Source organism: Promicromonospora sukumoe (genome assembly GCF_014137995.1).
Taxonomy (GTDB): Bacteria; Actinomycetota; Actinomycetes; order Actinomycetales; family Cellulomonadaceae; genus Promicromonospora; species Promicromonospora sukumoe.
In genome coordinates this window covers 2,221,928-2,278,547 of sequence record NZ_JACGWV010000001.1, presented here as the reverse complement: position 1 = coordinate 2,278,547, position 56,620 = coordinate 2,221,928, and the positions used below count along the sequence as shown (strand labels likewise).

Below are 56,620 nucleotides of genomic sequence, written 5' to 3'. Positions count from 1 at the left end.
GCGCCAAGGCCGTGCCCGACGGCGAGCGCGCCGCCCACGACGCACACCTGACCGAGTCCTCCGGCGGGCTCACCGGCGACCCCGCCGGGTGGGACGTGCTGCAGGTGCCCTACCGGTCCCTGACCGGCATGGCGTCCGAGGCCGCCGGGTACGGCGCCGCGCTCGTCGTCCTGGAGCCCGAACCCCTGCGCGAGGAGACCGTGCGTCGGCTGACCGCCGCCGCGGCGCTCGGCACCGTCGTGACGGAGGCGAACCATGGCTGAGCGCGCCGACGACCGGCTCCTGCGCCTGCTCGGGATCGTCGCCTACCTCGACGGCGCCGGACCCGTGTCCATCGCCGACCTCGCCGGCCGGTTCGGGACCACGCCCGCGCAGATCCAGAAGGACGTCGACGCCCTGTGGGTCTCCGGCACCCCCGGGTACTGGCCCGACGACCTCATCGACTTCGACGCCGCGTCCATCGACCGCGGCGTCGTGCACCTGACCGAGGCGCGCGGCATGACCCGGCCCCTGCGGCTCGGCACCCGTGAGGCCATCGCCCTGGTCGCCGCCCTGCGGGCCATGAAGGCCACCGACGCCGTCCAGGCCGACCCCGCACGCTCCGCCGTCGTCGAGTCCGCGCTGCGCAAGCTCACCGACGCCACCGGCGAGGCCGCGAGCGCCGTCGACGTGCGGCTCGCGCCGGGCGGGGACCGGCAGGTCGTCGCCGCGATCTCGTCGGCGCTGACCAACCGGCACCGGTTGCGGATCAGGTACGTGACGTCGTCGGACGTCGTCAGCGAGCGGGAGGTGGACCCGGTACGCCTGCACACGCAGGACGAGTTCGCCTATCTCGCGGCGTGGTGCTACCGCGCGGACGCGCCGCGCACGTTCCGCGTGGACCGCATCCTGGAGGCCACGGAGACGGACGTGCCCGTGCAGGCGCACCCGGGTGACGCGACCGGGGAGATAGATTTCGCGGCCCTGTTCGCGGGCGGCTCCTCGCCGCTGGCGACCATCCGGTTCGCGCCGCGGGCGCGGTGGTTCGCGGAGGAGGTGCCGGTCGAGTCGGTGCGCAACCTGCCCGACGGCGACTTCGAGGTCACGCTGCGGGTGACGAACCCGGGCTGGCTGCGCAGCTCCCTGATCCGGCTGGCGCCCCTGGTGCGGTCGGTGTCCCCGGGGGTCCTGGCCGACGACGTCGCAGGGGCCGCGAACGGCGCCCTGGCCCTGTACGGCGTGGGTGACGCAGCCACATCGGCCGATCACCACTAGGCTGGGCGACCATGTGGTTCTGGGTATGGACCCTCTTGATCGTGGGGACCCTCGTCGGAGCATTCTTTCTGGCCCGTTCTCTGTGGCGGTCGGCCAAGGGCCTGCTGGAGGAGCTGGGCCGGGCATCGCAACGGTTCGGCGAGTCGGCCGACCGGCTGCAGGAGGCGTCCGACCGGGCACGGGAGGCCGCGAGCACCGAGCACGCGGGCCCCAGCCTGTTCGACGACGTGACCATCCACTACCAGCGCGTCCACGCGCAGCGGGTGGCCCGGGCGGGGCGCAGGGACGCACGCCGGGCACGCAACGTGGCGACGTGGCAGAAGTGGAAGCACTTCAATGACTGAAACCGCCCGTTTCCCGGTGGGCTACCAATTCGCCCCCCAGGTCCGCGTAGGATCGGGCATATCCGCACCGCGTATCAGCACCGCACCGTAAGGAGTCACCATGGGCGCCATGCAGCCGTGGCACTGGATCGTCCTGCTCGTCGTCGTCCTGCTGCTCTTCGGGTCCAGCCGCCTGCCGGGCCTGGCCAAGAGCGTGGGCCAGTCGATGAAGATCTTCAAGAAGGAGGTCAAGGACCTTCGTGAGGACCGGTCCGACGCCGACGGCAACGTCGCCGGCAATGCTGCCGACAACGCGCCGGGCGCCTCGACCACCACGACCACCGGTTCGACCACCGGATCGGGTTCTGGTTCGAGCTCGACCCCCGGATTGATCGACCACAAGGACCGCGACATCCCCAAGGCCTGATCGGTGGCACGAACGAGACGGGCGTCCGACGGCCGGATGCCACTGCTCGAGCACCTGCTCGAGCTTCGCAAGAGGTTCGTCCTGATAGCTCTCGGCCTGGTGGTCGGTGCCATCGCCGGCTGGTTGCTGTACGACCCGCTGCTGGTGCTGCTCCAGCGTCCGCTCGTCGTGGCGGAGGAGATGCGCGGCAACGAGATGACCCTGAACTTCGCCGGGCCGATGGCGGCCCTGGACCTGAAGATCAAGTCGTCCCTGTTCCTCGCCGTGTTCCTCACCTGCCCCTGGTGGCTCTACCAGGTGTGGGCGTTCATCACGCCGGGCCTGAACAAGAGCGAGAAGAAGTACGCGTACGGGTTCGTCGGCGCCGCGTTCCCGCTGTTCCTCGGCGGGGCGTACATGGCGTGGCTCGTGTTCCCGCACGCCATCCAGATCCTGTCCGGGTTCCTGCCCGACGACGCGACCGCGTTCACCAACGCCCAGGAGTACCTGTCGCTGGTGATGCGGCTCCTGATCGCGTTCGGTCTCGCGTTCCTGTCGCCGGTGCTGCTGGTCGGCCTCAACTTCGCCGGGCTGCTGTCGGGCAAGGCGCTGCTGGCCGGGTGGCGGTGGGCCATCCTGGTCGCGTTCACGTTCGCGGCGATCATCACGCCGACGCCGGACGCGCTCACGATGATCCTGGTGGCGCTGCCGATCTGCGTGCTCTACTTCGCAGCCGTCGGCGTGTCGGTCCTGCACGACCGGCGCGTCGAGAAGCGGTTCGCCGACGCCGAGGTCTGACGGAACACCAGTCGTAGGGCAGCGGGGCGTGACACACGGGTGTCACGCCCCGCTGTCATACCTGTGTGTCACCCAGTGACCGTAGGCTGTGCACCATGAACGACCTGAGCCCCGCCGAGCGCTACTCGGCCTTCCGGTCCCAGAGCCGTTCGGCGGCCGAGCACCCCGAGCTGACCCGCTTCCGGGAGGTCATCGGGTTCGAGCTCGACGACTTCCAGGTCGCCGCCTGCGAGGCGCTCGAACAGGGGCGCGGCGTGCTGGTCGCCGCCCCGACCGGGGCGGGCAAGACCGTCGTGGGCGAGTTCGCCGTGCACCTGGCTCTCGCGTCGGGCCGCAAGGCCTTCTACACGACGCCGATCAAGGCCCTGTCCAACCAGAAGTACGCCGACCTCGTGCGCCGGCACGGTCCCGAGAACGTGGGCCTGCTGACCGGCGACTCCACGATCAACGGCGAGGCACCCGTGGTGGTCATGACCACCGAGGTGCTGCGCAACATGCTCTACGCCGGGTCCCCGACCCTGGACGGGCTCGCGTACGTCGTCATGGACGAGGTGCACTACCTGGCCGACCGCTTCCGCGGCCCCGTCTGGGAAGAGGTCATCATCCACCTCTCCGACGACGTGCAGCTCGTCTCCCTGTCCGCCACCGTGTCCAACGCGGAGGAGTTCGGCGACTGGCTCGAGATGGTGCGCGGCGACACCGCCGTCGTCGTCTCCGAGAAGCGGCCCGTGCCCCTGTGGCAGCACGTGCTCATGTCGTCGCCCGAGCCGCGCGGCAAGCCGCGCCTCCTGGACCTGTACGCCGGGCACGTCGACCCGACCGACCCCGGCACCAGCCCGCCCATCAACCCGGACCTGTCCGCCGCGTTCCGGTCCGGGCGCGGCGGCAGTCGCCCCGGTGACCACGGCGGACGAGGCCGCGGGCGCGGCCGGGGCGACCGCGGGTACCGCGGCGGCAACGGCCGCCGCGCCGACGGCCCGTCCGGCGCGATCAGCAGCGGACGGCGCACCCCGCCGCGGTTCATCGTCATCGACGCCCTGAACGCCGACGCCCTGCTGCCCGCGATCTACTTCGTGTTCTCCCGTGCCGGCTGCGAGGCCGCCGTCGACCAGTGCCTCAAGGCCGGGCTGCGGCTGACCAGCCCCCAGGAGGAGGCCACGATCCGGGCCTTCGTCGAGGAACGCACCGCCGCCATCCCGCCCGAGGACCTTGACGTGCTCGGCTACTGGGCCTGGTCGCAGGCCCTCGCGCGCGGTATCGCCGCCCACCACGCCGGCATGCTGCCCGTGTTCAAGGAGACCGTCGAGGACCTGTTCGAGCGCGGCCTGGTCAAGGTCGTGTTCGCCACCGAGACCCTCGCGCTCGGCATCAACATGCCCGCCCGGTCCGTCGTCCTGGACAAGCTCGTCAAGTGGGACGGCTCCAGCCACGTCCCCGTCACCCCCGGCGAGTTCACGCAGCTCACCGGCCGTGCCGGACGCCGCGGCATCGACGTCGAGGGCCACGCCGTCGTCGTCGACCACCCCGCGCTGGACCCCGTGGCCCTGGCCGGCCTCGCGTCCAAGCGCCTCTACCCGCTCAAGTCCAGCTTCCGGCCCACGTACAACATGGCCGTCAACCTCGTCGCCCAGGTGGGCCGCGACCGCGCCCGCGAGGTCCTGGAGACCTCGTTCGCGCAGTTCCAGGCCGACCGCGGCGTCGTCGGGCTCGCCAAGCAGGCCCAGGCGCACGCCGAGGCCCTGGACGGGTACGCCAAGGCCATGTCCTGCGACGTCGGCGACTTCGGCGAGTACATGGACCTGCGCCACGCCATCAAGGACCGCGAGCGCGAGCTGTCCCGTGCCGCGTCCGGGGCACGCCGCGCCGAGATCGTCACGTCCCTGGAGAACCTGCGGCGCGGCGACGTCGTCGAGGTGCCGTCCGGGCGGCGACGCGGGTACGTGCTCGTGCTCGACCCAGGGGAGCCCGGCGGGTTCGACGGGCCACGCCCCACGGTCCTGACGCAGGAGCGGCAGGTCAAGAAGCTGACCCTGGCCGACGCGCCCGACGGGCTGGAGACCGTGACCACGGTCAAGATCCCCAAGGCGTTCAACCCGCGCAAGCCCGACGCGCGCCGCGACCTGGTCTCGTCCATGCGCAACGCCCTGGGTGTCCTGGCGGACGACGTGCCGTCGGCGCACTCCACGACGTCGCCGTCGCGCAGCGCGGCCAGCCGGGCCGCGCGCGGCGGCCGCGCACCGGTCGGACGCCGCTCGGACGCGTCGACCGACACCGAGCTCGCCCGCCTGCGCAAGGCCCTGAAGGCCCACCCGTGCCACGCCTGCCCAGAGCGGGACGACCACGCCCGGTGGGCCGAGCGCTGGAACAAGCTCAAGCGGGAGCACGACCAGCTCGTGCGCCGCGTCGAGGGCCGCACCGGGTCCATCGCCCGCACCTTCGACCGCACCCTGGACGTGCTGCTCACCCTCGGGTACCTGCAGCGCACGGGCGCCGGCAAGAGCGGGGACGGTGCCGGGCGCATCCGCGTGACCGACGACGGCCGGTGGCTGCGTCGCCTGTACGCGGAGAATGACCTGCTGCTCGCCGAGTGCCTGCGCCGCGGCGTGTGGGACGGGCTCGACCCCGCGGGCCTGGCCGCCGTCGTCTCCACGGTCGTCTACCAGAGCCGGCGGGACGACGCCCCCGACCCGTACATCCCGGGCGGGCCGACCGGCCGGCTCGCGGGTGTGCTGGACGACACGCAGCGCGTGTGGTCCGAGGTGGACGACCTGGAGGAGGCGCACGGCATCGACGCGACCGGTCCGCTGGACCTGGGCCTTGTCGGCGCCATGTACCGGTGGGCGTCCGGCAAGGGCCTGGACTCCGTGCTGCGGGGCTCTGACCTGGCCGCGGGCGACTTCGTGCGCTGGTGCAAGCAGGTCGTCGACGTGCTCGACCAGCTCGGCGGCGCCGCGCCGTCGGACAAGCTGCGCACCACGGCGCGCAAGGCGCAGGACGCCGTCATGCGGGGCGTCGTGGCCTACTCCAGCCTCTAGCCGGCCCGCGGTTCCGGCCCCTGAGCGGGTGACTGTGCCGGTCGACGCCCTCCTGACCAGGGCGTCGACCGGCACGATCGTTTACAGTTCCGACGTGAGCCAGCCAGCACGATCCATCCTGTACCGCAACGGCGTCGTCCACTCCGGGGCCGACCCGTTCGCCGAGGCGATCCTCGTGGACGACGGCGTCGTGGCGTGGCTGGGCGCCGACGACACCGCGGCCGGGCTCGCCGCCCGCGCCGACCGCGTGATCGACCTGGACGGCGCCCTGGTCGCCCCCGGGTTCGTCGACGCGCACGCCCACGTGCTGGAGAGCGGCCTCGCCGCCGACTCCGTCGACCTCACCACCGCGGGCGGCGTGCACTCCCTGGCCGACGCGCTGGCCGCCCTGGTGCAGGGCGGCCGCCGGCTGAACGCGGCCGACCCGTCCGGCGAGCAGGTGCTGCTCGCCTTCGGCTGGGACGAGCAGGCCTGGCCCGAGCGGCGCGCCTTCACGCGCGCCGAGCTCGACGCCGTCTGCGGCGGCCGCCCCGTGTACGCGGCGCGCGTCGACGTGCACTCCGCCGTCATCTCCTCCGCGCTGGCCCAGCGTGCGGGCATCGAGCGCGACCCCGCCTGGACGGGCACCGGCCTGTCGGGCTCCGGGTGGTCCGACGCCCCCGCCGACACCGGCCTGGTCACCGCCGACCTGCACCACACCGTGCGCGAGGTCGCGCACGCCCTGTCTCCCGAGCGCCGCTCCCGCCTGTACCGCGAGACCCTGTCCGCGTGGGCGGCGCGCGGCATTGTGTCCGTGCACGAGATGAGCGGCGAGCACCTCGACTCCCGCGCGGGGCTGGCCGAGCTCCACGCCCTGACGGCGGCCTCCGTGAGCGCCGACGCCCTCGCCGAGGCGGACGCCCTCGGCCTGCCGCACCTGGCCGCCTACCGCGGCGAGCTGTGTACCAGCGCCGACGACGCCCGCGCGCTCCTCGCCGAGCTGCCGTTCCTCACGGGGATCGGCGGAGACCTCAACGTCGACGGGTCCATCGGGTCGCGCACCGCCGCGATGCGCAGCCCCTACTCGGACCTGCCCGCCGACCCGTCCTCCGGCAGCTTCGCCGGCGCCCTGACCAACGCCGACGGCTCGCCCTGGACCGGCAACCTGTACCTCGCCGCCGACCAGATCGCGAACCACCTGGTCGCCGTCCGGGAGGCCGGGGTGCAGAGCGCGTTCCACGTCATCGGCGACCGCGCCATGGACGAGATGGTGCTCGGCCTGCAGATCGCCGCCCAGGTCAGCGGCGACAGCGCCGTGCGCGGCGGGCACCACCGCATCGAGCACGCCCTGTTCGTGGACGCCGTGACCCTCGCCGCGCTCCTGGTGCACGGCATCGGCCTGTCGGTGCAGCCCGCGTTCGAGTCCTCGTTCGGCGGCAGCAAGGGCGTCTACGCCTCCCGGCTCGGCGCGATGCGCGCCGGGTCGATCATGCCGTTCGCCGACCTCGCCCAGGCGGGCGTGCCGCTCGCGTTCGGCTCCGACACGCCCGTCACGCCGGTCGACCCCTGGCAGGGCGTGCGCGCCGCGACCACCCACGAGGACCCCGACCAGCGCATCTCCGCCGGTGCCGCCTTCCGCGCCCACACCCGCGGCGGCTGGCGCCTGGCCGGGCTCGACCACACCGGCGCCGGACAGCTCCGCGTCGGCGCGCCCGCCCACCTCGCCGTCTGGCGGGCCGAGCACCTCGGCGTGCAGGCCGCGCCCGGGCGCCTGAGCTCCTGGAGCGAGGAGGCCCGCGCCGGCACCCCGCTGCTGCCCGACCTGTCGCCCGACGCCGTGCAGCCCGAGTGCCTGCACACCCTGCGCGACGGCGTCGTCCTGCACGACACGTTCTGACGCCGGGCGGCACCGTGCGCCCCCGCCGGGGGCCGTAGGCTGCGACCGTGCGCGTGCCTGAGCCGTCCCGGTTGCTGTCCCTGTTCCTCGCGGTGCCCGGCGGCCTGGTCCTGTGGTCCGCGTTCCCCGACGCCGGGGCGTGGCCCGCCGCGTTCGTCGCCGTCGCGGTCCTGTACTGGGCCCTCGGCCGGGACAGCGCCTGGTGGAACCTGCTGATCGGGACCCTGTTCGGCCTCGCCTTCTTCCTGCCGCACCTGTGGTGGGCGCACGAGTCCACCGAGACCGTGCCCTGGATCGCCCTGTCCACGCTGCAGGCCCTGTTCCTCGGCGTCTTCGGCGCCCTGTGGACCTGGGTGCGCCGCGCCCCGTTCCTGCGCCGGCGCGGCTGGCGGCTCGCGGCGGCGTTCGCCGTGCTGTTCGTCGCCGTCGAGCAGTGGCGGGCCGAGATCCCGTTCGGCGGGTTCCCCTGGGGGCGCCTCGCCTGGGCGATGGCCGGCGCCCCCACCGGACGCGCCGCCTGGCTCGGCGGCACCGTCGCCGTGGGCCTCCTGGTCGCCTTCGCGGGCGCGTTGCTCGCCCTGGCCGTGGCCGCCGCCCTCCGCGCCCGGGTGGGCCGCGCCGCCGGGGCCCTCGTGCTGGGTGCCGCGGTCGCCGTCGTGCCGCTGGTGCTGCCCCTGCCCACGTCCGCGAGCGCCGGGCCGGTCGAGACGCCGGACGGGGACGTGGTGTACGACGCCGGGAGCGACCTGGCGGAGCACGGGCAGCTGTGGGCCGGTGCGGTGCAGGGCAACGTGGGGGAGCCGGGGCTGGGGGCGTTCGCGAACCGGGCGGAGGTGCTGAACAACCACCTGGAGGGTACGTACGTGCTGGCGGAGGACTTCGCCGGCGAGCTGGACGTGGTGCTGTGGCCGGAGAACGGCAGCGACCTGGACCCGCAGGAGGCGGCGGACGTGGCGGGCGGGCTGGACGCGGCGTCGACGGCGGTGGGGGCACCGATCCTGGTGGGGGCGCAGGAGTTCCCGGAGACGGGCGGGCGGTACAACGTGTCGTTGCTGTGGCAGGCGGGGCAGGGCGTGATCGGGCGGTACGCGAAGCAGCATCCGGCGCCGTTCGGTGAGTACATCCCGATGCGGTCGGTGCTGCGGGTGTTCTCGGACCAGGTGGACCGGGTGACGACGGACATGATCGCGGGCGTGAACCCGCCGGTCGTGGAGGTGCCGAGCCGGCTGGGTCAGGGGTCGTACCGGCTGGGTACGGTGATCTGCTTCGAGGTGGCGTACGACGAGATCGTGCGGGACGCGGTGACGGAGGGCGCGCAGGTGCTGGTGGTCCCGACGAACAACGCGTCGTTCGGGTTCACGGCGGAGTCGACGCAGCAGCTCGCGATGTCGCGGGTGCAGGCGATCACGACGGGCCGGGCGGCGGTGCAGATCTCGACGGTCGGTGTCTCGGGGGTGATCACCCCGGACGGGACCGTGGTGCGGGACACGGAGCTGTTCACGGCGGACGAGTTCGTGGTGAACCTGCCGCTGCGGTCGTCGGTGACGCCGGCGGTGGCGGCGGGGTACTGGCCGGGCTGGGTGGTCGGCGGGCTCGCGGTGCTGCTGGTGGTCGCGGGCGTCGTCGGGCGGGTGGGGGAGCGGCGCACGGCGCGCGGCCGGGACGAGGCCGGCACCGAGGCCGCGTCGTCGGGCCGGTAACCCGTGGGGGGCACGAAAACGACCGCTGGTCCGGACCCGAAGGTCCGGACCAGCGGTCGTTCTGCAATTCCTGCTGCTGGGCGGCGTGGCCCCCGGGAGGGGTCAGGCCGAGCGGCGGAGCTTGCCGGCGCGCAGCAGCTCGAGGCGCTCGTCGAGCAGGTCCTCGAGCTCCTTGACCGTGCGGCGCTCGAGCAGCATGTCCCAGTGGGTGCGCTGCGGCTTGGTCGCCTTCGGCTCGGGCTTCTCGGCGTCGCGCAGGAGCGCCTCCTCGCCGCAGCGGCACTCCCAGATCGGGGGCACGTCCGCGTCGGTGGCGAAGGGCAGGATGATGGTGTGGCCGTTGGGGCAGTCGTAGTAGGCCTGGAACCGAGGGGCGAAGTCCACGCCCTCGTCGGACTCCATGCTCTTACTACCGATGCTCATACCGCGCAGGGACCGGTCAGGCACGATGTCCTCCAGAGGGTTGTCGGGATTGGTGGCGGAAAAAGGTCCGTATAGCCAACGCAGGGACCCTCTGTGATGTTCCAGCCCAGGTTTCGGCAGTCTCACGACCAGCCGTGTGCCAATCCAGGCTACCGACCGGATGTGCGCGCGCAAGCGCACTGCGGTCAAACTGGGTATGGATGTGCGCGATGTCACGTACGTCGCAGCAGGTGAGAGCATTCCGGGCGGGAACAATCGGCCCGGGTTGCCGGTTAGGACCCATGTTCATGCAGATGCATGAACAGCGCGGGTGGCACACAGCACGTGCGGCAGCCAGCTCAGCACCACGATCGAGGAGCACAGCATCATGCAGTTCGGGATCTTCAGTGTCAGCGACGTGACGACGGACCCGACCACCGGGCACACCCCGGACGACACCGAGCGCGTCCGGGCCATGCTCACCATCGCGAAGCACGCGGACGAGGCAGGCCTCGACGTCTTCGCCACCGGTGAGCACCACAACCCGCCGTTCGTGGCCTCGAGCCCGACGACGATGCTCGGCTACCTCGCGGGCGTGACCAAGGACATCACCCTGTCCACGGCCACGACGCTGATCACCACCAACGACCCGGTCCGCATCGCCGAGGAGTACGCGATGCTCCAGGTCATCTCCGACGGGCGCATGGACCTCATGATGGGGCGCGGCAACACCGGCCCCGTGTACCCGTGGTTCGGGCAGGACATCCGCCAGGGCATCCCGCTCGCCATCGAGAACTACGCGCTCGTGCGACGCCTGTGGACCGAGGACGTCGTGGACTGGGAGGGCAAGTTCCGCACCCCGCTGCAGGGCTTCACCGCCACCCCGCGCCCGCTGGACGGCGTGCCGCCGTTCGTGTGGCACGGCTCGATCCGCAGCCCCGAGATCGCCGAGCAGGCCGCCTACTACGGTGACGGGTTCCTGCACAACAACATCTTCTGGCCCATGAGCCACACCAAGCAGATGGTGGCCTTCTACCGCCAGCGGTTCGAGCACTACGGCCACGGCCGCGCCGACCAGGCGATCGTGGGCCTCGGCGGCCAGGTCTTCATGCGGAAGAACAGCCAGGACGCGATCACCGAGTTCCGGCCGTACTTCGACAACGCGCCCGTCTACGGGCACGGCCCCACGATGGAGGACTTCACGCGCGACACCCCGCTGACCGTCGGCTCCCCGCAGGAGGTCGTCGACCGGTACGGCTCGTTCATCGACGAGGTCGGCTACTACCAGCGCCAGATGTTCCTCATGGACCACGCCGGCCTGCCCCTGAAGACCGTCCTGGAGCAGATCGACATCCTGGCCGCCGACGTCGTGCCGGAGCTGCGCAAGATCGCCGACGCCAAGCTCCCGAAGGACGTGCCGGCCAACCCGCCGACGCACGCCGAGCGGGTCGCCGCGGCGCAGGCCAAGGGCGAGACCGGCGCCACCCACGTGGGTGACGGCGGCGACGAGTACACCGGCAAGCGGGCCGAGGAGGCTCTCTGATGACAGACATCGTCCCCGTCGAGGACAAGCCGCGCCGCACGATCGCCGTCGTGCACGCGGGGCTGGGCCAGCCGTCCTCCACGCGGCTGCTCGCGGACCGGCTGGCCGACGCGACGGTGCACGAGCTCGAGGCCCTGGGCCACGACGTGACCGTCGAGGTCGTCGAGCTGCGCGACCACGGGCACGCGATCATCGACGCGATGCTCACCGGGTTCCCCTCGGGGGACCTGGGCCGCGACATCGAGACGATCACGGGGGCCGACGGCGTCATCGCCGTCAGCCCGCTGTTCACCACCACGTACTCCGGGCTGTTCAAGTCCTTCGTCGACATCCTCGACAAGGACGCCCTGACGGGCATGCCCGTGCTGCTCGGCGCGACCGGCGGCACACCGCGGCACTCGCTCGCGCTGGAGTACTCGATGCGCCCGCTGTTCACCTACCTGCGGGCCGACGTCGTCACCACGTCGGTCTTCGCGGCCACGGACGACTGGGCGCAGGCCGGCGACCGCACCCGGCACGACGACGGCGCCAGCTCCCTGCCGGAACGCATCGAGCGGGCCGGCCGGGCCCTGGCCGGGATCGTCGCCGCACGCGGCGAGCACGCCAAGCCGGGCGACCCGTTCGCCAGCACGCCCAGCTTCCTGGACATGCTGGGCGGGGACTGACCGGAACACGCCCGGCCGATGTCCCCCACCAGGTCCGGGGCTTGCACGCCCAGGGCCTGGCAGGGAACATATGGGACAGCACCGCGACGGGTCGCGGCGAGGTCGACGGTGAGGGAGCGCGGTCATGGCGGACGGTACGCAGGACCAGGTCTCGGACCAGCCGGGTGAGCCCTCGGATCAGCCGGGTGAGCCGGAGGAGGCGCCGCCGGCCGCCGCGGCGGAGGTGACCGGCCGGCTCTCCGACACGGGGCGCGTCGCCCGGATCGTCGCGGCGCTCCGCACAGCGCACGCCGAGCAGGCCGCCCGGTCCGCCGCGAGCGCCGACGAGGCTCCTGACGCTGCCGTTGCTGATGCGACCGTCGCCGACGACGCACCCGATGCCGCTGTGGTTGATACCGCCGCGCCGGAGCCGCTCACGCCCCGCCGCGAGACCAGCGGCGTGCGGGCCGCGGAGCCCACGACGCCGACCCTGCGGTGGAACCCCGGCGTCCGCTACCGCGCGTCGCAGCTCGCGAACCAGCAGGCCGCGGCCTCGGCCGCCGTGCCCGGGCCGGTCCCGCTGCCTCCCGTTCCCCTGCCTCCGGTTCCCCTGCCGCCCGTGCCCGCGCCCCCGGCGGGTGCGCCGCAGCCCCTGGCCGGGCGCCTGTTCCGTGGCCCGGCCCGGCGGACCGCCGTGTTCGAGCGGGAGATCTGGTACCCGGCGACGCGGTCCTCGCGGGTGCCGAGCGACGTGGGCGAGGCGCTCGTCGCCGCCGTCGAGCGTTATCGCAAGGGCTCGATCTCGACGTCGGGCCTCGTGCGTGCGATCGGCAGCGCGCACGCCGCGTGACCGCCTGACGCCGTCCGACTGAACCGGCCCGCCTGAACCCGTCCGCCGGGTGCCGCCACGCGGCGCCGTCGGAGGCTTGACGAACCCGTCACCCCGGTTTTGCCCCGCTTTTTCAGATGGCGGCAAAAAAAGGGGTCGGGCCTTCCGTGTTCGCCCTCGTGGGGCCTTGTCCCGGGTCACGGCGCCGTGGAGCATTCGTTGCACTGCAAGCGAGTACACACGAAGCTGCCGCACCAAGCGCCCGCGTCCTGTCGCTCTCTCTCAGTGGGTGCCGACCGGGCGCCTGATGACCAGGACGAGGGCGGGAGCGGCTGATGCGTACGCGCATGGTGGCCCTGTGGGGCGTGCTCGCCGTCGGCGGTCTCCTCAGCCTCGGTCTCAGCGGTTGCGTGCGGGACGTGAGCACGGCGAACTTCACGGTGCCGGAGCAGTACGGCACGGTCGAGCAGCTCGTCGCCGACGCCGACGTCGTCGCCCTGGTGCAGGCGGGCCGCTCCGGGGTGGACGTCGTGGACCGGGTGCCGTGGACCCGCACCGAGTTCGAGCTGCGCAAGGTGCTGCTCGGCGCGGTGGAGACGGACGCGGTGCTGGCGGTCTCGCAGGTCGGGTCGGCGTCGTCGCCGCCCGGTGCGCACCTGCCGTCGATCCTGCGCAGCGGGCACGAGTACGTGGTGGTGCTGCGCCGCGACGACGCCGGAGAGTTCGAGCTGGTCGGCCCCGGCGCGTGGCGGGCGGACAGCCTGGGCACGAGCCTGACCCTGCACACGGGCAAGCCGTCGTGCGTGGCGTCGGCCATCCCGCACGTGACCACGCCGTGGGAGCTCGAGGTGGAGCTCGGCAAGGTGCGCTCGGCGCTCGGCACGAGCGTCGTCGGCGAAACCTGAGGTCAGAGGGCGAAAGATCGCGTCCGGCTGGGCCAGACTGGGTGCATGACGCGCAGCCTCGTCCTCACCGCCGACGACGCCGGGACCGACCCCGACGCGGACCGCGAGATCGCCGCCCTCCTGGCCGGCTCGCCGCTGACGGCGGTCAGCGTCATCACCACCGAGTCCGGTGCCGAACGCGCCGTCGGGCACCTCGCCCGGTCCGCGCCCCACGTCGCGCCCGGGGTGCACGTGGTGCTCCCGGCGCAGGCGCCGCCCGGCGGCTTCGACGACGTCGCCGGCCGCATCGCCAGCCAGGTCGAGGCGCTGCGGCGGGCCACCGCCGCCGTCGGGACGCCGGCGCCGGACCGCCTCGACTCCCACCAGGGCAGCCTGTACGGGCTCACGGGCCGCTCCTACCTGCCCGAGGCGATCGGGTTCTGCGCACGGCAGGGGCTGGCCTTCCGTCTGCCCTGCGGCCTGGAGCTGTACGGCGACGGCGACCCGGTGCTGGCCGCCGCGGAAGTGCGGGCCCGGCACGCCGGCGCCGTTGCGGCGGCCGACGCCGCGGGCGTGCGGATGCCGCGGGTGATCGCTACCCATCGCGGCGGCGACGCGGAGGCCCGCGACTACGCGACGCTGCGCGACCACTACCTGGGGCTGCTGGGGCGGCTGCCCGAGGGGACGAGCGAGATCTTCCTGCACCCGGCGCCGGACACCCCGCGCCTGCGGGAGCAGTGCGCGACGTGGTGGCGCAAGCGGACCTGGGAGCTGCGGCTGCTGAGCGACCCGGCCTTCACCCGCGAGATCGAGCGGGAAGGCATCGACCTGGTCGCGCGGTGGTGAGTAGGCTCACCGGCGTGGAGGCCACGGCCAGGACGTCCCCGCTGCGCTACGGCGCAGGCATGTTCGGCACGTCGCTGCCGATCAACCTCGTCAAGGGCTCGATGCTCTACGTGTACGTGGAGCTGCTGGGCCTGGACGCCGTCGTCTACGCCACGGTGTACGCGGTCTACGGGGTGCTGGACGCGCTCGACAACCCCGTGTTCGGGTACCTCTCGGACCGGACGCGCTCGCGCTGGGGGCGGCGCCGGCCGTACCTGGTGGTCGGCGCGCTGGTGCTGACGGTCACGACCATCGCGCTGTTCTCCGTGCCGGGTGCGGTCGCGGACTCCGCCGTGGGGCTGGCGGTGTGGTTCGCCGTCTTCGCGATCACCACCGAGATGGCCGACTCCCTGATCAACGCGAGCTACGGCGCGCTGCTGCCCGAGCTGTTCACCGACGAGCGGCGCCGGGCCACGGCCAACGCGGTACGGCAGGGCGCGCAGCTCGTCGCCCTGGTGATCGCGCTGGCCCTGACCCCCGTGCTCGCGCGGAACGTGCTGGGCAGCGAGGGCTCCGCCGTCGGCTACGGGCGGCTCGCGATCATCTTCGGCGTGGTCGCGGCCGCGGTGATCCTGTGGACGGCGTTCGGGGTGCGGGAGGACCCGGCGCTCGACGCCGAGCCCAAGCCGCAGTTCTTCCGGTCGGTGGGCCAGATCGTCTCGACGGCGCACTTCTGGACGGTCGGCGTCGTCAACGCCTGCTACGGCACCGCGATGGCCTTGGTGCTGGGCGGCCTGCAGCTCTATGTGGACCACACGCTCGGCGGGTCTGCCCTGGAGGCCAGCATCCTGCAGCTCGTCGTGATCGCGGTGGCGATCGGCATGCTGAGCGTGTGGGCCGCCGTCGTGCGGCGCAAGGGCGCCGCCTGGACGTGGCGGGTCGCCCTGCCCGTCGCGGCCGCCGGGTTCGTGCCGCTCTACTTCGCGACGGACCTGGTCACGGGCATCCTCGCCGGGCTCGCCGTGGCCGTCGGGTACTCCGGCGTGCTCGCGACCAACGACCTGGTGATCGCCCGCGTGCTCGACGCCGACGCCGCCCGCCACGGCACCCACCGCAGCGGCCTCTTCCTGGCGGCCTTCGGCGTGCTCGGCCGGCTCAACGGCCTGCTCACGGCGGCGGCGCTGGCGTCGCTCACGCTCTGGTTCGGCTACCGGTCCGGCGCCGACCCCGGACCGGACCCCGGGCAGGCGTTCCGCGTCTACCTGTCCGTGTACCCGTTCGCGCTGCTCGCGATCGGCACGGTCGTGTCGCGGTTCATCCGGCTGCCGGCCGCGCCGGAGGCGGCGGGGGCGGCCGGGGCGGCCAGCAGTGCCGGCTCGGACAGCGAGCCGGACGCGGAGCCCGACGTCGAACCCGTCACGCGCTGATCGCGAGCAGCGTCCGGTCGGCCGCCTCCAGCCGGTAGGGGCCGTGCTCCGCCGGGGCGGAGAAGGTGACCCGGTCGCCGCGCACCCGACGACGCCGGTCCGTGCCGCCGTCGGGCAGACCTTCCACGAGCACCGTGCCGTCCGCGTCGACGGCGACCACGTCGTCGTCTACGCGCACCAGGACCGGCTCGCCCGGCCCGGGGAACCGGCTGATCGCCGTGTGCCCCTGCCGGATCGCGTCGAGGATCGCCTCCGGCGTGCGGTCCCGCGCTGCGACCCAGGTCGTGGGTGTGCCGGGCGGGAAGCCCAGGTCGGGCGTGTGGAAGTCGCTGCCGCCCAGGAACACGGGGTGGCCGGTGCTCCCTTCACCGGCGCCGAGTGCGCGGAGATACGCCCACGGCCCGGTGGCCGTCAGGTCCAGGAACCACGAGATATGCCACAGCTCCAGGAACGGCGTCCGGACGGGGAACTGCCAGCCGCAGTCGTCCTGCAGCGGGTGGTTCACCGACAGCAGGCCGCCGCGCTCCTCGACGTCGGCCAGCCACTGCCGTGCCGGGCGCCGGAAGTCCACCCAGCCGATGTCACCGAACGCGTTCGCGTGCCCCGCGTGCGTCGTGACCTCCTGCCCGGGCAGCAGGCAGAGGTCGTACGCGGCGCCGACGCCGGGCAGGTGCGCGTGGTGCGAGACGGTGTTGTGGTCGGTCACGGCCAGGAAGTCCAGGCCCCGGCCGACGGCGGCCGCCGCGAGCTGGGCGATGCTCAGCGTCCCGTCCGAGTGCGTGGTGTGCGCGTGCAGGTCGCCCGCGAACCAGGTCAGGCCGTCGGGCGCGGGCAGGTCGCGGCCCAGCCGGGTCCCGCCGGTGATTGCGGCGCGCGATCCGGACGGGGTGCCCGACGGCGGGGGCGGCGCAGGCGGTTCGTCCTCGACGGGGCCGGCGTCGGACCCCGTGGCGATCGTGACCGTGACGTCGAGCGGCTCGGCGGGCAGCTTGTGCAGGCCGAGCACCACGGCCCACGAGCCCGGGACCAGCTCACCCGGCTCGTACCCGGGCGTCGCGAGGCCGCCCGGTCCCGGCCGCGCGTCGATCGCGAACCGGGACCGGGCGCCGCCCGACCAGCCGCGCCAGCGCTCGGGGTCCTGGCACCCCAGGTCGATCACGGCGGCGTCCCGGTCGTAGGAGAGCGTGACCTCCAGGGCGTCGGTGCCCCGCCCCGGAGGTATCTCGAACGGCACCTCGAGGTACCGGTGCTCGATCTGGTCGTCGACGGACAGGCGCAGGCGGCGTTGCTCGCGGGTCACGCCACGAGCGTAGCCGCCCGCTCTGCCGCCCACCCTGCCGCCCGACGTCTGGCCGTCGACGGAGCACCGGCCCGCGTCACCGCCCGAGGATCTCCGTCAGGAACTCGATCGCGGCCGGGTAGGCGTCCTTGCGGTTGGCCCGCTTCGCCAGCCCGTGTCCCTCGTCCTGGTAGACGCGCAGCTCGTGCCGGATGCCGCGCTCCGCGAGCGCCGCGGCGATCTGCTCCGCCTCGGAGAGGGGAACGCGGGGGTCGTTGGCGCCGTGGATCACGAACAGGGGCGCGCGGAGCTGGTGCAGGTGGGTGATGGGGGAGGCGGCGACCAGCAGGTCGCGGTGGTGCTCCAGGCTGCCGTACTCGCGTTCGCGGGCGGCGCGGCGGTACTCGGAGGTGTTCTCCAGGAAGGTGACCAGGGAGGACATGCCGACGATGTCGACGCCGGCGGCCCACAGGTCGGGCTGCATCGTGGTGCCGGCGAGCACCATGTAGCCGCCGTAGGAGCCGCCCCACAGGGCGCTGCGCTCGGGGTCGAGGCCGAGCTCGGGGAGCCAGGCGCGCAGCGCGGCGAGGTCGGCGACGGAGTCGAGGCGCTTGTCGACGTCGTCCAGGCTGACCCAGCGCTTGCCGTAGCCGGCGGAGCCACGCACGTTCGGCACGAGCACGGTGAACCCGACGCCCGCGAGCGCCTGGATGACGGGGGAGAACAGGCGGGTGGCCTCGCCCTCGGGTCCGCCGTGCACGAGGACGACGGACGCGCCGGTCAGGGCCGGCACGGTGGCCGCGTCGTCGCCTCCGGGCGGGTAGACGAAGCAGGGGATCTGTTCGCCGTCCGGGGTGGGGACGCGGTGCACGGTGGGTACGGACAGGGGCAGGCCGGCGGGGATCTGGGCGCGGCCGTCGACCACGGTGGTGACGTCCCCGGTGGTGGCGTCGACGAGGTGGATGGAGCCGGGGTCGCCGGAGGTGGTCAGGTGCACGGCGAACCGCGAGGAGTCCGGGGCCCAGACGACGGTCGGCACGCCGTCGTCGGGCAGGGTGATGTCGCGGCGGTGGGTGCCGTCGGGCGCGTGGACGGACAGGGTGGTGACGCCGTCCTGGTGGTGGCCCACGACCATGGCGGAGCCGTCGGGGGAGAGGACGACCTCGAGGTCGTGGTCGGCGGCCTCGACGAGGGCCTCCCAGACGGTGGCCTCTGCCCCGGTGTCGGTGCCGCTGTCGGAGCGGCGCACCCGGACGACGGCGGCGAACTCCCGTTCGTGGTCCGAGGCCATGACCAGGGCGTCGTCGCCCGCGGCCCAGGCGACGTGGGTGTGGTGGGCGTGCTCGTCGGCGGCCGTGATGGCACTTGTAGCGCCGTCGCCCGCGACGAGGATCTGCGTGGAGCGCGGCTTGCTGCTCAGCGTGGTGATCGCCACGGAGCGCCGGTCGTGGGAGGCGGCGGCGCCCACGAGGTACCCGCCGCCGTCGTACAGCGTGGTCTGCGTTCCGGTCGCCAGGTCGTGCACCAGGACGTCGAAGTCGACGCCGTCGCGCCGGTTGGTCAGGAACACCACGGACTCGGCCGAGACGTCCGCCAGGTCGTGCTTGTACGCGGGGTCGTGGACCAGGGGCGTCAGGTCCGCCGCCGTCGCGGGCAGTGCGGTGGCTCCGCGGTCCAGGAGGCTGAGCTGCATCTTCTCGTCGCCGCCGTCGTCGTGCTGCACCACCACGCGACGGGTGCCCGGCACGTAGCGGCCGGAGCAGCGCGACGGCAGGGCGGTGAGCTGTGTGCGCGTGCCGTCGGGCGCGATCTCGACGAGCTGCATGCTGCCAGACTCGTCGTTCCCGGCGAGGATGCGGCCCTCGGTGTCGACGTCGAAGACTGCCCAGGCGGTCAGGTCGAGCAGCGAGCTGATGATCTCGGGGGCGGAGGTCAGGGGTGCGGAAGTCACCCAGGCAACCTAGTCACTCACCCCCGGTCCCCGCAGCGGGCCGCTCCGTGCCCGGCTGTGCCGCACCAGGCTGCGTGGTGCCGAACTGCTCGACGTAGTGCGGGTTGAACATGACGCCCAGCACGTTCTCGAACGGGTCCACGACCGAGGCCGTGACGAAGCCGTGCCCGCGTTCGGTGACGGGCTCGAACTCGGTGGCACCCAGGTCCAGGAGCCGCGCCACGGTGCCCGGCAGGTCGTCGACGTGCCAGTACATGAGCGCGCCCCCGGGCTGCGTGGGCAGTCCCGGGGGCGCGAACGCGCGGCTGACGAGCCCGAGCTCCGCCTCGTGGTCCCCGATGCGGAACTTGGCGTAGGCCAGCGACCCGTCCGGGCCGGGCCGCTGGAAGTAGGGCTCGACGCCGAGCACCTCGGCGTACCAGGCGGCGGCCGCGGCGACGTCGTCGGCCCAGTAGTTGACGGTGGCGAATCCTCGAAGGCTCATGCCGCCATCTCAGCACCCGACACTGACACTCACCGCGGCGCCCCGACAGGGCCCAGGGGCTCAGGCCTTCGCGGCGGGCTCCGCCGTCGCGGTCGCGGCGGACGTCGCCGCGCTCAGCGCCTCCCGCAGCCCGGCGGCCGTACCCTCGGCCTGCGCCTGGCCCGCGATGGCGGCGACGCGCGCCTGCTCGGCCTCCGTCGCCTGGCCGCGCGCGGTCTCCAGGGCGTCGCGCGAGGCGGAGAGCTCACCCTCCAGCCGGGCGACCGACGCCTCCGCGGTGGCGCGCGCGTTCTCGGCGGCCGCGCGGTCGCGGTTCGCCTGCGCGACGTCGCCCCGTGCGGCCTCCAGCGCGCCCCGCACGTCCGTCAGGGACTCCCGCAGCCCGACGGCGGCGCCGTCCGCCTGGGCGCGGGCCGACTCCGCCTCGGACCGGGCGCGCTCGGCGGCCGCCGCCCGGGCACGTTCCTGGGCGAGCTCGTCGCGCAGGGCGTCGAGCGCGAGCTGTCCCGCGGCGAGCTCGCCCTCCAGACGGGCCGACGACGCCACGGCGTCCGCCCGGGCCTCCTCGGCGGCATCACGCTCGTCCTGGGCGGACCGGCCGTGCTCGCGCGCCGTCTCCAGCAGCGCGCGGAACTGCGCGAGCTCGGCGTCGGCCTCGTCCACGCGGGCCGCCAGGCTGTCCGCCTCCCCGACGACGGCGGCCAGCGCCTCCTCGGACGCCGCCACGGCCGCCTCGTGCTCCGCGCGCGCCACCTCGACCGCCGCACCCCACAGTGCCTCCAACCCGCGGTCCACCAGGGTGCTCACCGCAGCAGGCAGCTCGGGGAGCGTGCGACGTGCGTCGTCCTCCGCTGCCTTCGTGTCGCGCCACTCGCGCAGGTACTTCGTGGCGGTCGCGTTGGAGCAGCCGGCGCGCTCGCGCACGTTCGTCACGGTGACGGCCACCCCTTCCGCCGTCAGCGCCTCTGCCGCCTGGAAGACCCGTTCCTTGTCCCGCACGTCGTTCCCCGCTCACGTCGTTGTTTCTCGGTCCTTGTTTCCGCTCGTAGTAGTACGAGTAGGAACGCCATACTACTCCTACTCTCCACCCACAAAGTACGCACCCGCTTTCCTGAAGCGGGTGCGCACTGAGTTCAGAAGTGGCGAGATATCAACGATCCGAGCCGTTCAGACGGGCACTACTGCGTGGTCAGAGAGCAGATAGTGAGCAGCGAATCCGCGGCGAATCCGTCGCAGATCCCCGTGACTCGTCAGCGTCAGGTGTCCTCTGTCAGTCGACCTGGCACTTCTGTCACTTGAGTTGTCCATTCGCAATTTCCCGTCACTTGACCTGTCACGCGTGCGGCGTGGCGCCATCTGGGCTGCTCAGGCGCCTTGTAGCGTCGCGGTGTGCTGACCTCGGGTTCCTCCGCGCTTGCACCACAGAGAAGACTTGGCATCTCCCTCTCGTTCCGCACGGCCGACGGGACACGCGTCACCGAGGACCTCGCGGACGCGTGGAGTCGCCCGTTCGAGCGGCTACCGCCTGCGCGGAATCTGGTGCAATACAAGGGGCAGCGGAACTTCACGGGCTCGTGGTGGTGCGCGACGACGGCCGAGCATGTCGGTTTCGAGTCGTGGGTCGAGCGAGACCACGTCATGCTCCTGGATCACGCCGCGACGGTCGTGGGTATCGGCTCACAACCGTTCGGGATCGACCTGGAGACCGACGACGGCACCCGATCCCATGTCCCTGACTACTTCGTGCGGGAGATCGACGGTTCGGTGAGCGTGATCGACGTGCGCCCGGATGAGCTTGTCGGTGATGACGCCGCCGTGTTCTCCGCGACTGCTGATGCCTGCGAGCTGGTCGGTTGGAAGTACCGGCGGGTCGGACGGCCGGATCCCGTGCTGATAGAGAACGTTCGCTGGCTCGCTGGTTACCGTCATCCCCGCTGTGCCCGGCAAGAGCTGTGCTCACAAGTGAAGGACATGAACCTGGCGCGCAACCCCGCTCGTCTCGTCGAGGTCGCACAGGCGTTGGGGGATCCCGTGGTGACGCTCCCGACCGTCTTCCACCTGTTGTGGCGGCATGACCTGACCACGGATATCCATGGTGCTCGGCTGTCGATGAACTCCCTGGTGAGGGCTGAGAAATGAGCGTGCGGAACACGAGTTTGAGGCTGCGCGACACGTTGCGGCTGGGTACGCAGACCTGGAGCGTGGGAGCGATCCACGACGGCACGGTGCATCTCACCGCGCCTGGCCGCGCGTCGATGACGATCACGGTGTCCGCGCTACTTGGCGATCCCACGTTCGAAGTCGTGGGCGACAGGCGGGCCCGCGGGCCTCTTGGGGGAACCGCCTTGTTCGACGGACTTCCCGAGCCTGTCCAGAAGCGGGCTCGCTGGTGGGAACAGCATGTGACGGAGGTGATCGACGGGGTTCCCTGCACCGCTTCGCCTGGCACCCCGGCCAAGCTGGAGTACGACCCGCAGCGGCGGACGTTGCACGAGCGCGAGAAGTCCAAGCACGAGGAGCTCACGGGCGCCGGTGAGACCCTCTCGTTGCGCACCGTCAAGCGGATGAGGCGTGACTATGAGCGGGACGGACTGCTCGGTCTGGCCGACAAGCGGTTCGTCCCGACCCGCCCTGTCGCGGGTCGGGCTGATCCACGTGTTGTCGACGCTCTGCGTGAGGTACTGGCGCAGAACACCCACCAGTCATCTGGGACCGTGATGCGCCTCGAACGAGAGGTCCGTGCTGTGCTGGAGCGGACACATGGCCCGGGCGCCGTGCCGATGCCGTCGGAATCCACCTTCCGCCGCCTGTTGAAGCGGCTCGCGGAAGGCCGGCACGCCACTGGGTCTGCCCGAACGCGGCGGACGCTCGCCCAGCAGCCGGACCGCATGTTCGGGGCGGTTGCGCCGGTCCGGCCGGGCGAGCTGGTCGAGGTCGACTCGACCCCGCTGGACGTGGCCGTCGTGCTAGCCGACGGCTTCGTGGGACGGGTCGAGCTGACCGCGATGGTGGACGTCGCCACGCGCACGATCGCTGCGGCAGTCCTTCGGCCGACGACCAAGGCCGTGGACGCGGCGTTGCTGCTGGCGCGGGCGATGACGCCAGAGCCGATGCGCCCGGGCTGGCCGCAGGCGATCTCGATGGCGCACTCGGTGCTGCCGTTCCAGGCGATGCGCAGCATCGATCAGCGGCTGGAAGGCGCCGCGGCCCGGCCCGTGATCGTCCCGGAGACCGTGGTCTACGACCACGGCAAGGTCTACCTCTCGACGGCGTTCCGCAACGCCTGCCGCACCCTCGGCATCACGCTCCAGCCCGCGCACCCGGACACGCCCACCGACAAACCGCACGTGGAACGCACACTGCAGTCGGTCGGGACCCTGTTCGCCCAGCACGTGGCCGGATACCTCGGCTCCTCGGTCGAACGCCGCGGGAAGAACGCCGAAGCCGCCGCCGCGTTCTCCCTGGTCGAGCTGCAAGACCTGCTCGATGAGTGGATCGTGACCGGATGGCAGAACCGGCCCCACGACGGGCTGCGCGACCCACTCTCGCCGGGCCAGCTACTGACCCCGAACGAGAAGTACGCCGCGCTGCTCCAGGTCGCCGGCTACATCCCCGTCCCGCTCTCGCAGGACGACTTCGTCGAGCTGCTCCCGGCCCAGACCCGCAAGATCAACTCCTACGGCGTCAAGATCGACCACCGCGTCTACGACGCGCCGGAGCTGAACCCGCTACGCGGGCAACGTTCCGGAGTCAGCGCGTTCAACGACCTGTGGGAAGTGCACTACGACCCCTACGACATCACGCGGGTCTGGCTGCGCAACCACCACGCCACCGAGCGTGAGTGGATCACGCTGTGGTGGCGGCACCTGAACGCGGCACCAGTCCCGTTCGGGCAGGACGCCTGGAACGCTGCCCGGCAGATCGCGGCCCAGCGCGGTGACGGCACGCCGTCGCAGGAGAAGATCACCGCGCTGGTCGACGACATCCTCACCCGCGCAAGCACACCGCCGGAACGCGCCGCGGCAACGAGAGGCTCTGGTCGGCGGCGCACGTCGTCGAGCCGGAAGGAACAGCGAGTCGCGGCCCGCACGAGCGCCGCATCCGAGGTGCGCGGGAACGACCCCGTCATCCCGAAGACGCCGCGCCCAGAGCCGGCCGAACCGGCTCCCCCCGCCCCCGAGCTCGAGGACACCGCCGATGACGATTCGCTGGCCGAGGTCATCCCCCTGGGCGTGTTCGACCCACACGAAGAGGCGAAGCACTGGTGGTGAACGCTGACATGGCGCCCGATACCGCGCCCGACTCCGTGTTCCCGGAGCTGGTCGAGTCGCGACGCGGCTCGACCACGACGCTGACCGGCTGGCGCGAGTTCGTCGCCGGGGAACCGATCAGATTCGACCTGCTGGACCAGGACACTCTTGCCGGGCTCACCCCAGCACGGCGGGCGGTCTACGACGAGCAGCGCGTGGCCTACCACTCCGAGCTGATCGTGGTGGAGACCTCCGCGGTCAGGAACGTCATCCACCAGGGACGGCTTTTGAGCCTTCTCAACCAGCGCGAGATCAGCGCCCGCCGGTCCCTGATCGTCTCCGGTCCCGGCGCGACCGGGAAGACCACGGCCATCAAGATGCTCGGCAAGACCCACGAGACCCGCACCCGGCTACGTCACCCCGGCCAGGAACGCATCCCCGTCGTCTACATCACCGCCCCGCCCAAGGGCTCACCGCTACGGCTGGCCACGGAGTTCGCGAACTTCCTCGGCCTGGACTTCCACACACGCGCGAACGCGTCCAAGATCGCCGAAGCCGTCTGCGAGGTCATGGTCGCCTGCCGCACAGACCTGATCATCGTGGACGAGATCCACAACCTCAACCTCGCCACCAGAGCGGGCGAGGACCTGTCCGACCACCTCAAGTACTTCACCGAGCACCTGCCCGCCACGTTCGTCTACGCGGGCATCCACGTCGAGTCGTCCGGCCTGTTCACCGGCATCCGCGGCAAGCAGCTCTCCGGCCGATCCGTCCTGCTCAACACCAGCCCGTTCCCCTGCGCCGAGGAATGGACCTCTCTCATCGCGGCGCTGGAGATGTCGCTGCGACTGCACCAGCATGTCCCGGGCACCCTGATACGGCAGGCCAAGTACCTGCACCAGCGCACCGGCGGGTCGATCTCCAGCCTCTCGCAGCTGGTCCGGCAGGCCGCGATCTCCGCGATCCTGCTGGAGACCGAAGCGGTCACCCGTGACCTGCTGGACGAGATGGTCATCGACCATGCCGCCGAATCCGCAGCCCCGTCACGCCCTCGCCGCAAGCGGTCCGCCGGGGCATGAAGGAAACACGGGGCGCACCAGACCTCGATGCCATAGCGTCTCGTCCGCGCCGCCTACCACGAGTGGTGCGCCCGTACCCAGGTGAAGCACTCCAGTCCTATCTACGCCGACTCGCCCGCGTGAACGCGCTCAGGCACCTACGCGAAAAGCCCGAAGAGCTTCTGGCACCAGAGCAAGCCGAACCCGAAGGTGTCGTCGCGCACCTGGTCGCGCTCACCGGCCTGAGCCCGACGACCTTCGAACGGGGCCTGTACTGGCCAGGCGACCACGCCTACGAAACCCGCTACGCGTGCACCCGCTGCACCACCGGCCGGTCGATCCCCGAAACCGTCATGATCGGCGCTGTCCACGGGATATCCGTATGCCTCAAACACCAACGCTGGCTGTCTTACGCCCATGGCATGTCCGCCTGGCGCCAGTTCTCCATCGCAGACATGCCCGAGATGATCGCCGCAGGCCGCCGCCACCATAATCTCGTCCGCCGGCACGGGCGCCGACGCGTCCTGGAAGCCGAGCAGATCGCCTTCGAGTGCATCGCCGACTGGTCACGCATCCGCGGGATGATGCCCCAGGGCCTCTACGACCGCTACGACCAGCTACGCGCGAGCGGACGGGACGACACCGAGGCCGCGGCGTATCCGAGCGTCATGGCGCTGGCCGCGGTCATCGCCTCGCCCTACTGGCTCGACCTGGCGCGCACACCGGCCGGGGTCGAAAGGATCGTCGACCGCGTTGCCGCTGATGTCACCGACAAACGTCCCCGCGGCAGCCACGATCCGTTCCTCGGCTGGCTGTTCTGGCAGCAGCGCGGGGGCTTCAACACCTCCGAAATCCTCCTCGTGCCACCGACCCACATCAGCACCTGGCCCTCGAGCCCCTTCTGGCAAGGGATCGCACCGCTGCTCTGGCACCTCCGCATACCGGACCGCACGGGCCGCGCAGGGCGGCGCGGAGCTGGCAGCTGAGATCGAGCAAAACCATGACGGCACCACCTGTGCCGTCATGACCGATTCCTTCCGCACGTATACGCGCTGCCGACCGGCGCACACTGCTCTCGCAGGCAGGCCACCGGTTCAGCGCCGCGATAATCACTCGACCAACTCGACGAAGTCGTGCAGGCTCGGCCTCATGTCGTCGAACTGAGCAGCAGCCCCATGACACGTGCAGCGCGCGTGTCTTCGCCCTGCCCTTCGACGATCGGAACCTCATGTCTTTCACGGTGCGCGCCTACGCCCAGGAGGACGAGCGTGGCTGGCTTCGCTGCCGCGTTCTGGCCTTCCTCAGCACTCAGTACTACGACGACGTCAAGCCTCGCCGGACGAGGTTCGAACTACCCGCTGTCTGCCTCGTTGCCGCGGCAGACGATGGGACGATCGTCGGGCTGATTGACGTCGAGATCGACGGTGATACGGCCACGATCGATACCGTGGCGGTCCACCCTGACCACACACACAACGGCATTGCGACCGCTCTACTCGCGGAAGCCGTCCCGCAGGCGCGGGCAGCGGGTGCGACAACCCTCGACGCATGGACCCGCGAGGACATCGCGGCCAACGCCTGGTATCTGCGTGCGGGATTCACTGAGGACTTCCGCTACCTGCACGTCTACAAGGACGGCGATGAGCCCACGGACGGCTTCGCGGCACCAGTCGGGCTATCGGTGCCCGTCATCGCGTTCATGCACGCGGACATCTCCCACGAGGCCGAGATGCGCGCACGGTACTCGCGCGTATACGTCTGCCGCCAGTACCTCCGACGCCTTGGCGACGACTGACATCCCTAGGCACCCCGGGCAGCACTTGGTGCAGTCAACGGATCCTGTCACTTGAGTTGTCCAGAAGCCGATCCGTGACAACTCAAGTGACAGGGGTCGAGTTGGCGTCCGTCACTCGACCTGTCCCGCCGCAGGTCAGAGCTTCGCGCCGTGACAACTCATCTGACGGCGGACAACGCGTACCGGCGCACGGCCTCCGGGTGGATGACGACACGGAGCAGATCGACCTGCAGCATCGCGGCGAGAGCACCGGCACGGGCCTGGTCCTCGAGGTCCCAGTAGCGGGCTGCGAGGCGCTCCGCCAGGTTCCGGGCGCCGTCGGCCTCCACCGTGGCGCGTCCCGCGACGGAGACCCAGCGCTCGCGCTCGCCCACGGGGGCCGCGACCACGATCGAGGCACGAGGGTCGCGCTCCAGATGCCGGACCTTCAAGGAGTCTCGCTCCGTGAAGAGCTGGACGGTCCCGTCCGCGGTGGCCTCGAACCACACGGGCCGCGGCTGGGGCGGCTGAACCGGTCCGGCCACGGAGAGGAACCCGTGCAGGGGACGGGCGAGGAGCTCGAGGTCCTCGGTGGTCAGCAGGCTGGTGTCGCTCATGACGGTCCTCTCAGAATTCTTCGGTGGATCGCTATCGGGAAAAGATGGCTCTCGGGAACAGCCCGGGGGAGCGGCTCCGGTGACGCCGGAAGGCTCAGGAACGCCAGGCGCCCGCTGCCGCGGCCCGCACGACGTACTCCTCGAAGGCCCGGGGCGGGCGCCCCAGCACGGCCGCGACGCCGTCGGTCGGCTCCGCCAGCAGCCCGCGCTCCATCAGCACGAACATCTCGGCGACGTGGTGGGCGTCGTCCTCGCCCACGCCCGCCTCGACGAGCGCCGCGCTGTACTCGGCCGGGGAGACCTGCCGGTAGGTGATGCGCAGGTCGGACGCACGGGAGATCAGCTCGACGGCTTCGGCGAAGGTCACACCACGCGGCCCGGTCAGCTCGTAGGTCCGCCCGGCGTGCCGTCCGGGCTCGGCCAGCACCGCTGCCGCGGCGTCGGCGACGTCCTCGATGTCGACGAACGGCTCCGGGACGCTCCCTGCCGGGAGCGCCAGCTCGCCGTCGACCAGCGGGGCGTGGAAGAGGTCCTCGTCGAAGTTCTGGTCGAAGTTGGACGCGCGGAGCACGGTCCACTCCAGGGCCGAGCCGCGTACGGCGTCCTCGGCCGAGCGCATGTCCAGCCCGAACGGAGAGTCGCCCCAGGTGTCGGCGCCGCGGCCGGAGAGCAGGACCAGGCGCCGCACGCCGGCGGCCTCGGCGCGTGCCGCGAGTTCGTGGACCGGACCGGGCACCGAGGGCGGCACCACGTAGACGGCGCTGATGTCCTGCAGCACCGGGTCCCAGCCGCTCGGGTCGGACCAGTCGAAGTGCGCCCGGCTGGACCGTGAGGCGGCACGTACCTGCGTGCCACGCAGCCGCAGCCTGGCGGCGACCCGGCGACCGGTCTTGCCGGTGGCACCGAGGACGAGGGTGGTGTCGTTGCTCATGCCACCGATCCAACGGCACGCGCTCGGACGAATCCATGGGTCAAGCGCCAGATCGCATGGGTGATCGTCTAGCCTCGGTGGGATGGACGCCTTCAGTGACCTGATCCGCGGGGTGCGGGCCCACGGCTCGTTGTTCGGCAGCTCGACCCTGACCCCACCCTGGGCGCTGCACTTCGTGGACGGCGCGCCGCTGACCCTGTGCACGGTCCTGGGCGGCGACGGGTGGATCGTCCCCGAGCAGGGTCCGCCGGTGCTGCTCCGCGCCGGGCAGACGGTCGTCGTGCGCGGCCCCGGGACGTTCACCTTCGTCGACGAGGTCGGGACGTCGGCCGATCCGGTCGCGTGCGGCGAGTTCTGCGCGACGCCCGAGCTGGGCGGCACCCGGCACCGGCTCGGCTGGCACGACGGCGGCGACGCCCCGTGCGGGAGCGCCGCCCCCGGCGCGACCACCCTGATCGTCGGCGCCTACCCGGTGCGCGGCGAGATCAGCAGGCGCCTGCTGGACGCGTTGCCCGGAGTGCTGCGCGTGGGCGCCGGGGGTACGTCCGACGCCGTGCTGGAGCACCTCGCCGCCGAGGTCGCCGTCGACACGCCCGGCCAGCAGGTGGTGCTCGACCGGCTCCTGGACTGGATGCTGGTCTGCACGCTGCGCGACTGGTTCGACCGGCCCGGCGGCGAGCCCCCGCGCTGGTGGGCCGCCCAGCGGGACCCTGTGGTCGGCGACGCGCTGCGCCTGCTGCACGCCGAGCCGGCGGCGCCCTGGACGGTCGGGTCGCTGGCCGACCGGACCGGCGTCTCGCGCTCCACCCTGGCAAAGCGGTTCGCCGACCAGGTCGGCGAACCGCCGCTCACCTACCTGACCCGCTGGCGCATGACCCTCGCGGCGGACCTCCTGACCGACCGCGAGACGGCGACCGTCGCCCAGGTCGCGCGCGCCGTCGGCTACGCGGACGCGTTCGCGTTCAGCGCCGCGTTCAAGCGGACGCGGGGCGTCAGCCCGAGCGTCTGGGCCGCCCGCGGGCTCGATCCGGTGCCTACGGCTGCGGGACGTCCCTGACGAACACGAGCGCGTCGGCCTCCGCCAGGTCGGCCAGGTCGAGCGGGGCGTAGCCGAACCAGGGAGACACCCGGGCCGCGAGCGCCGTCCCGACGGGGGTGTCCTCCGCGAGCAGTGCGGCCAGCAGCGGCGCGTCCACCAGGAGCCGGTCCTGGCCGAGCCCGTGGAGCACTCCCTCGACGGTGTCCGACGGCGGGACGTCCACGCCCTGGTGCCGCAGGGTGCCCACGGCCGTGGCGAGGAACGCGTACCGGTCGCCGAGCCGGCGGCTCACCAGGGCTCCGGCGCCCCACCACTCCAGGCGGGGGTGGTCCCACATGGTCATGGTGCTCCGGGTGCGCCGCAGGTGGCTGTTGTGGGCGTTGACCAGCACGGGGCCCCTGTCGGCGAGGGCGAGGAGGTTGGCGGCCATCATCGCGTCGCGCGCGCCGAGCAGCCGGGTCATGCGGGCCGGCGACGGGTCGGCCATCCAGAAGTGGTACCGCAGCAGGCCGGTCGCGGTGCGCCCGTACAGCCGCGCGCGCTCCCACTCGTCCTGGCTGGACGCGTCGAGCAGCTGCGGCGCGTGCGTGTCCAGGAGAGCCGCCAGGTCGTCGGCGACCAGGCGCAGCTCCCGGGCCTCGGCCGACTGCCCCACAGACCGAGAGGGGTCCATCATGGCGGCGGGCTCGGTCCACGCGTCGTCCGGACCGATCATGCGGTCGAGCGCGTCCGCCGTACAGGGCAGGAGCGCGCCGTCGACCCGGGCGGCGAGGTAGTCGTGCAGGCCGACGAGCGCGGCCCGGGGGCTCGCGGCCGCCGAGATCTCCAGCGGCCCGTCGAAGCCCGCGAACCGGAGCCGCTCGGAGGCGGGCAGCCCGGCGTCGTCGGCGCGGGCGTTGTGGGCGCGCATCCAGCGCACGAGCTCACGGTTGCCCGGGAAGGCGCCCCACTCGTGGCTGAGGCCGCGCGCCATCACGTCGTCGAGGTCGCCCCGGCCGGTGGTGACGTAATCGTCGACGACCTGGCCGGCGAGGCAGTCGGTCTCCAGGGCGATCGTGCGGAAGCCGTGGTCCTCGACGAGCTGCCGGAACAGCGCGTTGCGCCCGTCGAGCAGGGCGTGCGCGCCGTGGGTGGGCTCGCCCAGGGCCAGGATCTGGGGCCGGTCCTTCAGCAGGGCCAGCACGGAGGCGGCGTCGACGGGATGAACGGTGTCCTCGATGTCTCTCACCATTCCTTCAACGGTATCGTTGAAGGCCCGGTTGAGACCTGGACCGGTAACTGGACCTGTAACGGAGCGGTGAGTGGCGCAGAACCTTCAAACCAGTCTCCGGTTGCGGCCCGTCGACCTGGCCCGTGAGCACGGCCTGTCCACCCAGGCGGTCCGCAACTACGAGGACGTCGGCATCCTCCCCGCCGCGGCCCGCACGCCCGCCGGCTACCGGGCCTACACGCCGCGGCACGCCCGGGCGCTGCGCGCGTTCCTGGCCCTGGTGCCCGGGCACGGCCACCAGGGGGCCGCCGCGATCCTGCGCGCGGTGCACGACGGCGCCGTCGGTGAGGCGTTCCGCCTGATCGACGCCAGCCACGCCGAGCTGCTGGAGGACCGCGGCACGCTCCGCGCGGTCGAGGACGCGCTCCGGGACCTGGACGGCGTACCCCGCGACAGGACGGCGGACAGGCGCACCCCGCCGCAGGACACCCTCATCAGCACGGACACGTTCATCGGCCCGCTCGCGGCGCAGCTAAGCATCCGGCCCGCCACCCTGCGCACGTGGGAGCGTGCGGGCCTCGTCCGGCCGCGACGCGACCCGCAGACCGGATACCGGCTCTACGACGCGGCCGCGCAGCGCGACGCCCGGCTGACCCACCAGCTCCGGCGCGGCGGCTACCTGCTGGAGCAGATCGTCCCGCTCGTCGAGCGGGTGCGGACCGCGGGCGGGCTGGAGCCGTTGCGGGCGACCCTGGACGAGTGGCACGGCCGCCTGACCGACCGCGGACGGGCGCTGCTCGCCGGGGCCGCCGAGCTGGACGCGTACCTCCGGGCAGAGCAGGACCGGGCAGAGCAGGACCAGGCAGCACAGGAAGAACCCGCCCTCACCGCCCCGCCCGCAGCCGCGCCACCTGCTTGATCAGGTGCGTGCGCTCGGCCGAGCTCGTCGCCCGGTCCGCCGCGGCGGTGTAGTGCTCGACGGCGCGGTCGACGTCGTCAGCTCGTTCGTGCAGGTGGGCGGCCACGGCGTCCCAGCGGGACAGCCCGGGGTCGACGTCGGCCAGCGCGGCCAGGCCGGCGCGCGGGCCGTCGACCTGCCCGACGGCGACGGCGCGGTTCAGGGCGACGACCGGGCTGTCGGTGAGCTTGGTCAGCTCGTCGTACCACTCGAGGATCTGTGGCCAGTCGGTCTCGTCGGCCGTGGGGGCGTCGTCGTGCAGGGCGGCGATGGCGGCCTGCACCTGGTACTCGCCGAGCCGGTCGCGGGACAGGGCGGTCTGGAGCACGTCGACGCCCTCCGCGATCATCGCCGTGTCCCACAGCGACCGGTCCTGCTCGTCCAGCGGCACCAGCTCGCCGGACGCGGTGTACCGGGCGGCGCGGCGCGCGTGGTGCAGCAGCATCAGGGCCAGCAGCCCGGCGATCTCGGGGTCGGCGCCCTCGGGACGGGTGGTCGAGGCCACGGTGAGCTGCCGGGTGAGCCGGATCGCCTCGTCGGCCAGCGAGATCTCGCCGGTGAACCCCTCGTTGAACATCAGGTACAGCACGTGCAGCACCGCGCGGACCTCGCCGGGCCGGTCGAACCGCTCGCCGGTGATGGTGCGCTTGGCGCGCGAGATGCGCTGCGCCATCGTGGCCTCGGGGACCAGGAAGGCCCGCGCGATCTGCGCGGTCGTCAGGCCGCCGACGGCGCGCAGCGTCAGCGCGATCGCCGACGCCGGGCTCAGCGCCGGGTGACAGCAGCGGCTCAGCAGGAGCAGCGTGTCGTCGGCCTGCTCGGTGGGGCCCGGCGGCGGCTCGTCGTGCACCCGCTCCTCGCGCCGCCGTCGGGCCGCCTCGGAGCGCTGCGCGTCGATCAGCTTGCGGCCCGCCACCCGCAGCAGCCACGCCTTCGGGTCGTCCGGCGGGTCCTCGGGCCAGTGCCGTACGGCCTCGATGAGGGCCTCCTGGACGGCGTCCTCGGCCGTCGCGAAGTCTGCTCCGCGACGGACGAGGACGCCGAGGACCTGCGGCGCCAGCGTGCGCATCCGGTCGGTCACCGCGTCGTGGTCCACGTCCAGCCTTCCTCAGGTTCCGTCGTCGGCTCTGGCGCGGCTCACTCGGAGATCGTCAGGTCCTCGCCGAGGAACGGCCGCACCTCGAGCCACTCGTAGATCGGCTTGCCGCCGACGCCGGGCGCGGCGGACAGCTCGGCCGCCGCCTCGTAGGCCCGCTCCTGGGACTCGACGTCGATGATCATCCAGCCGGCGATGAGGTCCTTGGTCTCCGCGAACGGGCCGTCGGTCACGGGCGGGCGGCCCTCGCCGTCGTACCGGACGAAGGTGCCCTCCGGGGAGAGCGCACCCTCCCCGACGAACTCGCCGCTCTCGGTCAGCTTCTCGGCGAACCGGCGCATGTAGTCGATGTGCTCGGTGATCTCCTCCGGGGACCACTGGTCCATCGGGACGTCGGTGCCCGGCACCCACTCCGGGCCGCCGCGCCGGTAGTGCTTCAGCAGCAGGTACTTCGCCATGGTTGTCTCCCTGGGTCAAGGGCCCCGCGAGGCCCTGCGTCGTGGACGCGGTACGGACGCCGTTGTGCGCCCTCGACCCTAGGACGGAGCCCTCCCGACGTTCTCGACATCAGGATCACCGATTCCCGAGAAAAAAGTTCGGGCCGGCTTGTGAGGTCGGCCCGTGGGCCCGCCCGAAGAGGTCAGCCCGCGCGCGTCCGGACGGCCCGGATCGGCGTGACGGCGGCCGTCCCGGGCACGACGGCGGACGCCTGGAACGCCGCGCTCATCGTCTCGCCCAGGGTGTCGAGGTCGTCCTCGAACAGCCCCGCGTAGGTGGACAGCGTCAGCACGGGCGACTCGTGGCCCAGCATCCGCTGCACCGCCTTGACCGTCGCCCCGCCCGAGATCGCCAGGGACGCCGCGGTGTGTCGCAGGTCGTGCAGGGTGAGCGTGTCGAAGTCGGTAGCGCCGGGGCCCAGCGTGGTCCGGGACAGCGCCGTCAGCAGCCGGGTGCGGCTCACCTTCTCGCCGCGGGTCAGGCCCGCGCGCGCCTGGTCGGCTCGTACCACCAGGGTCCACGTCCCCGGGTCGCAGACCCCCGTGGGCTCTCGTCCGGCGTCCGACTGGAGCCTGCGGACCGCGGCGGCCACGCCGTCGTCGTACAGGCCGGGGGTGCCCAGGCCGAGGGCCGTGCGCAGCGCGCGGACGGCGCCGCCGGCCGCCAGGACGGCGGGCCGGAACGCCGACCGGTCGAAGCTCTCGCGCCGCAGCGCGCCGCCGCGCGTGCCGGTGAACAGCAGGTCGCCGGGCGCGCGGCCTGCGGCCTGCACCGCGACGGCGTCGGCCAGGGAGGCGGGCAGGGGGACCTCGCGGCGCGCGTGGGTCTTGGTGTCGCCGAGCAGGAGCGTGCCGTCGTCGAGCCGGGTGTACGCCTTGGTGACGCTGACGCGGCGGCGCAGCGGGTCCACGTCGGCCACGGTCAGCGCGCTGACCTCGCCCCAGCGCAGGCCGGTCAGGGCCGTGAGCAGCACGAGGGTGCGCGTCTGCGGGGACGTGGTGGCGTCCGCGACGCGGCGCAGCTGCTCGTGGGACAGGTACCGGTGCGGCTTGGTCTTCGGGGCGCGCGGCAGGGCGGGCACCTTGCCCGACGGCGTCCGCGCGGGGTTGGTGCGCAGGCGGCGCGCGTCGACGGCGGCGTCGAGCAGGGCCACCAGCAGGCGTGCCGCGTCCCGGCGCCGCGCGGGCGAGGCGGTCTCCCCGGTCGTGGGGGAGACCATCGTGGCGGCCCAGCGGGCGACGTCCTCGTGCGTGACCTGGCGCAGCGGCCGGTCGCCGAACGCCGGGGCGACCAGGGAGCGGAAGCGCTCGCGCTCGGCCTCGATCGTGCGCGGCGCGCGGTCGACGCGGGCCTCCTGCCAGGTCGCGAACCACTCGGCGACCGTGACGCGGCCGGCCGACGGGTCGACCCACTCGGCGTGCTTGCCGGCCTCCTCCTGCCGCCGGGCCTCCGCGAGCGCCTCGCGCCGGGCGGTGAATCGGCGGGTGCTGCGCAGGCGTCCGTCGACGCGGTACCGCCCGACGTAGCCGGTGCGGCCCTCGGAGTCGGTGCGCTGCTCGGTGTAGGCCACGGGGTGAGGGTATCGGGCTCGATGTCGCAGGTCAGGGAGCCTGCTCCGGGTGTCGGGCCCGGCCAGCAGTGTCGTTCGCGCCGGGAGCGCTCAGACCGCCCGGGCCTGCCCGGTCAGCACGTTCCACCCGATGCGCCCGGCGAGCGCGAGGAGCACCGTGCCGGTCAGCCGGTCGGTGACCCGGGCGACGGCGCGTCCCGACAGCCAGCGTTTCGCGAGGTCGGCGGCGTGGATGAGCAGGGCGAGCCAGGCCAGGCCGAGGACGTTGTGCTCGGTCGCGAGGAGGATGCCCATGAGCAGGTGGGGCACGCCGTCGGGCAGGAACTGGGGGATGGTGGCGAGGTAGAAGACGCCGACCTTGGGGTTCAGGAGGTTGGTCGTGGCACCGAGCGTGAAGGAGCGCCAGGGCGAGCGAGGCGTGGGTCCTGTCCTGGGACCGGGGAGAGCAACGTCGGCGCCGTCGGGCAGCCCGTCGTACCGGCCCGGGCGGAAGCTGGACCACAGCATCCGGCCGCCGAGCCAGGCGAGGTAGGCCGCTCCGGCCAGGGTGAGCGCCCGGTAGGCGGTCTCGGAGGCGGCGAGCACCGCCGTCGCGCCCACGGCGGCGGCCACGCCCCACGCCAGGGTGCCCGCGTTGATGCCGAGCGCGGTCGCGTAGGCGTGCCGGCGGCCGCTGACGACGGCGGTGCGCAGCACGAGCGCGCTGTCCAGGCCGGGCATGATCGTCAGGGGGATCGCGACGAGCGCGAACAGGAGCATCGCCTCGGGCACGGTCACGCCGGGGAACGTACCAGTGCCGGGCGTGCGTGCGTGAGCCGGTAGTTTGGAGCCATGCGCGTTCTCGTCTCCGGTGGGGCCGGCTACATCGGCTCACACACCGTCCTTGCCCTGGTAGCCGCCGGTCACGACGTCGTCGTGGTCGACGACTTCTCCAACTCGAAGCCCTCGGTGCAGGGCCGCCTGGAGGCGCTCGCCGGTCGCGCGATCCCCTTCCACGGCTTCGACCTGACCGACGCCGACAAGACCGAGCGGCTGTTCGCGCACGAGCGCATCGACGCCGTGATCCACTTCGCGGGGTTCAAGGCGGTGGGGGAGTCGGTAGCCAAGCCGCTGGAGTACTACCGCAACAACCTCGACTCGACGTTCGCGCTGGCCGCGTCGATGCAGAAGTACGGCGTCACGAAGCTGGTGTTCTCGTCGTCGGCCACGGTGTACGGCGAGAAGGCGCCCGTGCCGTACCGGGAGGACTACGAGCACCTGTCCTCCTCGTCGCCCTACGGTCAGACGAAGGTGATGATCGAGCGCGTCCTGTCGGACATCGCGCAGATCTCCGAGGGCTGGAAGGTGGCGCTGCTGCGCTACTTCAACCCGGTCGGGGCGCACGCGAGCGGCGACATCGGCGAGGACCCGCAGGGCATCCCGAACAACCTGATGCCGTTCATCGCGCAGGTCGCGGTCGGACGCCGGGACAAGCTCACGGTGTTCGGCAACGACTATCCGACGGCGGACGGCACGGCCGAGCGCGACTACCTGCACGTGACCGACCTCGCCGCCGGGCACGTGGCGGCGTTGGAGCACCTGGACGACATGGCGGAGCCCGCCCGGGCGTTCAACCTGGGCACCGGGACCGGCACCTCCGTGCTGGAGCTGCTGAAGGCGTTCGAGCGGGCCGTCGGCCGCGAGCTGCCCTACGAGATCGGTCCGCGCCGGTCCGGTGACCTGCCCGCGTTCTGGGCCGACCCGACGCGCGCCAACACCGAGCTGGGCTGGCACGCCACGAAGACGATCGACGACATGTGCGCCGACACCTGGCGCTGGCAGTCCCAGAACCCCCAGGGGTTCCCGGGGAGCTGACCCAGCCTCCTCGGAAGTAAGTCGGGCCCGCGGCTGTCACAGCCGCGGGCCCGACGTCTCAGACCAGCGGGTTGTCTCAGACCAGCGGGTTGCCGACGGGCGGCGTCTCCAGGCGGTCGAAGTCGAGCTGGGGCACGCCGTCGTCCGGGTCGGTGTCCCGCGCGGACCGGGTCGCCGGGCGCCCGCCGCCGTCGGACGCTGAGCCGCCGGCTCCGGACCCGTTCCCGGACCGGGGTGCCGGCATCAGCAGGGGCCGCAGCTCCGCGCCGAGCGCCGGCCGCGAGTCGTTGCGGGGTGCCCGCTCGTTGGCCGCGGGCTCCTCGCGCACGGTCTGGCGCATCGTGCGGTCCACGGGGGCGGCGTGTGCCTCCTCGAAGGCGCGCACGATCGACCACGGGAGCCGGATGTAGCCCTCGACGTCGAACCCGTTGGCGATGGCCCAGGCGCGCATCTGCGCGGGTGTCGCGGCGCGGCGGCCGTCGGTGGGCTTCTTCGCCCCCGACTCGTCCACCAGCTTGGGGAACTCGACCGGCGTCGCCTCGACGATGGGCTCGATCACGGAGTCCCGGGGGCAGCCGATGGTGTCGGCGACCCGCCACAGCTCCTGGCGGGCCTCCAGGTGGTACCGGTCGGCCTCGATGGCCTGGTGCACCAGCGCGTCGAAGAACGCCTTGCGGGCGACGGCGGCGGCCTCGGGGGTCAGCCGGTACAGCGCCTCGGCCTCGGCCAGGCCGGGGTACGTCTCCGCCGTCAGACGGCCGTCCTGGAGCGTCTCCGCGAGCAGGGACAGGTAACCGTTGGTGCGCACGTCCGCGACCGCCGCGATGGCGTCGGCCAGCGGCTGACCGGCGAGCGTCGACAGGACGCTGGGGCCGCGCCGGCCGGGCCACGGCCGCGGGGCGTCCGGCGTCCGGGTGGCTCCCTGCGGCCACGGGTAGACCCAGGCACGGAGCGTGACCTGCAGCAGCTCGGGCAGGTCCGGCAGGCCGGTGGCGCTCTGCACGAACCGCGCCAGGAGGCCCGCCACGGCGCGGGCCTCGCTCAGGGGGCTCGAGTTCGGCGTACCGCCCTCGTACGGGACCCCTGCGGCGGTGCAGCAGTCCGACAGGCGGCGGTGCACCAGGCCGGGCAGGTAGTGGTAGCTCGCGTCGATGATCGTCAGCTGGGCCAGCGTGGGCAGCTCCCAGCCCAGGTGGGCCAGCTCGGACCGCAGGACCTCGATGCCCAGGCGCCCGTTGTGCGTCACGATCGCCATCTGCGACAGGCGCTCCCGCAGCGTCGCGGCGACGTCAGCCAGCGCGATCCACGCGCCGTCGGGGTGCAGCACGGCCGACCACTCGTCGACCACCCCGCCACGCTCGTCGACGCGCACGACGGCTATCTCCCGGAGCCGGGCGCCAGCCAGCTGGATCCCGGTGATCCGGGTCGACACCGCTGCATACGCGGGCTTGCCCACGCGTTCGTCCCTCGCCATGCGCGTCCTTTCTCGACCGCCGTGCCGCCGTTGGCGCGACGACGCGCCACAGCGTGCCACCTGCGCGAGAGTCCTGAAAGTGGAGATCGTACGAATATGTCGGATTCTGTGAAAATCACTACCAAAGATAGCGGACCGCCCCCCGATTATTAACACTTGTCGAGGGTGTTTGACCACCGTCTGGGCAGGGTACAAGGGGAGGTCATGATGCTGGCGAAGATCTCGGTCATGGACTGGCGAGCCATCGCGGCGCTCGCGTTCGCACTTCCGTACGTCGCGCTGGTCCTGCTGGGGGAGCGGTTCGGGTGGCTCCAGCTGTCGGCCTCCGACGCTCTGACCAGCCCCATCACCATCGTCGTCGTCGGTTGCCTCCTTGCGGGGGCAGGCCTCGCGCTGACCCCGGCGATCCAGGGCGCGTCCTATCCGATCCTCAACATCCTCGTCGGCGCGGCCCTGCTGGCCGGCTTCGGCTGGGCCGTGCTGGTGCTCGCCCAGGCGAGGTACGGGTGCGACCCGCTGAACGTCTTGCCGGGGTGCGGGTGATCTTTGGAAAGTTAGGGCCCTGGACGGATTCCTGAGGGCACGGGACATTTTCTCGTGCCGAGCGGCGTCCGGCGGGACACAATGCGAGCGTGTTCCAGCGTCCAGCCCACCACCGCGTCTCGAGCCGTGAGCTCGTCGCCCTCGGCACCGCCAGCCAGGTGCCGACCCGGACCCGCAACCACAACGGCTACGTGCTGTTCTGGGACGACGAGGTCATCCTGTTCGACCCCGGCGAGGGGTCGCAGCGCCAGATGCTGCACGCGGGCATCTCCGCGACGGCGCTGACCCGGATCGCGATCACGCACCTGCACGGCGACCACAGCCTCGGCCTGGCCGGCGTCGTGCAGCGCATCAGCCTGGACGCCGTGCCGCAGACGATCCCGGTCGTGTTCCCGGCGTCGGGCCGCCGCTGGGTCGAGAACCTGTGCGACTCCACCGCGTACTACCACCAGGAGCGGCTCGCCCTGCAGGGGCTCAGCCGCGACGGCGTCGTGTCCCGCGTGCCCGGCGAGCTGCACGGCCCGGCGGTGCTGCGGGCGGAGCGGCTGGACCACTCGCTGGAGGCGTACGGCTACCGCCTCGACGAGCCGGACGGCCGCCGTATGGACCCGGCCCGGCTCGCCGAGGCCGGCATCACGGGGCCCGACGTCGGCCGGCTCGCCCAGGAGGGCACGCTGCGCACCGAGCGGGGCGTGGTCCGGCTGGAGGACGTCAGCTCGCCGCGCCCCGGCCAGTCGTTCGCGTTCGTCATGGACACCCGGCTGTGCGACGCCGTGTGGAGCCTGGCCGCCGGCGTCGACATGCTCGTCATCGAGTCGACGTACCTGGACCGGGACAGCGGGCTCGCGCGCGACCACGGGCACCTGACCGCCCTCCAGGCGGCGACCGTCGCCGCGCAGAGCGGGGTGCGCAGCCTCGTGCTGACCCACTTCTCGCAGCGCTACACCGACCCCGCCGAGTTCGAGCGGGAGGCCCGCACGGTGTACGACGGCGAGCTCACCGTCGCGGCCGACCTGGACCGGGTCGCGGTGCCGCGACGGCGGTGAGGCCGGTGGTCGGTCAAGGTCGCCAGCGGTGGCGTCGGTGATGTGGGTGGTCTAGGCTTCTCGTGAAAGCCGGGGCAGGTCTCCCGGTTATAGTTCGGCCGCGGCCCTTTCAGTTCTCACTGGAGGGGCCGTTAGGCATTTCCGGAGTCGGTACTGGCATCTCGGCGATGATGTTCGACACCGTCTGGTGCGACACCAACCACTGGGCGGCTGACGGATCGACGGCTTCGAGTACCCGGCGCGTCGCCCTGAGGTGGCGCTTCACCACGGCGCCGCCGGGCAGGAGCGGTTCCAGGTGAGCGATGCGGTTGCGCAGGCGGTAGAGGCCGTCGACGTCCCGCACCAGGTCGGCGACGGGGCGGTCAAGGTGGGGAAATGCCATCGAAATGGCCGATCGCCACAGGAAGCGGCGTCCTGGGTCCTTGCTCGGCAGGAGGAAGCGCCAGGTGCCGAACATCATCTGCGCCAGGATGTCGTCGTGGGTGACAGCGCGCGGGCCGGTGCTGCAGTCCCTGACCGCGAGCGCCGCCCGGCGGGTCGCCTTGTCGATCTCGTCGCGCCGCACGACGCGCTCGATCAGGCGTGAAGGATCCAGGAGCCATTCCGCGGCGTGCGCACGGCCGGTCCGGGGGTCGATCTGGGTTGCGTTCCAGAGTCGCAGCTCGGCGTCCATGGCATTGCGGAGGAAGACCTCGACCAGGTGCAGCATCTTGTAGACGGCCGAGGACATCTCGACGTTCCACTGGTACAGCATGAGCGCCGCGCGGACGTTGCCTCCTGAGGCCCGCAGGTAGGGGGCGAGCCGGGGTGCGCTGAGCAGGGTGGCGACCGCGCGATGGTGGGTCGCGGTCAGGGTGGGGACGGCCATCGATGACTCCTCGGAGGTGGAACTGAATGCTCCCCAGGCTCGCAGAGATGGCGGCTCTTGGCATACGTTGGCGCAACTTGTTGCTTATACGCAACGGCACGCTGCGGTGCTTGACCTTCACCCTGGGGTAACGCCCACGCTCCTGGCACCGGCGACCGTCGCCGGGGACGAGGATGACGACGTGGAGCACCTGAGCATCGGCGAGTTCGCCCGCACCTCTGGCCTGACGGCCAAGGCGCTGCGCCTGTACGACGACCTCGACCTGCTCCGCCCGGATCGCGTGGACCCCTTCACCGGGTACCGGTGGTACGCGCCGGCGCAGCTCGACCGGGCGCGGCTGGTCGCGCGGCTACGCCTGATCGGTATGCCGCTGGCCCGCATCCGCGAGGTCGCGTCGGCACCCGCGGGCGTCGCCGCCGACCTGGTGCGCGCCTACTGGCGTCAGGTCGAGGCCGACACGGCCTCACGCCGCGACATCGTCGCCTCCCTCGTCCAGCACCTGCGCACGAAGGAGACCACCATGCACAACACCTCGGGCCCCACCCTCACGCCCCGCAGCGCCGCACGGCTCGGCCAGGGCGCCCGCCCCGCCCAGCAGGACGCCCTGCATGCCGGGCGCTCGCTGTTCGTCGTCGCCGACGGGTTCGGGCCGCACCGCAGCCCCGTCCCGGCCGGACTCGCGATCGACGCGTTCACGGCGCTGGACGGCCCCTGGCCGGAGTCCGACGGCGACCCCGCCGCCGCGCTGCGCGCCGCCTTCACGGAGGCACAGCGCGCGATCACCACGGAGGCCGCCACGCTGACCGACGCGCACCACTTCGGCACCACGGTCACCGCCGCTTTGCTGGTGGGCTCCACGCTGTTCAGCGCCCACGTGGGCGACTCCCGGCTGTGGCTCGTGCGGGACGGCCGGGCCGAACAGGTCACGCGCGACCACACGGTCGTCGCTGCCCTGATCGAGGAGGGCCGGCTCACCGAGGACGAGGCACGCTCGCACGCCGACCGCAGCCTGCTGAACCGGGCGCTCGTCCCGGCCGGGACCGGCGGGCACTCCGATGCCGGCCCGGACCTGACGTCGACGCCCGTGCGCCCCGGGGACCGACTGGTTCTGACGGGCGACGGCGTCCACGCGGTCCTGGATGCCGACCACGTCGCGGCACTCCTGACGCGCGACGGCGACCCGGACGTCGTCGGGCAGGAGATCGCGGACGCCGTCGAGGCGGCCGGGGCGCCCGACAACTACGCGGTGGTCGTCGTCGACCTGGACGCCTGAGTTTGCGCGCCTGAAGTTGGACGCGCGACCTGGACGCCCGTCCAGGTGATCCTGTCCACGGGCAGTTCTACCCGTTGACCTGCCCGTGGACCGGACCCACGATGCCGCACATGAGCAACCCGGTGAACCTCCAGGCCTGGGACGGCGCCGTCAACCTCCGTGACCTCGGCGGCCTCCCGCTCGAGGACGGCGGGACCACCGCGTCCGGGCGCGTGTGGCGGTCCGGCGCGCCCGAGCCGATGACGCCGACCGGCTGGGCGGAGGCCATCGATGCCGGGCTGACGACCGTCGTCGACCTGCGCAACGCCGCCGAGGTCAAGCAGGCGCGCGCCCTCCTGCCCGGCGCCGTGCCGCCCCGGGAGCTGGTCACGCGCCACACCCCGACGGAGGACCCCGGCGACCCGCACTTCCTGGAGACGTGCGGCCCCTGGCTGGACCACCCGCGCTCCTACGCGCCCAACATCGCGATGTACCCGCACCTGTTCGCGGGCGTGTTCCGCGCGGTCGCGGACGCCCCCGGGCCGGTGCTGGTGCACTGCGCGGCCGGCCGCGACCGCACCGGGATGATCACCGCGCTGCTGCTGTCCCTGACCGGCGTCGAGCACCGAGCCATCGCGGACGACTACGAGCGAGCCTTTCGTGGCACCACGCACCGCGGCGGCGGTGTTGCCTACGACGTCGAGCGGGGCGCCTGGGTGGAGCACCGCGGCGAGACCTGGACCGCGCGCCAGCTCGACGAGCGGGTCGGCGAGCGCCGCGCCGCCCTGCTGGAGTGGCTGGCCGACCTGGACCCGGTCGCCTACCTGCGGTATGCGGGGCTGGACGAGGGGCGCATCACGAGGCTGCGGGGGCTCCTGCGGCGGCCGCGCCTTCACGCGATTCCGGAGCCGACGTCGGAGCCGACCCCTCGGTGGGACGACCTGTCGAGCCCAGAGCGGGCCGCCCGGCCGGCAGCTCCAGCGTCATGAACACGCTGTTCGGGTCCAGGACGTAGCTCCCGAACGGACCACACTCGGCGAACCCGTGCCGCGTGTACAGGCGCCGGGCGGGCGCGAAGTAGTCCTGCGTCCCGGTCTCCAGGCTCACGCGCGCGTACCCACGCCGCTCGGCCTCAGCCAGGACGACGTCGAGCAGCGCCGAGGCGACGCCGCGGCCGCGCGCGGGACCGGCGGTGCGCATGGACTTGATCTCGCCCGACGTCCCGTCCAGCTCCTTGAGCGCCCCGCACCCGAGCAGCGTCCCGTCGTCGTCCCGCGCGGTCCAGAACGTGACGGACGGCGCGAGCAGCGCCGTGTGGTCCAGCGCGTGCACGCTCTCGGCCGGGGAGGTCGCGAACATGTCGGTGAGGTGCTCGTCGAGCAGGCGGCGCACGTCGTCCGCGGCGGGGGAGTCGGGGGAGATCTGCACGGCACCATCCTGCGGGGCGCTCGCGGGTGCGCCGTCCGCATGGCGGGCTCGTGTGGCGCACGTCACGTCCCGGGGGTATCAATCTCCAGGTGCGCGCACGCCCGTGCGCCTGTGCCGGCCGACGAGGGCCGGGGGACCGAGGAGAACAACGATGTCGCTGCCCAGCCCGAGCTACACCATCACCCTGCGCGTGGAGGTGGCCGCGTCGCAGCGCGCCACGAGCACGGTGGTAGCGGCGGTAGCCGACGCCGGGGGCGCCGTCATGGGCGTGGACATCGCCCACTCGACGTCGCACGGCCTGGTCGTGGACGTCACGTGCGACACGATCGACGCGGAGCACGGCGAGCGGGTCGTGGCGGCGGTGAACGCCATCGAGGGCGCGGAGGTGCTCAAGTCGAGCGACTCGACGTTCCTGATGCACCTGGGCGGCAAGATCGAGGTCACGAACAAGGTGCCCCTCAAGACGCGCCGCGACCTGTCGCGCGCGTACACGCCCGGGGTGGCGCGGGTGTGCCTGGCCATCGCGGACAAGCCCGAGGACGCGCGCCGCCTGACGATCAAGCGCAACACGGTCGCCGTCGTCACGGACGGCACCGCGGTGCTGGGCCTGGGCGACATCGGCCCGGCCGCGGCGCTGCCCGTGATGGAGGGCAAGGCGGCGCTGTTCAAGGAGTTCGGCGGCGTGGACGCCTGGCCGGTGTGCCTCGACACGACGGACACGGACGAGATCGTGCGGATCGTCAAGGCGATCGCGCCCGTGTACGGGGGCGTCAACCTCGAGGACATCGCGGCGCCGCGCTGCTTCGAGATCGAGGCGCGGCTGCGGGCCGAGCTCGACATCCCCGTCTTCCACGACGACCAGCACGGCACGGCGATCGTGGTGCTGGCGGCGCTGGTCAACGCGCTGAAGGTGGTGGGCAAGGACCTGGCGGACGTGCGGATCGTGGTGTCCGGCGTCGGCGCGGCGGGCAACGCCATCATCCGGCTGCTCAAGGCGCAGGGGGCGCGGCACATCGTGGCGTTCGGGCGGGACGGCGCCCTGCACCCGGGCGTGGTCACCGACGACCCGCACCGGCGCTGGCTGGTGGACAACACCAACGTCGACGGCTTCGCCGGGACGCTGCAGGAGGGTCTCAAGGGCGCCGACGTGTTCGTGGGGGTCTCGGCGGGCGGCATCCTGTCGGGCGCGGACGTGGCGCAGATGGCGCAGGACGCGATCGTGTTCGCGCTGGCCAACCCGACGCCGGAGGTGGACCCGCTGGAGGCGGCCGAGACCGCCGTCGTGGTGGCGACGGGGCGCAGCGACTACCCGAACCAGATCAACAACGTGCTGGCCTTCCCGGGCCTGTTCCGGGGGCTGCTGGACACCGGGGCCACGGACATCACCACCGAGCTGCTGCGGGTCGCCGCCGTCGCCATCGCGGAGGTCGTCGCGCCCGACGAGCTGAACAGCGCGTACATCATCCCGGGCGTGTTCGACCACCGGGTCGCGGACGCCGTGGCGGACGCCGTGCGCAAGCAGGCCTGAGCACGTCAGAGGCCCTGTCGGGCGGCGCTGTGCGCCGTCGGACAGGGCCTCGATGCCGAGCGTCCCAGGGGGACGGTCAGCCGATGCTGCCGATCGCCTGGTTCACGATGCCGCTGATGACAGCGGCGGTGCCGAGGACGAGGACGAGCAGGGCGCCGGTGGAGGCCACCAGGGGGATCCACCAGCGCACGGTCTCCGGCTGGGTGCGGCCGTAGAAGTGGCCGGGCTGCGCGGAGGTGGTGCGGTCGAGATAGGCGTCGTTGTTGCTCACACTGATACAGACGCACGGGGAGCACGAAACGATGCCCCACCGCCGATAACAGTTCGGGAACGTTCGTCCCGTCGCGGGACGGGACCGACATCCCGGGGGAGTTGAGGTCAGCGTGAAGAACATCGGGTTCCTGTCCTTCGGTCACTGGACACCGCATCCGCAGTCGGGCACGCGCTCGGCGTCGGACGCGCTGCTGCAGTCGATCGACCTGGCCGTGGCCGCCGAGGAGCTGGGCGCGGACGGCGCCTACTTCCGGGTGCACCACTTCGCGCGGCAGCTCGCCTCGCCGTTCCCGCTGCTGGCGGCGATCGGGGCGCGCACCAGCCGCATCGAGATCGGTACCGGCGTGATCGACATGCGCTACGAGAACCCGCTCTACATGGCGGAGGACGCCGGGTCCGCGGACCTGATCTCCGGCGGGCGGCTCCAGCTCGGCATCAGCCGCGGGTCACCCGAGCAGGTCATCGAGGGCTACCGGCACTTCGGGTACGAGCCCGCGGCGAAGGACGCCGGCGGCGCCGACCTGGCCCGCGAGCACACGGCCCGGTTCCTGGAGCTGCTCGACGGCGAAGGGTTCGCCGAGCCCAACCCGCGCCCCATGTTCCCCAACCCGCCCGGCCTGCTGCGCGTCGAGCCGCACTCCGACGGGCTGCGGCAGCGCATCTGGTGGGGTGCGGGCTCCCGCGCGACCGCCGAGTGGACCGCGGCGCAGGGCATGAACCTGATGTCCTCCACGCTGCTCACCGAGGACACCGGCGTGCCGTTCCACCGGCTGCAGGCCGAGCAGATCCAGCGGTTCCGCGACGCGTGGACCGAGGCCGGGCACGAGCACACCCCGCGCGTGTCCGTCAGCCGCAGCATCTTCCCGATCACCGACCAGCGCGACCGCCAGTACTTCGGCGCCGAGGTCTACAGCGAGGACCAGGTGGGCCACCTCGACACCGGGCCCGCCCGGTTCGGCAAGACGTACGCCGGCGAGCCCGACGAGCTGGTCGAGGACCTGCGCGCCGACGAGGCCATCGCGGCCGCCGACACGCTCCTGCTGACGGTGCCCAACCAGCTCGGCGTCGACTACAACGCGCACGTCATCGAGAACATCGTCAAGCACGTGGCGCCCGCGCTCGGCTGGCGCTGAGCGCGGCGTCGTCGTCCGTGCCCTGACGCGACCGGTGGGCGGGTGACGATCTCACCCGCCCACCGGCTGTCGGGCCGACGACGGCGGTGGGACGCTGCGAGGATGACCATCATCAGGACGCCCGAGCCCGCCCAGGCGACCGGCGCCTGGGCCGAGGGATACGCCGGGGACCTCAAGGAGCTCGGCTACGTGCCGAGCCACACCCGCGTCATGGCCACCAACCCGCAGGCGCAGCGCGCCTTCGAGGACCTGACTCGCGCGATCGTGCCGAGCATCGGCCTGCGCCTGTACGAGCTCGTCACCCTCGCCGCCGCGGGTGCCCTCGGGTCACGCCCCTGCCTCCTGGCCCACGGCCGCAGGTCCCGCACCGTGTTCGACGACGCCCAGCTCGAACGCATCGCCCTCGACTACCACGCCGCCGGCCTCACCGCGCTCGAGGTCACCGCCATGGAGCTCGCCGAACGCATCAGCACCGACGCGCAGGCGCTCACCGAGCAGGACACCCTGCGGCTGCGCGACCTCGGGCTCACCGACCGCCAGATCGTCGACGTCGTCCTGGCCGCCTCCGCCCGCAACTACTTCAGCCGGGCCCTGCACGCGCTCGCGGTCGAACCCGACGTACCGCCCGACCTGCCCGACAGCCTCCGGGAAGCGCTGCTCAGCGACCTGTGACGGCTCACGCGGCGCAGGGGTTCGCCTGTCCCGGACCGTCCAGGCCCTCCGCCCGGCTCGCCACCACCACGGGCGAGCTGTGCAGCACCAGGTCACGCACCTGCCCGAACGCGTCGCACCGCTCCATCAGGTACACCGCCGACCACGGACCCTGCGGACCACCGGCCGCCGACGCCAGCATCGAGCGCTGCGCCGTCCACCGCTCCCAGTGCCGCACGAACTCGTCCGGCTGCACCACGCGACCCCGGTCCAGCTGCCCGTCCAGCGCGTCCCCCAGGGACACGTCCACGGCCACCAGCACCGGGTCCCACCCGGACCACCGCGCCAGCAGACCCAGCAGGTCCCGCCGGCGTTCGCGGGTCGCGGTGTCGTGCAGCAGCAGCGGGTGGCCCGGCCGCGGACCCCGCACCAGGTACAGCACGGTCGCCACCGCGTGCAGTGCGTGCACCGCCCAGCGGTACGTCGCGTACGGCACCCACGAGGGCAGACGCGCGGCGATCCGGCGACGGTACCGGTCGGGATCGAGCACCACCGCACGCGGGATGTCGGCGCCGACGTGCGCCAGCAGGGTGCTCTTGCCCGCGCCCGGCACACCCCCCACGACGACCAGCAGCGCGGCGGCGGCCCCGTCGTCGGGGCGAGCGGCCCGGGCGGGCCAGGTGCTCAGTGCGGTCCGGGTGCGCGGGCCATGAACTGGGGCGGGTGTCGTCACGTGGTCCTCCATACGTAGGGGGCCGGGTGAGCAGCATCGCGCGAGCCGATCCGGAAACACCGGGAGCACCCTGGGAAGGCACTGGACCACGCAGACATCGGACAGTTGCTCGTTACCACCCCTACAACGGCTGAAAGGGTCCGATTTGTTCCCGCGCGGACGCCCCTGACGTGGCAACATCACACTCGTGACCAGCAAGACCGCCGACGCCGACCGCCTGCGCGACCTCGCCCTGCTGCGCCGCGTGCGTGACCGCATGGACCGCGACTACACCCAGCCCCTGGACGTCGCGGCGCTCGCGGCCGGGGTGCACATGTCGGCCGGCCACCTCTCGCGCCAGTTCAAGGCCGCGTACGGGGAGTCGCCGTACAGCTACCTCATGACGCGCCGCATCGAGCGCGCCATGATGCTCCTGCGCCGGGGCGACCTGAGCGTCACGGAGGTGTGCTTCGCGGTGGGCTGCTCGTCGCTCGGCACGTTCAGCACGCGGTTCGCGGAGCTGGTCGGGGTGCCGCCGAGCGTGTACCGCGACGACCCGGTGCTCGCGGGCGCCCAGGTCGACACGGCCGGCCTGCCCGCGTGCATCGCCAAGCAGGTGACCAGGCCCGTCAGGAATCGAGAAGCGCGAACCCCGGGACCGGACCTAGCGTGACTTTCATGAGCACAGAACAGAGCAAGAGCACCGGCCTGACCATCCACCAGACGTTCCTGCCGCACACCGACCCCGAGGCCTCCCTCGGCTTCTACCGGGACGCCCTCGGCTTCGAGGTCTTCCTCGACGTCGGGCAGGGGGCGATGCGCTGGATCACCGTCGGCCCCGCCGACCAGCCGGACACGTCCATCGTGCTGACCCCGCCGGGCGCCGACCCGGGCGTCACCGACGAGGAGCGGCGCACCGTCGCCGAGATGATGGCCAAGGGCACCTACGCCGCCGTCATCCTGGGCGCGCCCGACCTCGACGCGGCGTTCGAGCGGGTGCAGGCCAGCGGCGCCGAGGTCATGCAGGAGCCCGTCGACCAGCCGTACGGCTTCCGCGACTGCGCGTTCCGCGACCCGGCCGGCAACACCGTCCGCATCAAGCAGCTCTGAGCGGGCCGCCATGTGCGTCCCCGGGCTGGCGGCGTACCTGCGGGCGGCCGACGTCGGTGCGTCCGACGTCGAACCGTCTGACATCGGACCTGCCGCCATCGTCCTGATCCCGGACGGGCCCGTCGAGGGAGACCGGCCCGTCCTCGCCACAGCGCAGGTCACAGCACCAGCCACAGCGGGCGTCACCGCACCAGGTACCACTGCCACGGAAGGCCGAGCATGAACACGGCGAGCACCACGACCACCAGCAGCACCAGCCCGGCGGACGCGTCGTCGTCCGCCGCCCAGTCGTCGGCCACCCATCCGGCCGACAGCCACGACCTGATCCGGGTGCACGGCGCGCGGGAGAACAACCTCAAGGACGTGGACCTGGAGATCCCCAAGCGGCGCCTGACGGTGTTCACCGGGGTCTCCGGGTCGGGCAAGAGCTCGCTGGTGTTCGCGACCATCGCGGCGGAGTCGCAGCGGATGATCAACGAGACCTACAGCGCGTTCGTGCAGGGCCTGATGCCGTCGCTGTCGCGGCCCGACGTCGACCTGCTGGAGGGGCTGACCACGGCGATCGTCGTCGACCAGGAGCGCCTGGGTGCCAACCCCCGCTCGACGCTCGGCACCGTGACCGACACCAACGCGCTGCTGCGGCTGCTGTTCAGCCGGCTGGGCACGCCGTCGGCCGGTCCCGCGGTGGCGTACTCGTTCAACATCCCGGCCCGTAAGGCGAGCGGTGTGATGACGTCGTCCACGGGCGAGAAGCAGATCGTGCGCGAGGCCGTCTACCACGGGGGCATGTGCCCGCGGTGCGAGGGCCGGGGCACGGTCTCGGACATCGACCTGAGCGAGCTGGTCGACGAGGACAAGTCGCTCAACGAGGGCGCCATCACGGTGCCCGGGTACAAGGCGGGCGGCTGGTCGGTGCGGTTCTTCACCGAGTCGGGGTACCTCGACGGCGACAAGCCGGTGCGCGACTACACGGAGACGGAGCGGCACGACTTCCTGTACCGCGACGCGACCAAGCGCAAGATCGGCGGCGCGAACCTGACCTACGAGGGCCTGGTGCCTCAGGTGCGGCGCTCGATGCTGACCAAGGACCGCGACGCCCTGCAGCCGCACCTGCGGGCGTTCGTGGACCGGGCGGTCACGTTCATCACGTGCCCGGACTGCGGCGGCACGCGCCTGGCGCAGGCTGCGCTGGCCTCCCGGATCAAGGGCATCAACATCGCCGAGGCGTGCGCGATGCAGATCGGCGACCTGGCGGACTGGGTGCGTGGCCTGGACGAGCCGTCGCTCGCGCCGCTGCTGAGCAACCTGGGCAACCTGCTGGACAAGTTCGTGGAGATCGGGCTGGGCTACCTGTCGCTGGACCGGCCCTCGGGCACGCTGTCCGGGGGAGAGGCGCAGCGCACCAAGCTGATCAGCCACCTCGGTTCCGCGCTGACGGACATCACGTACGTGTTCGACGAGCCGACGATCGGCCTGCACCCGCACGACATCCAGCGGATGAACGACCTGCTGCTGCAGCTGCGGGACAAGGGCAACACCGTGCTCGTCGTCGAGCACAAGCCCGAGACGATCGCGATCGCCGACCACGTCGTCGACCTCGGGCCGGGCGCGGGCAGCGACGGCGGCACGGTCTGCTTCGAGGGCACCGTCGAGGAGCTGCGCTCCAGCGGGTCCCTGACGGGCCGGCACCTGGCGGACCGGGCGGCGCTGAAGGACTCCCCGCGTACCGCCACGGGCGCGCTGGAGATCCGGGGCGCGAGCACCCACAACCTGCGCGACGTCGACGTCGACGTGCCGCTGGGCGTGCTGTGCGTCGTCACGGGTGTCGCCGGGTCGGGCAAGAGCTCGCTGATCCACGGCAGCCTCGCCGGGCGCGACGGCGTCGTCGTGGTGGACCAGTCGGCGATCAAGGGCTCGCGGCGGTCCAACCCGGCCACCTACACCGGGCTGCTGGAGCCGGTGCGCAAGGCGTTCGCCAAGGCCAACGGCGTCAAGCCGGCGCTGTTCAGCGCGAACTCCGAGGGTGCGTGCCCCACCTGCAACGGCGCGGGCGTGGTCTACACGCAGCTCGGGTTCATGGACACCGTGGCGACCACCTGCGAGGAGTGCGAGGGCAAGCGGTTCCAGGCGGCGGTCCTGGACTACCACCTGGGCGGCAAGGACATCGCGGAGGTGCTGGCGATGTCGGTGGCCGAGGCCGAGGAGTTCTTCTCCGCCGGGGAGGCGCGCACACCGGCGGCGCACAAGATCCTGGCGCGTCTGGCCGACGTCGGGCTGGGGTACCTGAAGATCGGGCAGCCGCTGACGACGCTGTCCGGTGGCGAGCGCCAGCGCCTCAAGCTCGCCACCCACCTGGCGGAGGACGGCGGCGTGTACGTGCTGGACGAGCCGACGGCGGGCCTGCACCTGGCCGACGTCGAGAACCTGCTGGCGCTGCTGGACCGGCTGGTCGGGTCGGGCAAGTCGGTGGTGGTGATCGAGCACCACCAGGCCGTGATGGCGCACGCGGACTGGATCATCGACCTGGGCCCGGGCGCGGGGCACGACGGCGGGCGCGTGGTCTTCGAGGGCACGCCGACGGACCTGGTGGCCCAGGCCCGCGCGGGCGAGCCGACGCTGACGGGCCGTCACCTCGCGGACTACGTCCAGGCGCCGTGACGTGTCAGACGTACAGGTCCCTGGAGGGACCTGTACGTCTGACACGTCAGCGCATCTGACACGTCAGCGGTTGGCGCGCACCAGGCCCGACTCGTAGGCGCAGACGACCATCTGGGTGCGGTCGCGCAGGGCGAGCTTGTTCAGGATGCGGGAGACGTGCGTCTTGACGGTCTGCTCGGCGAGGTGCAGCTCGGTGGCGATCTCGGCGTTGGACCGGCCGGCGGCCACGGCCTTCATGACGTCGAGCTCGCGGTCGGTCAGGGAGCCCAGGGTGGCGTCGGCCGACGCCGGTGCGGCCGGGCGGGCGGCGTAGTCGGCGATCAGCGCCCGGGTGATCCGCGGGGACAGGAGCGCCTCGCCGGCCGCGACGATGCGGACGGCGTGGGTCAGCTCCTCGGGCGGGGAGTCCTTGAGGAGGAACCCGCTGGCGCCCGCGCGCAGGGCGGAGAAGACGTACTCGTCGGCATCGAACGTGGTCAGCATGATGACCTTGGGCGGGGTGCCGGGCATCGCCATGATGGTGCGGGCCGCGTCCAGGCCGTTGACCTTCGGCATGCGGATGTCCATCAGCACGACGTCGGGCTGCACGCGGCGCACGACCTCGCTGATGCCGGCGCCGTCGTCGCTCGTGCCGACCACCGTGATGCCGTCGTGGGCGTTCAGGAGGGCCTCGAACCCGGCGCGGATCATCGACTGGTCGTCGACGATGAGCACGCGGATGTCGCGCGCGGAGGCGTCGGGCACGGGTGGCATGGGGACAACCTAACCGAGAGACGAAAGTATGACGGCGGGTCCGTCGTACGGGTGACGCGCCGGGCGGGGGCCAAGGCTTAGCCTGCGGGTGATGGATCACCCAACCCCGACGCCGCGACGACGGCTGCGCGCCCTGACCCGGCTGGACGTCAGCGCCGTCTCGATCGCCCGGCGCGAGGTCGTGTGGCTGTGGTCCGTGGTCTCGTTCATCGCGGTGACGCTGGTCGCCGTCGGCTGGCCGGTGACCGCGTCCGGCTACGGCACCCACCCCGCGGCGGCCATGGCGTTCACGCTGGTCAACTGCGCCGCCGCGATCCTGGCGGTGCGGTGGCCCTGGGCCGGGCTCGGCGCGTCCGTCGCGGGCTCCCTGGCGCTGATGGTCGTCACCGCCGGGGCGGCGCCCGAGTGGCCGTGGCCGTGGCCGGTCACCGTGCTGCTCGCGCACTGCCTGACGGTGTTCGTGCTGGCCCTGCGCCACTCCTGGTACTGGGCGGCGTCCCTGTGGTCCGTCGGCGCGATGCTGACCGTGTGGGCACCCGCGATCCTGAGCGACGGCGGGCACCCGTCCGCGTTCGCCAACGGCGTCGTGCTGGTCTCGCTGAGCGGCGGGTTCGCCCTCGTCGGCGTGATCATGCGGCTGTGGAGCCTGAGCGTGCTGCGCATGGAGCAGGCCGAGCGGCTCAGCGCCGCCGAGACAAGCCGCCGGCGGGAGCTGGAGGAACGCAACCGGATCGCCCGCGAGCTGCACGACGTCGTCGCGCACAGCATGTCGGTCATCACCGTCCAGGCCTCCACGGCCCGCTACCGGCAGCCCGGCCTCGACGAGGCGGTGCAGAGCGAGTTCGAGGAGATCGCCGCGTCGTCCCGGCGTGCGCTGAGCGAGATGCGCGGTCTGCTCGGCATCCTGCGCGGCCACGACACCGCCCCCACCGCACCGCTGCCCGGCCTCGCCGACGTCACGGGGCTGATCGAGTCCACCCGCGCCTCCGGCGCCGAGATCACGTACGACGGCGCGGACACCGGCTCAGACTCTGAGGATGGCACCGAGGACGGCACCGCAGAGGGCACCGAGGTGTCCGAGGTCGTCGGGCTCACCGCGTTCCGCGTGGTCCAGGAGGCGCTGAGCAACGCCCTGCGGCACGCCCCGGGCTCCGCCGTCACCGTACGTATCAGCGGCGACGGCCACGAGCTGCGCGTCGTCGTCACCAACACGCCCCCCGGCCGCGACGACGAGCCCACCCCGGGCGCCCGCCTCGGCCTGGCCGGCATCCGCGAGCGCGTCGCGGCGATCGGCGGGACCGTCACCGCGGGCCCCACGCTCGACGGCGGCTTCGAGGTCACCGCCACCCTGCCCGTCGAGGACGCCGACCCACTACCTGCGTAGGGGGTGAGTTTGGCTCCTGCGGGGGACGCGCGGCACCACACCGCGTTCCTAGGTTGACGCCCATGACGACCGAAGCCCCGCCCCGCCCGGCCCGCCAACGACGCACGGCCCGCAACGCGCAGACCAACGACTACTTCGAGCTCGTCGAGCGCGCCAACGCCGCGGGCCTCATGGGGCGTCGCGTCGGCTGGTACGTCGGCCGCACCATCGGCTTCGCCGCGGCGCTCGCGGTCGGGTTCACGCTGCTGCTCACCCTGGGCGACACGTGGTGGCAGCTCGCCGTCGCGGCCTTCTTCGGCATCGTGTTCACCCAGGGCGCCTTCCTCGCGCACGACGGCGGGCACCAGCAGATCTTCGCCACGGGCAAGCACAACGAGTGGTTCTCCCGGATCATCGGCAACCTCGGCGTCGGCCTGAGCATCGGCTGGTGGAACCGCAAGCACAACAAGCACCACGGCAACCCCAACGTGATCGGCAAGGACGGCGACATCGACACGGGGGCGCTCGTGTTCGTGCCGGGGGAGGAGGTCGGGCGCACCGGGTTCCTCGGCTGGGTGACGCGGCGCCAGGGCTGGCTCTTCTTCCCGATGCTGGCGCTGTTCGGTCCGGTGCTGCACGCCAAGTCGGTCCAGACGCTCGCCACGACCCCGGGGATCAAGCACCGCGCGGCGGAGAGCGTCATGCTGGGCATCCGGCTGATCGGCTTCCCGACCCTCGTCTTCCTGACCCTCGGTCCGGTGCTCGGCCTGGCGTTCCTGCTGGTCCAGCTCGCCACGTTCGGCGTCTACATGGGTGCCACCTTCGCCCCCAACCACAAGGGCATGCCGCTGCTGCCCAAGGACAACAGCGTCGACTTCCTGCGCCGCCAGGTCCTCACCTCGCGCAACATCCGCGGCGGCTGGTTCGTCGCCTGGGCCATGGGCGGCCTCAACTACCAGGTCGAGCACCACGTCTTCCCGCGGATGCCCAGCGTCAACCTGCGCCAGGTGCGGCCCATCGTGCAGGAGTTCTGCGCCGAGCGCGGCATCCCCTACACCGAGACCGGGCTGCTCGAGTCCTACAGGATCATCGTCAACTACCTCAACCGCGTCGGCCTGGGGTACGCCGACCCGATGGACTGCCCGATCGTCGCGCAGTACCGGTAGGCCTTCAGCAGGTCCGGGGTACCAAGGTAGGGGCGGGCCGGCTCAGGCGGTCGCGCGGACGACGACGTCCAGCGCCGCCGGGCCCCGGCCCGTCAGCCGCAGCACCTCGTCCGACACCACGCCCCACCGGTCCTGCCGGACCGACGCGAACATGCCGGAGTACGCGTACGTCCACCACGGGTCCTCGCCGGCCCTGGCCAGCTCCTCGGCCAGGACCGGCGGCGGCACGTCGGTGTACCGCACCGCCCGGCCCGCGATCCCGCTCAGCACCTCCGCCACGGCGTCGAGGGACAGCGACACCGGCCCCGACAGGTCGTGGGCCCGCCCACTCGGCGGCAGCAGCGCCAGCGCAGCCAGGCACCGCCCGACGTCGGACCGCGAGACCAGCGACACCCGGCCCTGCCCGGCCGGGACCCGCAGCTCACCCGAAGCCAGCGCCGGCCCCAGGAACGCCGCGAAGAACTCCGTGAACAAGGACGCCCGCGCGAACGAGAACGGCAGCCCGCTGCCCTCCACCAGCCGCTCCGTCCACCCGTTCGTGAACGCGTAGCAGAACGGCGACGCCGGGTCCGCGTCCACCCCGCTCAGGTACACCACGTGCCCCACCCCGGCGTCCGCGGCGGCCCGCACCACGTTCTGGTGCTGCACCAGCATCCTGGCCGCCTCACCGTCCCCGGACACGAACACCAGCACGTCCACGCCCTCCAGCGCCGCCACCAGCGACCCCGGGTCGTCGTAGTCCCCACGCACCGCGGAGACCCGGCCGGACCGCGCCGCCCGCCGTGCCGCCTCTGACAGCAGGGCAGGCACCGCCTCCGGACGACGCGCGAGCGCCACGACCTCCGGCCCGGCGCTCGCGGCCAGGAGGCTGACGACCTGACTGCCCACGGTGCCGGTCGAACCGGTGACGGCGATCCTCACGCGGGTCAGGCTACGCGGGGGGACTGACACGGCAGTGGCCTGGCAGGACGGGGGGCTACGCGACGGCGTCGAGCACGGCCAGCTCGTCCGCCGTCAGCCGCAGGGCGCTCGCGGCGACGTTCTCCTCGAGGTGCGTGACGCTGCCCGTCCCGGGGATCGCCAGGACGTGCGGGCCGCGGTGCAGGGTCCAGGCCAGCCGCACCTGCGCCGGGGTCGCACCGTGCGCCGCCGCGACGGCCGCGACCTCGGCTGTCCCGGTCTCGTCCGGGCCGCCGGCGGGCGAGGCGCCCGGGACGGCCGCGCCGACGGCGAAGAACGGCACGAACGCGATGCCGCGCTCACCGCACAGAGCGAGCACGTCGTCGTCCTCCCGGTTCGTCAGGCCGTACTGGTTCTGCACGCACACCACGGGGGCGATGCCGAGCGCCTCGGCGAGCTGCCCGGCGAGCACGTTGGAGACGCCGAGGTGCCGCACCAGGCCCGCCTCGCGCAGCTCCGCGAGCGCCCCGAAGTGCTCCGCCAGGGAGTCGGGCTCGCGTCCCTCGCCGGCCATGCGGGTACCCCAGCGCAGGTTGACGACGTCCAGGTGGTCGCGGCCGAGCTGGCGCAGGTTCTCCTCGACCTGGGCGCGGAGCTCGTCAGGGCGCGCCATCGGCTCCATCGCGCCGTCCCGGGAGCGGGCGGGGCCTACCTTCGTGGTGATCACCAGGTCGTCCCCGTACGGCTGCAGGGCGGTGCTGATCAGCTCGTTGGCCGAGCGCGTGGGCGTGAAGTAGAACGCGGCGGTGTCGATGTGGTTCACGCCGAGCTCGACGGCGCGGCGCAGCACCGCGAGCGCCGAGTCCCGGCTGCGCGGCGCCTCGTCCCAGGGCATGCCCATCAGGCGCATGGCGCCGAGCCCGATGCGGTTCACGGTGCGGTCGCCGAGCTGCCAGGTGGTGGGGGTCGTCACGGTGGGGTTCGTCGTGTTCGAGGTCGTGTCTGTGGTCATACGGCCAGCGTGCCGCCGGGCTCGCCCGAACCCACGGCGATGGCAGGTTGTTGCCGCCTCCGGGGTGCGCCTGGTGTCCTGTCGTGCCGCCGGGCATGATCGAAGGCATGCAGACGGGGGAGATGGTCACCATCGTGCACGGCGAGCGCGAGCTCCTGGAGCGCACGGGGCACCTGCTGGCGTCCGCGACCGACGTCGCCTGCGCCGCCAACGACCTCGCCACCTGGGCCAGGGC

54 protein-coding genes and 1 pseudogene (2 of these 55 cut by a window edge) are annotated in these 56,620 nt (G+C 72.5%); 35 read left to right on the top strand and 20 right to left on the bottom strand.

The window, feature by feature from the left end; translation table 11 throughout:
• From FHX71_RS10080 to lnt, 8 genes are all read left to right on the top strand, one after another.
• A protein-coding gene (locus FHX71_RS10080) for a helix-turn-helix transcriptional regulator (protein ID WP_182615872.1) crosses the window boundary here: on the top strand, positions 1-263 show its 3' portion. 841 nt of this gene lie to the left of the window's left edge; 263 of the gene's 1,104 nt are visible here — the last part of the coding sequence; its start codon lies off the left edge, out of view; its stop codon occupies positions 261-263.
• Entirely contained in the window at positions 256-1,254 is a 999-nt protein-coding gene (locus FHX71_RS10075) for a helix-turn-helix transcriptional regulator (RefSeq protein WP_182615869.1), read from the top strand. The genes FHX71_RS10080 and FHX71_RS10075 overlap by 8 nt, the downstream gene beginning before the upstream one ends.
• 11 nt (positions 1,255-1,265) lie before the next feature.
• The gene (locus FHX71_RS10070) at positions 1,266-1,598 is read left to right on the top strand and encodes a hypothetical protein (protein ID WP_182615867.1); all 333 of its coding nucleotides are present in this window, start codon (positions 1,266-1,268) and stop codon (positions 1,596-1,598) included.
• A 100-nt stretch (positions 1,599-1,698) separates the two neighbouring features.
• A complete protein-coding gene (gene tatA / locus FHX71_RS10065; protein ID WP_182615865.1) occupies positions 1,699-2,004 on the top strand; it encodes a Sec-independent protein translocase subunit TatA in 306 nt (101 codons plus the stop codon).
• Between the two features lie 3 nt (positions 2,005-2,007).
• On the top strand, positions 2,008-2,781 hold the full coding sequence (tatC, locus tag FHX71_RS10060; RefSeq protein WP_312876992.1) for a twin-arginine translocase subunit TatC: 774 nt from the start codon (positions 2,008-2,010) through the stop codon (positions 2,779-2,781).
• 95 nt (positions 2,782-2,876) lie between these two features.
• The gene (locus FHX71_RS10055; RefSeq protein ID WP_182615863.1) at positions 2,877-5,816 is read left to right on the top strand and encodes a DEAD/DEAH box helicase; all 2,940 of its coding nucleotides are present in this window, start codon (positions 2,877-2,879) and stop codon (positions 5,814-5,816) included.
• Between the two features lie 94 nt (positions 5,817-5,910).
• Positions 5,911-7,692: an amidohydrolase gene (locus FHX71_RS10050; RefSeq protein WP_312876991.1), complete on the top strand. Its 1,782-nt coding sequence runs from the start codon at positions 5,911-5,913 to the stop codon at positions 7,690-7,692.
• Positions 7,693-7,739: 47 nt separating this feature from the next.
• The gene (gene lnt / locus FHX71_RS10045; RefSeq protein ID WP_182615861.1) at positions 7,740-9,392 is read left to right on the top strand and encodes an apolipoprotein N-acyltransferase; all 1,653 of its coding nucleotides are present in this window, start codon (positions 7,740-7,742) and stop codon (positions 9,390-9,392) included.
• A gap of 102 nt (positions 9,393-9,494) precedes the next feature.
• On the opposite strand, the gene FHX71_RS10040 is transcribed toward lnt, so the two are convergent.
• Entirely contained in the window at positions 9,495-9,839 is a 345-nt protein-coding gene (locus FHX71_RS10040; RefSeq protein WP_026365682.1) for an RNA polymerase-binding protein RbpA, read from the bottom strand.
• Between the two features lie 343 nt (positions 9,840-10,182).
• Between FHX71_RS10040 and FHX71_RS10035 the strand changes: the two genes are divergently transcribed.
• From FHX71_RS10035 to FHX71_RS10010, 6 genes are all read left to right on the top strand, one after another.
• On the top strand, positions 10,183-11,337 hold the full coding sequence (locus FHX71_RS10035; RefSeq protein WP_182618598.1) for an LLM class flavin-dependent oxidoreductase: 1,155 nt from the start codon (positions 10,183-10,185) through the stop codon (positions 11,335-11,337).
• Positions 11,337-12,002: an FMN reductase gene (locus FHX71_RS10030; RefSeq protein WP_182615859.1), complete on the top strand. Its 666-nt coding sequence runs from the start codon at positions 11,337-11,339 to the stop codon at positions 12,000-12,002. The genes FHX71_RS10035 and FHX71_RS10030 overlap by 1 nt, the downstream gene beginning before the upstream one ends.
• A 124-nt stretch (positions 12,003-12,126) precedes the next feature.
• Positions 12,127-12,831 carry a hypothetical protein gene (locus tag FHX71_RS10025; RefSeq protein ID WP_182615857.1) on the top strand — a complete coding sequence of 235 codons (705 nt, stop codon included), beginning with the start codon at positions 12,127-12,129 and terminating at the stop codon, positions 12,829-12,831.
• Between the two features lie 314 nt (positions 12,832-13,145).
• Positions 13,146-13,715 (top strand): hypothetical protein, encoded by a 570-nt coding sequence (locus FHX71_RS10020; protein ID WP_182615855.1) that lies wholly within the window; start codon positions 13,146-13,148, stop codon positions 13,713-13,715.
• A 45-nt stretch (positions 13,716-13,760) separates the two neighbouring features.
• Positions 13,761-14,540: a ChbG/HpnK family deacetylase gene (locus FHX71_RS10015; RefSeq protein WP_182615853.1), complete on the top strand. Its 780-nt coding sequence runs from the start codon at positions 13,761-13,763 to the stop codon at positions 14,538-14,540.
• Positions 14,541-14,554: 14 nt separating this feature from the next.
• Positions 14,555-15,946: an MFS transporter gene (locus FHX71_RS10010; RefSeq protein WP_312876990.1), complete on the top strand. Its 1,392-nt coding sequence runs from the start codon at positions 14,555-14,557 to the stop codon at positions 15,944-15,946.
• Here FHX71_RS10010 and FHX71_RS30020 read toward each other — a convergent pair.
• The 4 genes from FHX71_RS30020 to FHX71_RS09990 all read right to left on the bottom strand — a co-directional run bounded on the left by FHX71_RS30020 (position 15,936) and on the right by FHX71_RS09990 (position 20,659).
• Entirely contained in the window at positions 15,936-17,246 is a 1,311-nt protein-coding gene (locus tag FHX71_RS30020) for a CehA/McbA family metallohydrolase (RefSeq protein WP_182615851.1), read from the bottom strand. The genes FHX71_RS10010 and FHX71_RS30020 overlap by 11 nt on opposite strands.
• Before the next feature lie 76 nt (positions 17,247-17,322).
• Positions 17,323-19,176, bottom strand: coding sequence for a S9 family peptidase (locus FHX71_RS30015; protein ID WP_220489610.1), 1,854 nt, complete (start codon positions 19,174-19,176; stop codon positions 17,323-17,325).
• Positions 19,177-19,189: 13 nt separating this feature from the next.
• Positions 19,190-19,660, bottom strand: a complete 471-nt coding sequence (locus FHX71_RS09995; protein ID WP_182615849.1) for a VOC family protein — start codon at positions 19,658-19,660, stop codon at positions 19,190-19,192.
• 60 nt (positions 19,661-19,720) lie between these two features.
• A complete protein-coding gene (locus tag FHX71_RS09990) occupies positions 19,721-20,659 on the bottom strand; it encodes a DNA-binding protein (protein WP_182615847.1) in 939 nt (312 codons plus the stop codon).
• 390 nt (positions 20,660-21,049) lie between these two features.
• Between FHX71_RS09990 and FHX71_RS09985 the strand changes: the two genes are divergently transcribed.
• The 5 genes from FHX71_RS09985 to FHX71_RS09965 all read left to right on the top strand — a co-directional run bounded on the left by FHX71_RS09985 (position 21,050) and on the right by FHX71_RS09965 (position 26,763).
• Positions 21,050-21,799: a TnsA-like heteromeric transposase endonuclease subunit gene (locus FHX71_RS09985; RefSeq protein WP_220489608.1), complete on the top strand. Its 750-nt coding sequence runs from the start codon at positions 21,050-21,052 to the stop codon at positions 21,797-21,799.
• Positions 21,796-23,931, top strand: coding sequence for a Mu transposase C-terminal domain-containing protein (locus tag FHX71_RS09980; protein ID WP_182615844.1), 2,136 nt, complete (start codon positions 21,796-21,798; stop codon positions 23,929-23,931). The genes FHX71_RS09985 and FHX71_RS09980 overlap by 4 nt, the downstream gene beginning before the upstream one ends.
• Complete coding sequence (locus FHX71_RS09975) at positions 23,928-24,989, top strand: TniB family NTP-binding protein (RefSeq protein ID WP_220489606.1); 1,062 nt, start codon at positions 23,928-23,930, stop codon at positions 24,987-24,989. Before FHX71_RS09980 ends, FHX71_RS09975 begins: the two co-directional genes overlap by 4 nt.
• A gap of 119 nt (positions 24,990-25,108) precedes the next feature.
• The gene (locus FHX71_RS09970) at positions 25,109-25,954 is read left to right on the top strand and encodes a hypothetical protein (protein WP_220489604.1); all 846 of its coding nucleotides are present in this window, start codon (positions 25,109-25,111) and stop codon (positions 25,952-25,954) included.
• Positions 25,955-26,196: 242 nt separating this feature from the next.
• A complete protein-coding gene (locus FHX71_RS09965) occupies positions 26,197-26,763 on the top strand; it encodes a GNAT family N-acetyltransferase (protein WP_182615840.1) in 567 nt (188 codons plus the stop codon).
• A 158-nt stretch (positions 26,764-26,921) separates the two neighbouring features.
• On the opposite strand, the gene FHX71_RS09960 is transcribed toward FHX71_RS09965, so the two are convergent.
• Complete coding sequence (locus FHX71_RS09960; protein WP_182615838.1) at positions 26,922-27,359, bottom strand: pyridoxamine 5'-phosphate oxidase family protein; 438 nt, start codon at positions 27,357-27,359, stop codon at positions 26,922-26,924.
• Between the two features lie 94 nt (positions 27,360-27,453).
• Complete coding sequence (locus tag FHX71_RS09955) at positions 27,454-28,290, bottom strand: NAD(P)H-binding protein (protein WP_182615836.1); 837 nt, start codon at positions 28,288-28,290, stop codon at positions 27,454-27,456.
• A gap of 82 nt (positions 28,291-28,372) precedes the next feature.
• Between FHX71_RS09955 and FHX71_RS09950 the strand changes: the two genes are divergently transcribed.
• Positions 28,373-29,347 carry an AraC family transcriptional regulator gene (locus FHX71_RS09950; RefSeq protein WP_182615834.1) on the top strand — a complete coding sequence of 325 codons (975 nt, stop codon included), beginning with the start codon at positions 28,373-28,375 and terminating at the stop codon, positions 29,345-29,347.
• Here the strand turns inward: FHX71_RS09950 and FHX71_RS09945 are convergent.
• On the bottom strand, positions 29,325-30,560 hold the full coding sequence (locus tag FHX71_RS09945; RefSeq protein WP_182615832.1) for an erythromycin esterase family protein: 1,236 nt from the start codon (positions 30,558-30,560) through the stop codon (positions 29,325-29,327). The genes FHX71_RS09950 and FHX71_RS09945 overlap by 23 nt on opposite strands.
• 100 nt (positions 30,561-30,660) lie before the next feature.
• Between FHX71_RS09945 and FHX71_RS09940 the strand changes: the two genes are divergently transcribed.
• Positions 30,661-31,458, top strand: coding sequence for a TioE family transcriptional regulator (locus FHX71_RS09940; RefSeq protein ID WP_220489602.1), 798 nt, complete (start codon positions 30,661-30,663; stop codon positions 31,456-31,458).
• Here FHX71_RS09940 and FHX71_RS09935 read toward each other — a convergent pair.
• The 4 genes from FHX71_RS09935 to FHX71_RS09920 form a co-directional block, all read right to left on the bottom strand.
• Positions 31,424-32,593: a sigma-70 family RNA polymerase sigma factor gene (locus tag FHX71_RS09935; RefSeq protein ID WP_312876989.1), complete on the bottom strand. Its 1,170-nt coding sequence runs from the start codon at positions 32,591-32,593 to the stop codon at positions 31,424-31,426. The two genes, FHX71_RS09940 and FHX71_RS09935, sit on opposite strands and share 35 nt — an antisense overlap.
• A 41-nt stretch (positions 32,594-32,634) precedes the next feature.
• A complete protein-coding gene (locus FHX71_RS09930; protein ID WP_182615828.1) occupies positions 32,635-33,051 on the bottom strand; it encodes a YciI family protein in 417 nt (138 codons plus the stop codon).
• A gap of 182 nt (positions 33,052-33,233) precedes the next feature.
• Entirely contained in the window at positions 33,234-34,661 is a 1,428-nt protein-coding gene (locus FHX71_RS09925; protein ID WP_182615826.1) for a tyrosine-type recombinase/integrase, read from the bottom strand.
• Positions 34,662-34,751: 90 nt separating this feature from the next.
• Positions 34,752-35,438 carry a LysE family translocator gene (locus FHX71_RS09920; protein WP_182615824.1) on the bottom strand — a complete coding sequence of 229 codons (687 nt, stop codon included), beginning with the start codon at positions 35,436-35,438 and terminating at the stop codon, positions 34,752-34,754.
• 54 nt (positions 35,439-35,492) lie between these two features.
• On the opposite strand from FHX71_RS09920, the gene galE reads away from it, so the two are divergent.
• On the top strand, positions 35,493-36,515 hold the full coding sequence (gene galE, locus FHX71_RS09915; RefSeq protein ID WP_182615822.1) for a UDP-glucose 4-epimerase GalE: 1,023 nt from the start codon (positions 35,493-35,495) through the stop codon (positions 36,513-36,515).
• Positions 36,516-36,591: 76 nt separating this feature from the next.
• On the opposite strand, the gene FHX71_RS09910 is transcribed toward galE, so the two are convergent.
• Positions 36,592-37,989 carry a 3'-5' exonuclease gene (locus FHX71_RS09910; protein WP_182615820.1) on the bottom strand — a complete coding sequence of 466 codons (1,398 nt, stop codon included), beginning with the start codon at positions 37,987-37,989 and terminating at the stop codon, positions 36,592-36,594.
• A 204-nt stretch (positions 37,990-38,193) separates the two neighbouring features.
• Between FHX71_RS09910 and FHX71_RS09905 the strand changes: the two genes are divergently transcribed.
• Positions 38,194-38,532, top strand: a complete 339-nt coding sequence (locus tag FHX71_RS09905) for a hypothetical protein (protein WP_182615818.1) — start codon at positions 38,194-38,196, stop codon at positions 38,530-38,532.
• A gap of 89 nt (positions 38,533-38,621) precedes the next feature.
• Positions 38,622-39,578 carry a ribonuclease Z gene (locus tag FHX71_RS09900; RefSeq protein WP_182615816.1) on the top strand — a complete coding sequence of 319 codons (957 nt, stop codon included), beginning with the start codon at positions 38,622-38,624 and terminating at the stop codon, positions 39,576-39,578.
• Positions 39,579-39,687: 109 nt separating this feature from the next.
• Here FHX71_RS09900 and FHX71_RS09895 read toward each other — a convergent pair whose 3' ends face one another.
• On the bottom strand, positions 39,688-40,446 hold the full coding sequence (locus tag FHX71_RS09895; protein WP_182615814.1) for a hypothetical protein: 759 nt from the start codon (positions 40,444-40,446) through the stop codon (positions 39,688-39,690).
• Between the two features lie 181 nt (positions 40,447-40,627).
• On the opposite strand from FHX71_RS09895, the gene FHX71_RS09890 reads away from it, so the two are divergent.
• Both FHX71_RS09890 and FHX71_RS29210 read left to right on the top strand, forming a co-directional pair.
• The gene (locus FHX71_RS09890; protein WP_182615812.1) at positions 40,628-41,719 is read left to right on the top strand and encodes a MerR family transcriptional regulator; all 1,092 of its coding nucleotides are present in this window, start codon (positions 40,628-40,630) and stop codon (positions 41,717-41,719) included.
• A 101-nt stretch (positions 41,720-41,820) separates the two neighbouring features.
• Complete coding sequence (locus FHX71_RS29210) at positions 41,821-42,687, top strand: tyrosine-protein phosphatase (RefSeq protein ID WP_312876988.1); 867 nt, start codon at positions 41,821-41,823, stop codon at positions 42,685-42,687.
• On the opposite strand, the pseudogene FHX71_RS09885 reads toward FHX71_RS29210, so the two are convergent.
• Positions 42,671-43,126, bottom strand: a pseudogene (locus FHX71_RS09885) (GNAT family N-acetyltransferase); the annotation flags it as partial. The gene FHX71_RS29210 and the pseudogene FHX71_RS09885 overlap by 17 nt on opposite strands.
• 151 nt (positions 43,127-43,277) lie before the next feature.
• On the opposite strand from FHX71_RS09885, the gene FHX71_RS09880 reads away from it, so the two are divergent.
• Complete coding sequence (locus tag FHX71_RS09880; RefSeq protein ID WP_182615808.1) at positions 43,278-44,654, top strand: NAD-dependent malic enzyme; 1,377 nt, start codon at positions 43,278-43,280, stop codon at positions 44,652-44,654.
• A 76-nt stretch (positions 44,655-44,730) separates the two neighbouring features.
• Here the strand turns inward: FHX71_RS09880 and FHX71_RS09875 are convergent, their stop codons facing one another.
• On the bottom strand, positions 44,731-44,925 hold the full coding sequence (locus tag FHX71_RS09875; RefSeq protein ID WP_182615806.1) for a hypothetical protein: 195 nt from the start codon (positions 44,923-44,925) through the stop codon (positions 44,731-44,733).
• A 112-nt stretch (positions 44,926-45,037) separates the two neighbouring features.
• Between FHX71_RS09875 and FHX71_RS09870 the strand changes: the two genes are divergently transcribed.
• Together FHX71_RS09870 and FHX71_RS09865 are read left to right on the top strand one after the other, a co-directional pair.
• Positions 45,038-46,060 (top strand): LLM class flavin-dependent oxidoreductase, encoded by a 1,023-nt coding sequence (locus FHX71_RS09870; protein WP_182615804.1) that lies wholly within the window; start codon positions 45,038-45,040, stop codon positions 46,058-46,060.
• A 102-nt stretch (positions 46,061-46,162) separates the two neighbouring features.
• Entirely contained in the window at positions 46,163-46,732 is a 570-nt protein-coding gene (locus FHX71_RS09865; RefSeq protein WP_182615802.1) for a carboxymuconolactone decarboxylase family protein, read from the top strand.
• 4 nt (positions 46,733-46,736) lie between these two features.
• Here FHX71_RS09865 and FHX71_RS09860 read toward each other — a convergent pair whose 3' ends face one another.
• Positions 46,737-47,444: an AAA family ATPase gene (locus FHX71_RS09860; RefSeq protein WP_182615800.1), complete on the bottom strand. Its 708-nt coding sequence runs from the start codon at positions 47,442-47,444 to the stop codon at positions 46,737-46,739.
• A gap of 187 nt (positions 47,445-47,631) precedes the next feature.
• Here FHX71_RS09860 and FHX71_RS09855 point away from each other — a divergent pair, with 187 nt between their 5' ends.
• The 3 genes from FHX71_RS09855 (at position 47,632) to FHX71_RS09845 (ending at position 51,191) form a co-directional block, all read left to right on the top strand.
• Positions 47,632-48,096, top strand: coding sequence for a helix-turn-helix transcriptional regulator (locus FHX71_RS09855; protein ID WP_182615798.1), 465 nt, complete (start codon positions 47,632-47,634; stop codon positions 48,094-48,096).
• A gap of 5 nt (positions 48,097-48,101) precedes the next feature.
• Positions 48,102-48,533, top strand: coding sequence for a VOC family protein (locus FHX71_RS09850; RefSeq protein WP_182615796.1), 432 nt, complete (start codon positions 48,102-48,104; stop codon positions 48,531-48,533).
• A gap of 219 nt (positions 48,534-48,752) precedes the next feature.
• Entirely contained in the window at positions 48,753-51,191 is a 2,439-nt protein-coding gene (locus FHX71_RS09845; protein ID WP_220489600.1) for an ATP-binding cassette domain-containing protein, read from the top strand.
• 63 nt (positions 51,192-51,254) lie between these two features.
• Here the strand turns inward: FHX71_RS09845 and FHX71_RS09840 are convergent, their stop codons facing one another.
• Positions 51,255-51,944 carry a response regulator gene (locus FHX71_RS09840; protein WP_182615794.1) on the bottom strand — a complete coding sequence of 230 codons (690 nt, stop codon included), beginning with the start codon at positions 51,942-51,944 and terminating at the stop codon, positions 51,255-51,257.
• A 91-nt stretch (positions 51,945-52,035) separates the two neighbouring features.
• Between FHX71_RS09840 and FHX71_RS09835 the strand changes: the two genes are divergently transcribed.
• Positions 52,036-53,328 carry an ATP-binding protein gene (locus FHX71_RS09835; protein WP_182615792.1) on the top strand — a complete coding sequence of 431 codons (1,293 nt, stop codon included), beginning with the start codon at positions 52,036-52,038 and terminating at the stop codon, positions 53,326-53,328.
• 62 nt (positions 53,329-53,390) lie between these two features.
• Positions 53,391-54,473: a fatty acid desaturase family protein gene (locus FHX71_RS09830; RefSeq protein WP_182615790.1), complete on the top strand. Its 1,083-nt coding sequence runs from the start codon at positions 53,391-53,393 to the stop codon at positions 54,471-54,473.
• Positions 54,474-54,515: 42 nt separating this feature from the next.
• On the opposite strand, the gene FHX71_RS09825 is transcribed toward FHX71_RS09830, so the two are convergent.
• Both FHX71_RS09825 and FHX71_RS09820 read right to left on the bottom strand, forming a co-directional pair.
• Positions 54,516-55,394, bottom strand: a complete 879-nt coding sequence (locus FHX71_RS09825) for an NmrA family NAD(P)-binding protein (protein ID WP_182615788.1) — start codon at positions 55,392-55,394, stop codon at positions 54,516-54,518.
• 55 nt (positions 55,395-55,449) lie between these two features.
• On the bottom strand, positions 55,450-56,385 hold the full coding sequence (locus tag FHX71_RS09820) for an oxidoreductase (RefSeq protein WP_182615786.1): 936 nt from the start codon (positions 56,383-56,385) through the stop codon (positions 55,450-55,452).
• A 107-nt stretch (positions 56,386-56,492) separates the two neighbouring features.
• Between FHX71_RS09820 and FHX71_RS09815 the strand changes: the two genes are divergently transcribed.
• On the top strand, positions 56,493-56,620 hold the start of the coding sequence (locus FHX71_RS09815) for a helix-turn-helix domain-containing protein (protein ID WP_182615784.1). 532 nt of this gene lie beyond the right edge of the window; only the first 128 of its 660 coding nucleotides appear in the window; it begins with the start codon at positions 56,493-56,495; the stop codon falls past the right edge of the window.

What these genes read in the sequence shown, in the direction of transcription:
- FHX71_RS09835 (WP_182615792.1), top strand. Translation starts at nt 52,036, where the DNA reads ATGGATCACCCAACCCCGACGCCGCGACGACGGCTGCGCGCCCTGACC.
- FHX71_RS10055 (WP_182615863.1), top strand. Translation starts at nt 2,877, where the DNA reads ATGAACGACCTGAGCCCCGCCGAGCGCTACTCGGCCTTCCGGTCCCAG.
- FHX71_RS09850 (WP_182615796.1), top strand. Translation starts at nt 48,102, where the DNA reads ATGAGCACAGAACAGAGCAAGAGCACCGGCCTGACCATCCACCAGACG.
- FHX71_RS09965 (WP_182615840.1), top strand. Translation starts at nt 26,197, where the DNA reads ATGTCTTTCACGGTGCGCGCCTACGCCCAGGAGGACGAGCGTGGCTGG.
- FHX71_RS09945 (WP_182615832.1), bottom strand. Translation starts at nt 30,560, where the DNA reads ATGGTGAGAGACATCGAGGACACCGTTCATCCCGTCGACGCCGCCTCC.
- FHX71_RS09910 (WP_182615820.1), bottom strand. Translation starts at nt 37,989, where the DNA reads ATGGCGAGGGACGAACGCGTGGGCAAGCCCGCGTATGCAGCGGTGTCG.
- tatA (WP_182615865.1), top strand. Translation starts at nt 1,699, where the DNA reads ATGGGCGCCATGCAGCCGTGGCACTGGATCGTCCTGCTCGTCGTCGTC.
- FHX71_RS10020 (WP_182615855.1), top strand. Translation starts at nt 13,146, where the DNA reads ATGCGTACGCGCATGGTGGCCCTGTGGGGCGTGCTCGCCGTCGGCGGT.
- FHX71_RS09950 (WP_182615834.1), top strand. Translation starts at nt 28,373, where the DNA reads ATGGACGCCTTCAGTGACCTGATCCGCGGGGTGCGGGCCCACGGCTCG.
- FHX71_RS09845 (WP_220489600.1), top strand. Translation starts at nt 48,753, where the DNA reads ATGAACACGGCGAGCACCACGACCACCAGCAGCACCAGCCCGGCGGAC.
- FHX71_RS10070 (WP_182615867.1), top strand. Translation starts at nt 1,266, where the DNA reads ATGTGGTTCTGGGTATGGACCCTCTTGATCGTGGGGACCCTCGTCGGA.
- FHX71_RS09955 (WP_182615836.1), bottom strand. Translation starts at nt 28,290, where the DNA reads ATGAGCAACGACACCACCCTCGTCCTCGGTGCCACCGGCAAGACCGGT.
- FHX71_RS09820 (WP_182615786.1), bottom strand. Translation starts at nt 56,385, where the DNA reads ATGACCACAGACACGACCTCGAACACGACGAACCCCACCGTGACGACC.
- FHX71_RS10030 (WP_182615859.1), top strand. Translation starts at nt 11,337, where the DNA reads ATGACAGACATCGTCCCCGTCGAGGACAAGCCGCGCCGCACGATCGCC.
- FHX71_RS09865 (WP_182615802.1), top strand. Translation starts at nt 46,163, where the DNA reads ATGACCATCATCAGGACGCCCGAGCCCGCCCAGGCGACCGGCGCCTGG.
- FHX71_RS09980 (WP_182615844.1), top strand. Translation starts at nt 21,796, where the DNA reads ATGAGCGTGCGGAACACGAGTTTGAGGCTGCGCGACACGTTGCGGCTG.
- FHX71_RS09895 (WP_182615814.1), bottom strand. Translation starts at nt 40,446, where the DNA reads ATGGCCGTCCCCACCCTGACCGCGACCCACCATCGCGCGGTCGCCACC.
- galE (WP_182615822.1), top strand. Translation starts at nt 35,493, where the DNA reads ATGCGCGTTCTCGTCTCCGGTGGGGCCGGCTACATCGGCTCACACACC.
- FHX71_RS09905 (WP_182615818.1), top strand. Translation starts at nt 38,194, where the DNA reads ATGATGCTGGCGAAGATCTCGGTCATGGACTGGCGAGCCATCGCGGCG.
- FHX71_RS09830 (WP_182615790.1), top strand. Translation starts at nt 53,391, where the DNA reads ATGACGACCGAAGCCCCGCCCCGCCCGGCCCGCCAACGACGCACGGCC.
- FHX71_RS10035 (WP_182618598.1), top strand. Translation starts at nt 10,183, where the DNA reads ATGCAGTTCGGGATCTTCAGTGTCAGCGACGTGACGACGGACCCGACC.
- FHX71_RS10025 (WP_182615857.1), top strand. Translation starts at nt 12,127, where the DNA reads ATGGCGGACGGTACGCAGGACCAGGTCTCGGACCAGCCGGGTGAGCCC.
- FHX71_RS09880 (WP_182615808.1), top strand. Translation starts at nt 43,278, where the DNA reads ATGTCGCTGCCCAGCCCGAGCTACACCATCACCCTGCGCGTGGAGGTG.
- FHX71_RS09930 (WP_182615828.1), bottom strand. Translation starts at nt 33,051, where the DNA reads ATGGCGAAGTACCTGCTGCTGAAGCACTACCGGCGCGGCGGCCCGGAG.
- FHX71_RS09960 (WP_182615838.1), bottom strand. Translation starts at nt 27,359, where the DNA reads ATGAGCGACACCAGCCTGCTGACCACCGAGGACCTCGAGCTCCTCGCC.
- FHX71_RS09840 (WP_182615794.1), bottom strand. Translation starts at nt 51,944, where the DNA reads ATGCCACCCGTGCCCGACGCCTCCGCGCGCGACATCCGCGTGCTCATC.
- FHX71_RS10075 (WP_182615869.1), top strand. Translation starts at nt 256, where the DNA reads ATGGCTGAGCGCGCCGACGACCGGCTCCTGCGCCTGCTCGGGATCGTC.
- FHX71_RS09995 (WP_182615849.1), bottom strand. Translation starts at nt 19,660, where the DNA reads ATGAGCCTTCGAGGATTCGCCACCGTCAACTACTGGGCCGACGACGTC.
- FHX71_RS10015 (WP_182615853.1), top strand. Translation starts at nt 13,761, where the DNA reads ATGACGCGCAGCCTCGTCCTCACCGCCGACGACGCCGGGACCGACCCC.
- FHX71_RS29210 (WP_312876988.1), top strand. Translation starts at nt 41,821, where the DNA reads ATGCCGCACATGAGCAACCCGGTGAACCTCCAGGCCTGGGACGGCGCC.